Genomic DNA, 47,439 nt, shown 5'->3' with positions numbered 1-47,439 from the left:
ATTACATCATGCCGCCCATGCATTGCGAGCCTATACTGGACATTCTCCAGAGATATTTAGCCTATGTTGGTACAAGTTTCTTCTATATATAATAGAAATAAATTCACTGGACAATACTCAACGATATAAATGTCGGCATCAAAAGTGGCACCAAAAACGCCATCACTTTTAAGTCACTAATATTTGCAGTGTTATTTTAACTAGCATAGGTAACAATTGAATAAGTACGTAAGCAATGCTTGTTTTTGTTAGCCAAGAAATACTTTTCTCTTTAAAGTTCATAATGTACATCAATCCAGCCATTGTAATTATGACACTGGCAAGTGGATAAGACATGACACATATAATATCCAAGAAAGGTTCAATTTTTTCATATGCTAGATTGGCTCCAACTTCTTTTGTCTGCTCAACAGGATGAAGTGCCCAATCTAGCAACTCATTAAAAGAGGCTGCCGTTCCTAGTGTAGCCTCTTTATTTATGAATTCTGTAATTGTTCCTACAGTTTGAACTTTGCCCCACATAAGAGTCCCTCCTTAGAATCCTGCTGTTACAGATACAAGTAAACGCATAAGCATTGGCGATAGCTGCACAATGACATAACCAATCGTAGCCCCTTGCATCATTTCAACTGCCTTTGGACGGTTTCCAATCAACCAATAGATACCTGCTGCGCTAAAAGCCAGGAAAGCAAGTGGATAGGATAAACCTTTTACTAATTCAGTTAATGGATTAAATGCTGAGATAACTTTTTGGGAAACATCAACAGAGGCATTTGTTGCGGCAAATGAGAATGTAGGCATAATGTTGAAAATAAGAGGAAGTGCTGAACCAGCGGCAGCAAGAGGTACCCAATCTTGTTTAACTTTCTTTTCTTGACCTGTTAGAAACTCTTTAACTGTACCAACCGTTTGAATTTTCTTAGATGTAAACATGTGAATTCCCCCTAATTAAATTCTGAAATAGTAAAGACCTGGACATCTAAATTCTTGCTAAGCTTTTGCAGCTGCTTACGTCGATATTCTGTAGTCGTGATCCATACGAATTTAGGCAAAACTTTTCCGAAGGCTCCTACGTCAATCAATTTTTGATACTTTTGTATTTTAGCTTTGTTAGCGTTCATTTTCTGCGTATAATCAACCTCGATAATGTATCGTTGTTCACCATGAGTAAAAGTTGCATCGCATATGACAGTAGCTATACCTTCCACGGAAAATCGTATTTCATTCTTCCACGTTTCCGGTGACTGGTACCCTATATAAAGTGTATTTCTCATAATATAATGCTGGGCTGTGGTTGTTTTTTTATTCACTCGGCTTGCTCCAATTCGTTCACGGCCTTCTTTAGACAAATAATAAACCGTTTCTCCTTCACGAAATGAATTGAGATATCCACCCATTGATTTAAGAATCTTTTGCGCGTTCCTTTCTCCTCCTAGATCATGAAGAGTCTGAATCTGAGAACGACTAAGATAGCTCAGTTTCTTCAATGACAAGAGTATGTTTTCCACTCGCTGCTCCCTCTTCACTAATTGATTCATTCTCATCATCCTTTCTTGGTTTAATCACAATATGAGGCGTGATAACAGAGTCAATGTACTTGTTATCCATTAAAGGAACTTGCACCTTATGATTTGTTACTCCGTCAATCACAAGAGCCCTACCAGGGTTCTCAAGCTTCTCAGCTCCCCATTTATCTAAGACGGTTTGTGACTGTCTACCTGATCGTAATTTGAAACAAACAACCTGATTGATATTGGATTTTATGTCCTTATTCATCACATCTGCCGTTGGATACTGAGTAGCAAATAACAGAATGTAATTAAAACCTGCTCCCAGTCTTGCGATTTCAGAAAGACGCATTTCACATTGTTTCCTATATTCAATTTCATCTGACCGGTTTTTCTTAACAATAGGTGACAATTCAGCTGCTTCATCTATTACAATGAAATGTTTTTGTGTCAGTCCTAACTCGGTTGCTGTTTCTACTCCATTTTCTCGGCAACGAGCTTCTAACTCCTTCATTTCTGCATAGATACTGTCTAAAATGTCCACAGCGTCTGTAACCTCATCTGCAAAAGCATGAGTTTGTTTTAAATCTTTAAAGCGATTCATTGAAACTCCACCTTTTAAATCAATAAAGGAGAATTTTACATCATCTGGGTACAGTCTTAACAATGAAGTGATGACCATTTTCAAGAACTGTGTTTTCCCCTGTCTGGTACCGCCTGCTATCGCCATGTGTTCGCGACCTATTTTCCATTTCAACATCTTCTCTCCATTGTCACCTAAAGGAAGAACCCAGCTTTCACAGCCTTCTAGGAATGACTCTTCAAACTCAATATTGCTTGGTATCCATTTATCAAACACCTTAAAGTGGAGCATACCATCAAAGCTCATTTTAATTTTCTTAGCCATATCATTTTTATCAAAAAACATATGGTGCAAATCAGACTTAAACGTTTGCTGATTGTACTCACTATTTTTTAAATAAGACCACAACATTTTAATGCCTCTTGGATTGAATGTGTATTCACGCTTCTTTATGTTCAAGCCATCTTCGAATTCATGGATATGCTCCTCGAATTTTTTAAAAGATAAACCATGTGGAATTTGGTACACGTATTCTGTAAATCTCTCCTCCTTTGTCTTACGATGGAGCCGAATTGAACTTCCACCTCTTTTTAAATTACAGGCATCAGCAACGGAAATAATTTTCTCGTGATCTTGCATTTTACTGCTGCCTTTTTGCTTCATCTTTGCAGCTAAATAAACTCCACCCACAACTGATGATGAAACTACTTCGAAAATCACACGCCTTCCCCACCTTCCGAAAGTATCTACATAGTAGATAGTCCCTGATGAAAAGAACTAGAAGATATCTTCTTAATCATTGGTATAAAGGGATTCTCTTATTCGTATTGAAAGACTGCTACCGAAAACTACTACGCACTCACTAAACGAACATTTAAAGCGAATTTACAGCCGCCTTCAAAACGAATTATGTTTCGTATGTTAAATAGTATTAGGTACCGAATGTCCCATATTCCAAAATCTTTTAGAAAGTTTTTTAAAAGAGTTGTGAAAGTTTTGTATTAGAGTTGCGAAGGTTGGTGATGATAAGAATAAATCAAGCATATAAAAGGGATGTGTAAAGAATGGCTAAGACAAGGAGCTCATTAGGAAAATGGTTAGATAAACGCGGGATAAGTCAAGAGTGGCTTGTAGAAAATGCGAAGGTATCAAGAAATACAATCAGTTCCATCTGTTCTGGCAGACGTACTCCTACTACTCCAACGTTAAGCAAACTCATGAAAGCTATTCGTAAAGTAGATCCAAACGCTAAAGTAGAAGATTTTTTCGATATATAAAGGAGAAATAACATGAGAAGTCTTTTAAAGAAAGGCGATAAATTAAAACGGATCAGTGACGGAAAGACGTTTACGTATGCTGGTAAAGATGATTCTGAAGATGAAAATTATGGTCATGTAGAAGAAATGGCCGTTCCTGTATATTTACCTGATTTTGAGAAGGTTGAACCAAAATAAAAAGCCCCCACTCAACTGAGTAGGGGCTATACCTTTTCTGTCATTAAACAGAAAAGGGTTTGCTAAGGGGATCGTTTGCTATCAGGGGAGATAACAAAGGGTTTCAACAACATTACATTGTCAAACAGTAAAGTGATGATAGTGAAATAACCATCGTTATAAAGTGTACCCCTGTAAAACACAGCTGTCCACAATTCTGCTTCAGATGTTCTTCTTCATTCCACAATTCGTGCATTCGCGTAGAAACTTGCCACCACCTACACTGCTTTTGAATTTAACCCCACCGCAGTTATCGCAACGACCTGAAGTTTTGTCCGGCAGATCAGTGTATTCATAAACTTTTGTTACATCTATATTTGTGTATTTGTCTTCTTGATTTTCCATAGTGTCTCCTTTGATTTCATACTAGTTATTAATATAGCAAAATAAATAAACATGAGTGAGTATTATCGAGAAAAAATAAAATACAGTTTTTCCAAAAAAAAAATTAATCGACTATAGGTTTTTCGAATTTTATAGAATATCCTGAAAGTGTAATAACAACAAGGAGGTATTCTGTATGAAATCCATAAAAATGTTAGGATTGTTTTTTCAAATCGTAGGTCTTGTTACAACAGGAATATTGGTAGGAATTCAGTTGAAATATCTTGGTCAAGGCCATGATGAACTTATCCGAAGTATTATTAATCGCCCAACTCTTTCAGCACTATTAGTTAGCACCTTTGGAGTGATTCTAGAAAAAGGAGTAAGCTTTTATGAAACTCTTCGTCCAGAGCGAGAAAAAAAGAATAAAACCCAAATTGCATTAGAGGAAATTATGGAAGAAGTCAAAGAAGAAGTTAAGGAAGAGATGAAAGTGAAATTGAAGAAAGAATTAAAAGAAGAACTGAAAGAAACACTCACTCAAAATCTGGAAGATTAGGACAAGCTAGCCCCTCTCGAAAGAGAAGGGGCGTTGCTATTATTTATAGTACCAATCTTTTTTATCAAGGAATTGTCTCACCTTTACTAGTTCTAAACCTGCAACTGTAATAGTAGCTGAGGGATTACCTGTTTTGTTCAAATTCAAATCCGCTGCAATTTTTTCGGATTTTAGGAAAGCACGAAAATCAGTTTCCATGTCTTTATTCAATCCACCTGTTGTTAATGTAACAGGTATAGGTTCCGCATCTTTCATTTGCACAAAACCGCCTGGAACAGCCCATGCTGCATACGTATAGCCGTACACGCTGAATACCGTATCTTTTTTTATTGTTCTAAATTTCTCGGCTAGATTCGCATATTTGTAAACACCAATGTCTTTTATTGCTTTTACCTGCAAAGAATTCTTATCTCCTAGTGACACAACCTTAGGTAGATCCTCTTCTTTTGGTTTACTCAATATTTTGATTAACTCAGCAATCTTAGCCAGTGTTTTTTCGCCTGCAATACCGTCTGATGTAAGTCCGTTTGCCTTCTGAAATGCTTTCACTACCGAAATTGTTTCGTCACCGTAGGAGCCGTCTGCTCCATGCTTAGGAAACTCAAACTTTAACTTAATCAAATTTTGCTGCAGTTCTTTTACATTAAGACCACTATCTCCTTTTTGCATTTGAGAAGGTGGATTTGCATCTCCCACGTATGAAACGCCCGTATCAATAGCTTTAAAGAAATCAGCAGCCATAGCGTTTAAGTCAACATTACCCTTAATCCCCTTGACACTACCTTTGTCCGTATATTGATACATAGCCCATTTACTCCAAATTGAAGAGCTTCCTGGATTGTTTTTACCGTTATATCTTGCAATCCACAATGGGTACCTAGCTAACTTCTGACTAGTTAAATTTGGTAAGAATCCCATCATTGTATAAAGAATAGGAGTGATTCCTGTTTTCTTCTCCATATATTCTAGCCACCCTAAAGCGAATGAAGTAATTCTAGACTTACTCTGACCCTTATCATTTTCTAAATCTAAGCAGTGAGGCATATCAGGCTTCATATCAGCTAGCTTTTTCAAGAAGAATTCAACCTCTTCTTTAGGATCATTCGTTACATGAGAGAAGCAATAGAAGCCTACTCTCAAGCCTGCATTCTTAGCTCCTAAGTAATTTTTATAGGATCTCTTGTCTAGAAAAGTAGTACCTTCAGTTAGCTTCAGATATACACCTTTTACTCCATTTTCAGCTACCTGCTTCCAGTTCACATCCCCTTGATGATTAGATACGTCGATAACAAAAATATCATTTGAATTTTTGCTTTGCATAACGTTTCATCCCCTTATATTGAGTTTTTATATAAAAAAGCCACCCTATAGAGAGTGGCTTGGACTATTTCTTCTGAGATTTCTTTTTTCGTAGTAGCTGCTTAATATACATGGATACATGGGTGTTCTTCCACACCGCATACACATTGACTGCAAGTGCTACAAAGGCTGATATAACGATTACAAAAGCATTAATACTTTCAGTAGTAAACCAATCAAACGATACTCCGATTGTTCCAAAGAAAAATAAAAGGGCGGTTAGGAAACCACCCAGTAATGTGAATACATCTTTTTTCATGATAAGCCCCTCCTTAATTAAACAACGTGATGATAGCTGCAACTAACCCAGCTAATCCACCAGCTCCAAAAATACCTGTTAGAACTTTTTCTCGTGTATCCATCTTTTTTATCTTTATGTCTTTTTCTGTTTGGGCTTCAAATTCGGCTTGTTTCAGAACATGATCTGCAAAAGGCTTTAATAAATCTCTAGTTTCTTTTCCATCTTTCATAACAGTTAACTCTAATTGTGCTTGTCCTTTCTGCACCCCTACTAAATCCTTTTTTAAATCTGTAACTTCTGTCTGAAATTTTTCTTGTGCATGTTGGAGCTGTAAGATTTGTTCCCGGTGTTTTTCTAATTCTTCGTCTACTACTTTGAACTTTTCATCATGTTCTGTAATCTTTTTTTCCATGATAGTCGCCTCCAATGTTTTGCCCCTCCCCTTTTATAAAATAAAAAAACGTCCTGTAATAAGGACGTTTTAATACAAATTATTTACTATATACTTGATTAATTTTAGCTTTTAAATTCGCTAACGTATTTTCAAAGGTACCTGTTTCTAGTGAAAACTCCGAGTTTGTTAGGTCAAAAATAGTTGAGGAAGACATTATAGATATTTTTCCTGCTTCGAAAGAGTTCTTAGAATAATAATTTTCTTGATTTCGAGTAACTACCGTACCATACCCTTCCCAACACTCTTCACGGAAAGTTTTTATGATTCCTATCATATATTCAAAAAGATATTTTGCATATTCTATCACTTTTTCTTCTTTAGCAAAATGCCCTTTATGAATTACATCATTCCTGAATTTTATCCAGCTATTTTTAATTGCAGGTGGTGACACTTTAAACTCATTTAAGTAAAGGAGGTAAAATGCACCTAGCTGTCTTTCTGATTGTTTAGATAATAAATTCCATCCCTGTTCAACTTGATTGGCATCAATTTTATTCTTAGCTAATATCATTCTTATACAAAACTCATGGAACCTTTCGATTGAAGCTGCAAGACTAGATACTGCCTCACGGGTATAACCATCTAATAATGTCAACATGCCCATTTCAAACAATATCTCAAATTGTTGTTCCTGCATGAAGACCACTGATGTATGTCCATTTTCACAAGTAAGGTGATATGTTCCATCATCAACAATCTCAACTTTACTATTAGTTAAATTATTACATTGATTACACGAGATAATTAATTTCATTTCCGATCCCCCTTATGCTGACCCCTCTTATTTTATAAAAGATATACTTTATCTAGCTCTATTGTTTTATAGCTGTTTTATTAACTTCATTTTTTAAAATATTGTACCAAATGGCATAACCTTTATCTGTTGGATGAATACCGTCATTTAAAATATCATTATAATTTAATTCCTTATTAATCACTTCATCATCAAATTGTTCATAAGTGTTAATGAAATTCCAGCCTTTACTTTGAACATATTGCTCTGCATATTTGTTATAGTCATCGTATGTTAAACCAATTCCGTTAGCATTTTTATTAGGAATGGAGTTTGCAGTTTGAATAACGATTAGAGAATCTGGAAGTTCTTTTGATAAAGTCTCCATAATGTAATTTATATCTTGGGTTGTTTTTTCAAGACTTACCTTTTCTCCAAAATTATTTAATAAACACAATTCGAATATAACCACATCTGGTTTATTCTTTACTACCTCATCTATCTTTTTATCATTTATAAGCTCGGAAGTACTGTATCCTCCATAACCATTATTAACAAGATTGATAGGATTTATGTCATCTACATCAATTTCTAGGTAATTAGTAAGCAAATTAGCCCACCTGTGACTCGAATCACTCGCTCCACTTCCTGCAGTTACGCTACTACCCAAAACGGATAGGGTTATCTTGTCTTTTTGTGTAGAACGATATTGCAACCATTTAATTAAATTTTCATTTTTTTCTGCCTTTAATTGTTCTACTCTTTTCTTATCTTTTGCAGCTTCTTCCTTCTCAAATTTATTGTACTGCTTTTGGTCTTCTACTGCTTGAGCTTCGATTTTGTTTGTATAGAATACTTTACCGAACCCTACTATAAAAATACAGACCACTGCTACTAGTACAGTTACCACCTTTAGCCTCATGTTTTTCCCCTCTTTTGTATATGTTTTAAGAACAGTATAACAAAAAAGGGTATTTTTACAATTGTATAATTCCATAATCCTAAGGCTTTAGATTTATTTTGAAAAATAAATCCTTCATTATAGATATTTTCACCACTGCCTTTATGCTATAATTGAAAAATATTGTAAGTTAATATCAAAGGAGTGCTTTTTTTATGTTGTTCTTTGCAATCCCCTTACGTTCTGAAAAAACTACAAACGATTGGGATAAGATCCAAGATCTTTTTAATATGACACTTAAATCAATATATGCTCAAGTTGATCAGAATTTTAAAGTGTTAGTTGCGTGTCATGAAAAGCCAAGATTGGATTTTAAAACTGATGATAGATTAGAATTTATTCCGGTTGATTATGAAGCCCCTAAAAATTACGATGAGCAAATGGCTGACAAGTTCTACAAAAAAAGATACCTAGCAAAAAGAATAAGAGAACTTGGTGCAGGTCATATTATGTTTGTAGATGCTGATGATATTGTAAGCAATAAAATTTCTCAATTCGTAAACAATAACAAAGATAAACATGGATGGGTTCTTACTAAAGGTTACGAATATAATAGTTATACTGGAAAGGTACAGTTAGCTCCTAAATTCAATCGTTTATGTGGAACTAGTGCCATCATGTCGTTTAACAAAGATGATTTACCAGAAAATGCAACATTTATCGGATTTGAACATAACAAGGTTTTCAAATACGTTTTTGATTATCCTCATACTCAATGGGAATCAGCTTATAAAAAAATGAAAGGTACATTAGAACCTCTACCTTTTATTGGAGCTATTTACGTTACAAACAATGGTGAAAATGTTTCAAGCTCACAAGGAATTGGAAAAAAGAGATTACTAATGAAGAAGCTATTACCTTCATTTAGACCTACCCAAAAAATTCATAATGAATTTACTGTAATATAAAAAACAATGCGGCCGGATATATCCACCGCATTGTTTTTTTATAATTCAGCTTTCCATACGACCCTAACATTGTTAGTTCCTGCTGCTGGTGCTGTATTAAAGTAAACTGTAATGTTTGTTGCATCTGCCGTGTAATTCCTTATTCCTGCTGTGCCAGCTGCATTGTTTGTTGCTCCTACATAATACATCGTAGGTGTACCATTTAAACCATGTGGAATTACTTTCGATGTTGTGGTTCCATCTCCACTAAAAGTAAGAGATCCACCGTTAGATTGTCTGTAATCAACTCTTACAAGGTTAATTTGCTTGAATTCATTAGGTATACGAGTTCCATTTACCAATATATTGTGAAGATCTCTACCAACAGTGGTAATACTTGAGGTATTCTCTCCCTGAATGTTAAACACACGCTTTGCATTTTGACTATCCCAATGAATATGTCTAGCAGTCAGGTCCATCGTTACAAAAGTTTTTGTTCTAGGAGCACTATTTAATTCCCTGAAAATACAAGAAATTTCCCCATCTAAATTTACATTATCCACCATGTAATGTCCTTTTATTGTTGCATAGTAGTCCTCACTATTTGGGCAAATATCTATTAGTCTATTTCCATAGTCAAATACAGCTGTGTTCTTTATTCTACCCCCGTGAATTTTTAAACGTCTGATATTTCCATAGGTTTCTAGTCCAACACTAGAAGCATACTCGATTTCATTATCGCTGAACAAAACGCTCTCTATTTCGCCACCTAACCAACCATTTATCATTCCTATTTTGTCGGTCTTTACAGTGTTATTAGATACACTTACTTTTTTGACGTTGAAACCATACGTAATTCGACCTAAGCTGATAAAATTTCGAGTAGCTGTTACGTTGTTTCCATTGACAATTAATTCTTCAGTACCTCCCCCTAACCAACCGCCACCAATAACAAAATCCATACATCTAATAACAATGTTGTTAGATACAATAACTTTATTATTTTTTTTGTGAGGAAAACTATTTAGCTCTGTATCATTACTGTTCCATACACCAAAAACATATCCATCTATATCAAAAGTATTTGCATCCAAGATTAATTGTTTACATCCATTTCTAATTTTAACTGCATCTTTTGCCACACCGTTTGTTTGAGTGAAGGAGCACCCTTCAATAATTACGCTTTGAGGCACGCGGCTATCTTGCCACGATCTACCACCCACATAAATATTGTGGTCCCCAAAATCCCCAAAATCACAAGAGGAAACTTTAAGCTTATATTGAGAAGCGATAACACTTGCACCAACACTATTTTCAAATGAACAATCTATAAGTGTAACGTACCCTTCAGCCCAATCACAGTCTACATCCGTGTAATAAATTTCTTCACCAGCTACAACAGATAACTTATCGCTTCCTCCATCAAAAGAAAGGCCATTTACAACGTTTCTTCCTAAAAACTTTAACCATGTGCCAGCGCCCTGTTGTCTAGTATAGGAGCGGATAAGTTTACCGCCTGGAGATGAAAGCTTAACACCAGACGGAATAACAAGCTGTTTAGTTACTTTTAAGTCAGCATTTGGAATAAGTACTTTTTTATTCTTTTTAAATCCTGCATCCGTAAATGCTTGTTGTAAAGCGTCTGACCAATCACCTGCATAAATGTCAGATAGCGTATTGTAGCTAGGAACTAAAGTTTTATACCTTCTGACATCAGTTCCAATTTCATCAGTATTCTCCTTAATTTTATTACCTTTATCAACTAAATGATCTTTTAAACTAGCGAAAAGATTTCCTTCTTCATCAAAGCGAGCATCTACTACCTCACTAGGTTGAGGGGTGGACTGAATAAGATTGTCTACACGCTGCTTTTGTGAATCTATTTGTTCATCAACATTTCCCTTGTATTCATCAAATTGATTTTGGAATTCTCCAGTTAGCTTTTCAAAGGTGATATAGCCGACACCATATTTTTCAATGTCTTCCAAGGTAGGAGTAATCCTTATTCGTTGCCAATCATCTGAAGGGAATTTTTCTTGTAGACCATTGGAATAAGTGACAATAAATTCAATCATCATGTCCCCAGCACCTGTAATATCGGCTTCCCCTAGTGAGAATGTAACTGTGTATTCATCTGATATAGTAGCTTGTTTTTCAACTACAACACCTTTCTTGCTAGCCATTTTGAATTGGACCTTAGCACCCGTGAGACTAACTAATTCCCCGTTTTCATCTCGAAAGTTAAAACCGAGAGGTGTTCGGTCTCCCTGTTTAATGACCGATCCACCAAATACTTGTTCAACCGAATTTCCTGCCTGATACATGTAATCACCTCCAAACTTTCTTATTTTCTTAGCTCATATTCATCACTTCATCTTGTGTATACTCCACAAAATCACCTAATTTGTAAGTCTTCTCCGAATCGTTTAATAAAGGACGTTCCACCTCTGTCACACGTGCCTCCAGATAAAGAGAAGGTACATAATGCAAATCTTTAATGTGTAACGTATCAGCAAAGTAAGCTTTTTCATGTTCAAGCCCTAGAACTGAATCTAGTGTCACTTGCTCTACTTCATATTCAATAGACCCCATAATCCGTTTGTTTAATTCAGTTAGACCAAGAGAGGTTAACTTCTGTATTGTCATAGTTTGATCACTTGATTCAGGCTCATAAAGAGCCACTAAATGTTTACCATCATCCCGACACCAACGTTGTCTAGCAGCTTCATTTTCCACTGTTACTGTTAGGCGTGTTCCATCTTCTTTTTCTGGACCAATACAAACTAGAGATGTAACCAAGTTATCGTAATTTACTTTACGACGAATGCCAGATAAATCTTTACCAAAAGTAATTTCTTTTCCGTCAAACTTGCCAAGTCGAGTTACCAAATCAACATACCTCTTTACAATTTGATTTCCGTCAATTTCAATTCGAAAAGAGATTTCACAGCCAAATGTCTGTTTAACTTGCAGAATAGCGTCATAGGCGTTCATATACTCGAATGTAATTTGACGAATGCCAGAATAGTCAGTAACTCCCAATTTCCATTCCGTTCCACTTAAAACCCAGTTTGCTGCAGTGTTCACAGTTTGACCTGTTAAAGTAGTAGGAGAAATGACTTTTTGTTTTTTTAAATCTAAAAAAGAAGCTGAACAATACGCGATTACGCTATCAACATCTTTATCTAATTCATTTATAATAAACTCACGATAACCTGTTTTATCATCAGGAATAACTACTCTGTTACGTCCTACGATATACTGCGCTTTTTCATCGTTTACAGGCCACTCAAACCGAAACGTTTCTTCCAAGTCCATGTTTCGTAAGTGGACTGCTTCTTCTAACTTACCCTCTAAATAAGCAACAATGTTATTTGTTTTATAATCTAATAAATGAATCATTTATATCGTTCCCTCCAGGTTGCTTTTGTTGGTAGAGGTGGACTTGTAGAGATTTTGTTTACCCCTCTATTTAGTTTGAAAAACTCTCCACTAAAGGCTTTCAAGTCCATTCGAGGCTCACCATTAATTAGAATGACCTGGCTTTTATGGTCAAACGTAACAACATCCCCAGCACTCACAATATAAGGAATTTGATTTTCTGTTAATAAATTGAGTTTCCATACTTTCACGTCATATGCACGTAGAGATGAGACTTTGCGTGTTCCATATTGAGCCATATAGACACCAACTTGAGCTGGATTTCTTGTAAATTGTTGCTCAGTATCATAGTATTCTACGAACGAACGAGCTACATGTTTTCCCGTATCTCTATTAATAACCGTTACATATGCTGTCCACCTGTTTCTAGTACGTTCAATTCTCAACATGCCATAAAAGTTCCAAAAAGTATGTTCTTGATCTCCGTGCGTACTAATTAAATCTTTAAAACCTTGGTCTCCTCCCCCAGTACGTAATGTTGCGTAAATACGTTTACCAGAAGAATCAACATCTTTTATTGTCATCATGCAAACAGGAAGGTTACTTTCATCCAGTAGATAAAATTCAACCTTCCCAAATTTGTCTTCTCCTGTGTTTACGAGTTCAACAATGGTTTCAATACGAAAATCAGTCAATGTTTGACCAATTGACTTTTTGTAGAAAGGTCCATGCCACGTATCATTCATGGTTCCGAAATCTTCAGGGATAAAGCGACCGTTATCTACTTTCATATTTCCTGTGGCTAGGCCATCAATATGCACACTTCCTTCGGTTTTTGCCCACCCTGTAAGAGATGAAAGGGAGTCACTGAGTGCTATTTCCTCACGGTTCGCTGCATAATCTTCAATATTTACCACACGTCCAATTCGATTTATTAAGTTCCCATTCGAAATATCGATGTTTGTATAGTCAGCATCAACCTCTATCTCAAAAGTTGGAAGTGCCTCAACATTACCTTCATTTCTTGCTGTAATGGCACCTGTATCTGACCTTTGAACTTTCGTTAATCCATACTTATGAGAATCCGGACAAATAAATGTTAAGGTGCCCTTCCCTCTGTCTACAAGCTCGTCTAAATCAAGTTCTCCATCTATCATTGCAAAATAGGTACGATCTGGTTCATCGTCAAAAGTTAATTCTTCGACTGACTCTGTTATAAGCCAATCAGCTAAATCTTCTTTAACTTTCTGTAAATCAGCAATGTCTTCTGCTTTAATGCGAACCGGAACTTCTAATGTTCGTATATCGACGTCTGTACTTTTATGATAACCACCAGGTCTATTGGGTACTGTAAGAATATTTCGCTTCACAGGAGCCCATGCAGGGCGTTTTCTGCCCCGCAAGACTGTTAAGTAATCTCTTCTTTGCTTATTAAATGTAAAATTGGAATCCATGCTTTTACCCCCTCTCTTTTTGGAAACTGCTCTTACTACGTTTATCTCGTTCCTGGTATTCAGTCGTGTATTTATAGCTTCCTTTTGCAAGCTCTTTACCATCAAGTTCCGTATGGTTATGAACCACTACTTCAATGACTTGACCTGAGTTACCTTGAAGCTTTAAACCTTCAGGAGAGACTTTATTAGACATAGTTGTCATAGCGCTTTGAACATTTGAGAAACTGCTAGCACCAAGTGTTTGAGGTTGCGCATTAAACATTCCTGTCATATCAAAACCAAGCTTTTCAGCTGCATACATCAGTAGCTTAATAGCACGGTCCTTAAACTGTTCTAAAGGAATGATGACTTCTTCTTTATTACCTTCACCCATCAGAGCCATTTGAACACGATCAATGATACCGCCTTTTTCGTACTTACGTCCTCCTCGAGGGCCCCATCCACGACGACCATATGGTAAGTCTCTTCTCCACGTTTTATTATTAAAGAATGCTAGTAATTGGTCATAACCTGACATAATATTTGTATGTCCTTTTAATGCATAAGCGCGGAATGTTGACGGCACATATTGAAGCAATCCTTTTGCCAAATTTCCGGTTCTAGCATTAATATCATTAACGCGCGGATCTTGAGTGATGCCTTGGTCACCTTTAGACTCTCGATAGATTTGAGCGATAATACCATTCAATTCAGAAGCAGATAGTTTTTCTTTCATTTGTGCTGCAGCCTTCTTGATAGAAGAACGCCATCTTTCAGCACCTTTACCTGAAGGTCCTGTCTTACCTCCACCACCGCCACCTGTCATGAAGTCTAGATGAACATGGTCAGTATGGGGATTAACACCCGAATACTTACGCCATTTACTACCCATTCCCGGCCCTGCAATACGACGATTGTAGATTGCATATTGAAGGTTATTCATATGTGTGCGAGCCCACTCAGCAATTTTAGACATAGTTTTAGCAGACCCACCGATATCAAAAGCGCGTCCGTATGCGTGCATTGATTTTGAACTACCACCACGAACATTACGGTTGTTGTAACCACCCATAAATTTCGTAGGACCGAATTTATCTTTTACTTTTCTGTACCAAGCTTCAACATATGGATGCATCCCACCATATCCACTACCTGGACCAACAGTTGAACCATCACCGCCACCATCCGAAGTAGACATAAATGCATCTAATTGAGACTTGATAAATTCGATGGATGAATCTTTTGCTTTCTTCACACCACCTTTTAACATATCCCCAGCAGAAGCACCTAACTTTGGAAGGTCAGGGATAAAGTTACCGAATACTTTCTTCATCAATCCTTTAGGATCACTCATGTAATCCCATACATCAAGTGCTAGGTCTTTTGCTTTTTTAACTCCCTTTTTCGTTTTATCTTTTGCATGTTCGTATAATTCCTGGCCTTTATCAACTGCTTTACCACCTAAATCCTTAAGTTTGTTACCAATGCCTTTAGCATACATAGGAACACCTTTTAGCATTTTAGCTGTTTGGTTTCCATCAAACACGCGTGTTCCAGCAGGAAGGTTGTAAAGTGTATCGGTAGCTGGTGAGATTCCCATTCGTCCATCAGGTGTAACGTAAGCTTCTTTCTTCTTACCGTCACCTAATACTGCCGGACCACCAGGATGTCCATCTGTACCTTTTGCATACTCAGGAACAGTCCATTTTTTAATCTTTGGTGCGTCGACCTTTTCAAGTACCCAGTTAATTCCGTCAATTGCACCATTCAATCCTGAGCCCATAGCTTTTACAAGGACGTTCGCAAAAGATTTAACACCTTTTTTCACACCTGAAGCCATAGATTTTATACCATCACCTATGCGACCAGGTAACTTCTTAGCAGCTGATACGATATCATCAAAGATTCCAGTGACTTTGGATTTGATGTTATTAAAAATGGTTGTAGTTTGGGATTTTACTGAATTCCAAGCATTCACCACACCACTTTTAATATTATTAACTGAGGTAGTAATACGAGATTTGATGTTATCCCACAATGAAATTAAGAAACTTTTAATTCCGTTAAAAATGGATGTAGTATTGCTCTTAATGTTGTTCCAAGGTGTTTTAACCTTGTTGTAAATAGCTGTAGCTGTATCTTGAACAAATGATTTAATTCTGTTCCATACCGTGGTTAAGAATGACTTAATATCATTAAAAATGTTCGTAGTACTTGTTTTAAGTGAATTCCATTTATCTTTAACATAATTAAAAACTGCACTAGCAGCGTTATTAACTACGCTCTTAATTCCATCCCAGACGCTTGATAAGAAGGATTTCACTGCATTAAAAACAGTAGTTGTGTTAGACTTGGTATTTTCCCAACTTTGTTTAACTGAGTTAAAAATTGTACTTGTCACTGTGGTAAAAATAGATTTAATCCCGTCCCAGACTGTCGAGAAGAAACTTTTAATTCCGTTAAATACCGTAGAAGTTAAGCTTTTTAAATCATTCCATTGTTGATTTACATTGGTCACAATTGCATTTACGACTGTACTTACAATGCTTTTTATCCCGTTCCAGACCGAACTAAAGAAGGATTTCACTGCATTAAAGGCGGTAGTGGTCATGCTCTTGAATTGATTCCACTGATTTCTTACGTCTTCAACCATCGCATTAACTACAATGCTTGTAATAAGCTTAATTCCATTCCATGTATCAGAAAGGAATTTTGTTACTGCATTGAATGCTGTTATTGTGGCGTTTTTGATTGCATCCCAATTCTTCACTACTGCGTAAACAGCTAATCCGATTGGACCACTAATAACAGCTAACAACAATGGGCCCCATTCTTGAAAGAACGTGATAACTGAATTAAAAGCTGTGATGGTAGCTGATTTAATTTGATCCCAGTACTTAACGACCGCATAAACAGCCCAGCCTATTGGACCTGTAATCGTTGCGAGGACTTCCGGCCAGTTGTTTTTCAAGAAACCTAAAACAGCCGAAGCCCCTGTTTTAAATGCATCAAATAATTTATTTACGAAATTACGGAATGTCTCTGATTTTTTATAAGCAACTACAAAAGCTACACCTAGCCCTACAATAGCTGCGATTATTAAACCAATAGGGTTCATCATCATACTTAAATTCAATGCACGTTGTGCTGCTGTAACAACTGCAAGAATCCCTTGCAATCCTCCACCAGCTACGGTATACGCGATCATAGCCCCACGCATAAGTGCCATAGTAGCTACAGAAGCTTTTTGAATAAGGTTCCACGCCTTCACAGCTGCTGCTATTCCGATTACTGTTGCTTTGTAGGTAACAAATGCTGCTGTTAGCCCTGCAACAACAGGCAGAAATCCTTCCCATTCAACAAATGCATCTACGACACTTGCTATCTTTTCTGCAACAGGTTGAATCACATCACGAATTTTATTTATTCCTACAGCAATTTTGTCACCAATAGATTGCCAAAAAGAAGCCATGTTCTGAGCATCGCTTCCAACCATTTTATTAAGAAAAGCAGTTACTTCCTTGCTTATCATTTGAAAGGCTTTAACAAAAGGAGCTGCAATTGTAATTCCTGCTTCTTTTAAAGTGTCCCATAGACTCATAACAGCCGACCGAAGATTTTCAGAGTTCTTCCACAGTTTAATGAATGTGCCGCCAACTAAGACTAAGGCACCCGAAACCACTGTAGCTGCTCCTGCAATTCGTAAGAAACCAAGAACGAATGGTTTAATGATTAAGAACGTAGCAGAAAAGGCTGCCTTCATACCGTTAGCTCGACCAATCCCAATAGCCATAGGTGCTAGAATTAAGGAGATTGCGTTAAATAAATACAAGAACATCCCTGCTGATGCAGTAATGCTAGGATTTAATTCATTTAACTTATTAACAAATTCTCCTATAGCCGTTGCACCGTCTACTACTTTAGCGGCTATTTTACCCCAAATATCTATGAATGGTTGTAATGCTTGTAACCAGGTGGATTTTGCTTTTTCAAGTGAAATACCTAAAGGTGTTAAGCTATTTTCAAGCTCTTTGATCTTTTGAGACGTTTCTTTTTGTAGTCCTTCTAACTCTGTTAGTGCTTCCTTACGAGCTAAAGCATGTTTTTCTTTCCACAGTGCAACATAATTATTTAATTCAGAATCAGACATTTTAGTAAGCGCTTGGATTTGGCCGGCTGCTTCCGGTCCCATTTTCCTGAGAGAATCAAGCAACCCTTCGTCAATTCCTCGTTTAGCCAAACTATCAATATTTGAAGCCCAATTCTTCATCACATCGACTTGCCCTTGTAGATTTTTCATCAAGGTTTCAGGTTTGATTTTCTCTACCTCTGCCTTTTCGAATAATCCCCAAGTGTCAACAATTTCTTGTGTACGATCTTCTACAGCTTTTTGATAGTCTAATAACAATTGACCACGTTGTTCAAAGACATCTGCCATTTCAGGACCTTTAGTCGCATTAAACATTGCTGCAGTAAAACCTGCTAAGGCAATACCTAGACCTAATGCTACTTGGTTCATACGCATTAAACCTTGGTTGATTAACATAATACGGTCATTGAGGTCTTTCATACTAGCATTCTTTCCAAGCATGTCGATAGCAATGTTAGCAGCTGTGCCTTTCTTGGCCATATCTTCAAGACGATTACCGATACCTAAAAAGAACTTATCTACTCGCTGAATATGACTGACTTCGGGTAGAATATCCATCATCTTTTTAGATTGGTTACTCTTTGCGTTCATCATATCTACTGAACGAATAAATCGATCTTTATAAGCCTCCATAGCAATAGCTGCTTGGTTCGCTGTATCAGATGTATTTACACCGAGTTCGTTAATCATCTTTTGATAAGCTTGTCCGCCTTTAGATGCCGCATACATTGCTCTATTTACATCAGACAACTTCTTCTCTACAACACGCATACCAGCTTCATAAGAGCCAAAATCACCAGCATCACGAAGAGCTTCAAGTTTGCGTTTAGAATCTTCCAATTCCTCTTTAAATTGTCCAAGACGTCTTGTGGTCTCTTCGGTAGAGATTTTAACGGTACCATTTCTATTAAGCCCTAAAATAGCTAGCTGGGTTTCCTTTGTAGAATCGCCTAAATCCTGAATGATTTTGATTGCAGACTTACCAGATTTCGTAACACTGGTGATTTTCTCTAATCCTACACTGGACTTAACAGCTGCGTCAGCTAAATCATCCAGTGACTTTGTACCTTCTTGAGTCATTTGACGCATTTGGCGACGAGACTCATTCAACTCCCGTTGAAATGACTTAAGATGATCAGGAAGATTCTCTATTTGGTTAAAACGAAAACGTCTTGTAGTCGATTGAAAGCTTTGGAATTGACGTTCAGTTTGAGCAAGTGCCTCTCTCATTTCTTCAAAAGGCTGGTCATCCCCGAGTTCATTCAATGTACTTCGAACGCGCTCTATTTCCTTTTGCATTTCCTTTAAACTTTTTTGACTAACTTGACCTGTTGTTTTAAGCCCATTTTGAACGCGATTGAGAGACTTTGTAATACGTTGAAAGGTTTTACCTTCACCTAGCCCCTCGAAGTCGTCTTGAAGTCCAGCTAACGTTTGACGCGTATTTTTCACACTGTTCGTTACCCCGATTAAAGGATCAAAGCGTTGCATACGATTTGTAAAACGTCTTCCTTGAGCTTCCATGCCTCTAAAGAAACCACCAATAGTTCTTCTTGCTTGTTGATCATCAGCAGTAATTTGAATGTTTGACTGTCCAACTGTAGACATGTTTTACCTCCTTCCCTCCAAACTAAAAAAAGCCTGGTTTACCCAGACTTTTTCCACCATGAACCTTTGACAAAGTTCTCTTCTTTTTGAATGATTTGATTTTGCTGAGCTTCCATAGCTTTTTCATATGAGGAAGGAAGGATCTCTTCACTGCCCTTGCCTTTATTGAATAAGCCATCTACTAGTAACATTAGGCTAGTTACACCTTCTGTAATACGTGAACGACTCTCTTCCCATTTCTCTTTTTGGGCTTGTTCATACTTTCTACGAATCCAGTCAGGCGTATGTTCTAACACATATTCCTCCGTGTAATTGTAGTGAGAGGAAACAAACCCTATCTGAGTAATGATTTGATCAATGAAGCTTTCCCAGGTTAAGCTGTAGCTTCTTCCTGATCCCCTTCCGTTTCCTCCGAAGTCTCCTCTTTCATTGGATCCATCGGCACTTCCGGAAATGCTCTGTCGATTAATTCCTTGAAGTCCGGCAGCTCTTTGTTGAATAGCTTCTTCATCAACTGACGGACTTGAGTAAAAGTTTTTTCGAAATCTAGATTCTCACCTAGAACTAGCAGAACATCTAATGATTCGTTAATATCTAAAGCCAACGCTTCTTCATCTTCGATATCAAGAATGATTGAAAAGATACGCATAACTTGGGATTCTTGAATTGATTCTAAAATTACAGCGTATTTCTCAATCTGATCGTATGAATCATCAATTAACACTTCACGTGCTTGGCTATAAATCTTAGCTCCATCTACACCAAGAAATTTTACGATTCGAATAATTTTCAACATAGATAACTTAGGGACAGGGAGTGCTTCCCCGTCCGAAAGTGTAACTTCACCCAGTGTTTTTTGAATATCTAACGTTTTTAACTTTGCCTCTACACCCATTTATAAATCCTCCCTTAAATTGCTTGCTCGATTTCGTAATATACGTTTTCTTCTTTTGATATACCGTCTTCAGGGAAGGCTTGTAACTGGAATGGAAGAACACGTTTTTCTTTATTGAATGATTGCTCTTTTGAATCTCCTGATACTTTTGCTTTGCGAACAACTGCCATATAAAGTGAACCATCTTTCTTTTGGCTAATCAGCGCATAACGTTTGAATGGAATGTCTGTCACCGTTCCATAACCAATACGCTTTGTAGGCAATTCTGTTACAGGATAGACTTGATCAGATGTTGTATAAGCCTTACTTACTCCTGTTTCTAAATAGACAGCTGTACCATCAACTTTGGTAATTTTAATTAATTCATTCGTACCTAAACGTAACCATCCGCCTGTCTTAAACGCTACATCTGCAGTGGATAAAGTGACAATACGAGCACCTGCTGCAAGAGCACCGCCTAATACTTGACCTGTGCCGACTGTGGCTGGTGTTTCAATAATAGATCCCCCTGCTAAAGCTAATTGACGATTCTCAATTGTATTCTCTGCTAATTGCGTTTCTAACGTATGTTCAAAGCTTGAAACATCTGTATCAGCGGCACCCATAATTTGATCTACTTCAAAATCTTCTGTATCCCAACCACGAGAAATAGAAATCCCATCATTTGTGGCACCAAGATCTGTCCATCCTTCTTTTAAGTTAAAAGGATCTGTTAAATCCATAACATCTGAAATCTTTTCTGGAGCAGCCACATTCATGTCAGCTACAACTAAACGACCTGGACCACCAACAAAATTCTTCGAATTAACTTTATAAATATCGGCCATTATTTAGTCACCTCTTCAAATTTCCAAGTTTTTGAGTCTAGCAATTGATTTGCTGTTGCTTCTGAAATATCTTTATCATCACCTACAGTAAGGATTTGACCCTTCACGATATCAAACGATTTACCGCCTTTTCTTTCAGGTGGTAAGCGGAAAATAATAGCCCCGTTGTTTTTATCAACGGGGCCTTTGCAGATGATCTTGCGTTCAGTTGTTTGTTTTGCCTTACTTTCATTTTTTTCAGCCAATGAAATGACCTCCTATGCTTCTAAATGTTCTAAGCGCATATAGCACCATGCTTCTGGCTTTTGTGTGTCATCGTCTCGTGACGGGATAGGATTACCTTCCTTTTCACACCACTCAACACGTAACCCCTGTATAAAGGCTGCTTGAGCTTCTAATAAGTTGATACAATTAATAAGCTTGTTCATTGCTTCTGATTCTTCTGAAGCACGATAAATAAGCTGGATACGGCTAAACCCGACACCTCCAGCACTACGAACCAATAACCCTTCGCTAATGTTTGATTGAAAGGTATTAGCGTCTATATGATAATCTGTTCGACTTTTAAAAAATCGAAGAATAGGAGGAATAGGATCTACATACTTAATCATGAGTACCTCCTATAAACCTAATGTCTTTTGGATTTGGACCTGTGCTACTCGATCCATTCTTTCGCTAGCACGGTCTAACCCACGAGCCATAATGTTATATTTCTTTTCAAGGATTTCAGCATAGCTGACGCCCGAACCTGTTAGCAGGATAGTTGTGTCAGCACCTTCAATGAGTTCATGTACAACGTCGTTTTGAGTAGCTGTACGTGAACCTTTCCCCGTTTTGTCCTGCGCTGGAATGTCTGTTAGGTACCCAATAGAGTTAATGTATAAGGACGTATCGATATGATCATCCTCTCGTACAATCTCCTTTGTTTCATCTGCCCACGCCATTCCAGCAGCAGTAACCGCATTTCTCCTCGCTTCTTTCAGCTTTTCAGGAGATAACGCTTCTTTAATGGATTCATCAATCTTAAAATCAAATTTAAGATTCTTTTTAGCCATTTCCATCACTCTCCTTTTGAAGTGTGACTTCATAGTGATGAAGACGTACTTTAGAATAAATAGGCTGTGCTTTTTCGACAGTATAAACCCCATCCAACACCGGCCTATCTTTTAAGTCCCGAATATCTTTTATTTTTGCATCACTTGGGATTTGTTTGTCAGGGCCTACAAACAAGATGTTTTCAATGATGAAATCTACCCCGTATTGATCGACAGAAGCTTTCCGTCTAATCTGATCAGCGCGGCAAGGAACATTCCCAATAGGTACATCCCTATAAATAGGCTTGCCATACTCGGTTTCACCTATCTTCTGACCCGTTAAAACTATTGTGCAACGATGAGTAAGAATACGCTCGAACCTCATACATCGTATCCACTTGAAGGACCTGAGATAGAAAAGAATGAAATGCCTGTTGGAATGTCCTGTTTAAGAGACTGAAGGATTAAATCTAGCTCTTTGATACCTGTTCGCGTCCCTTCATATTCCCTCTCTTTGATGGAGTCCACTGTTTGAACATCCCTCATTGTATAAGAGTAGGAACCTATCTTTTCTGTTTCGATAGGGCTTAATGAGCTTTCTTTAATATCAGGATTATCCTGATACCACAAGAACTCAACAAGCAGTATGGTAGCTGTGCGAAGGTCAGCTAGTACGTCCTCATCGGTTTCATCTTTGAATTTCCTTTGTGCTTCTCGATGAATCCAAGATGTAGCACGGTCAATGTAACCTTGTATTTGTGTAGAAGAAAGCCCCGCAATTTCTTCAAAAGAAACTCGATCTTTCACTTCTATAACTGTTGCATAAGGCATGTTATTCCACCTCTTCAATAAAACCTGCTTCAATACGTTTTAAAAGCTCCTGAGAAGGATTCTTTGGTAACTCCTTCTCTTGCTTTCCAGCCAATGAAAAAGACCCTTCACTAGTTACCTCAGCGAACTGAGTAGCAGGGTCTTTTAATTTATATTTTTTCTTTTTAGCGGCTGCCATGTTATCCCTCCTTATGATCTAGCTGTATCAAGTGTTAAGATCATACGTGCATTTGGATCAAACGGAATGTAATCAGATGTTTCGGTTGCATATGAACCTTCAACCTGCGTTTTCACATCACGGTCATTTTCAACTGAGAATGGCTTGAATTGATATTTAGCAAGAGCAAACTGAGGATCTACTAACACCATACGGCCATCTGGAATATCTTCAGAGATAAATGGCTGATAATCCAACACATCAGGCATATCTCCGTTTTTCAGCTCATTAAGGAAAATGAAGTTTCCGTTGGCTTCTTTTTGAGTAGCCCATTGTTCTGCTGTTTTCAAGTTCATTAAGCATTTCGTATAGTTAAAGCCATATTTTTGATAAGCAAATTGTTTTGCATACCAAATATCAGCCAAAGTCCAATCATTCGCTGTTTTCACTCCAAGCGTAGGAGCTGCATCTGTACCATCTTTGAAGTACCCATTTAATAAACGGTGAACAGCTAGCTTCTCTTCAGTACGACCGATTTGCACACCGCGTTTGCGTAAGTGCAGAGAAAGCATGTCAAAGCGCATTGCTTTTGCTTCATCTGTAATTTCAATACCACCACCGCGCTTGTAGACGAAGATAGTGTGGTCTGTATCTAATTTGATACTAACAACCGGAATTGGAGCACCTTGACCAATGAAGCTTAGGTCTAGATCATCGTTATCCTTATTTTCTAGCGTGTAGTATTGGTAACTCATTTGATCCATGCTGATTGTTTGACCAACTAATTGATCAGAACGTCCACCAGCTAAGAAACCTTCACGAAAGCCATCCTCTAATACAGCATTAAATAAAGGCTTTGTATTGTCATTTTGGTAAAGAGCACGAACTTGTTGAGAGCTAATGTCTTCAATACCCAATGCACGAACAGCATCTTTTACCGTTACACCTTGAGAAGCAAGGTAAGAACGGAAAGCAGCTGAACTATTTTTGCTAAGTAATTCTTCAGCTTGACCAGCAATACGGCCGTCTTTTCCTGCCGAATCTTTCATAGCAGTTCGTAATTCTGAGCCATTCTTTAATTCAATAATTTCTCCACGATTATTTTTAATTTTGCCTGTAAATTTCATGCTTTTCCCTCCATTAAGGCAGTAGAACTTCTACTGTGCCTTTACTTGAATTAACTAATGCCACATAAGAACCATTGGCTTCGGTTGCTTTCTTTACGCCACCAGTGCCATTCGCAACTACTGAATCACCAACAGCAATGGTACCTGTGTATGGAAACTCATTATTACGTTTGTGGATATAATCGTATACACCAAGTGGAGCTTCTTTTGATGTGACAGTATGCTTGGCCATTAATTGAATAACATCACCATCAGCGCATTTAACTGCATGATAAGCACCTGTTGTTGCTAATTTAAGTGGTGTTCCTGCCTTCACTGGGCTTTCAGATGTAGCATCTTGCGCAAAAACAGTGAGGGATAATCCATAACTATCTGGTACAATACCGCCTACTTTGTTAAACATTACTTCTCATCTCCTTTGTATGATTCTGAAACAATGATGTTGTCCTCTTCATTGCCTGCGCCATGACCACGATTAGGGTCATCAGGATTTGTTTGACGACCTGGTGTAAAACGTTGTTCTGCCATTTCCTCGTAAGCTTTGATTTCATCCTTGATGTAGTCTAGGTCAGCTGCGCGTACAAGCATGTTTTTATAGGATTCAGCATTAAATCCTTCACCTTGAGCGCGTGTGCGAGACGCAACAGCTTGATCAACTAAATCAGCTGCATATTGGCGCCCTTGCTCTGCTTCCACTTTCAATTGCTTAACGCCTTCTACGGTGGCTTGCTCGCCCAATTCATTGCGTAATTGAACATCCTCTGGTTGACGAAAGACTTCACCTTCTGACGATAAAACATTATAAACAGCACTTTTTTCAAGCTTTCCTTCTTTTAGAGCGCTTCGAACCTGTTCAATTAAGTTCATATTTTTGTTATCCTCCCTTTTAGGCATAAAAAAAGCAGCGCCATCTTTTCGTTCAAAACGAGTTTGGAAGCGTTGCTCTAATTTCGCTATTTTATTTTCTTCTAATTCACCTTGTTGGACATAAGCTCTCGCCTTGTCGATGTAAGCACCAGGTGTAGCGCCTTTATATACAGTCGATACTTCTCTAAGCCTAGCGTTTTCAATCCAAGCAAAGGACATTCGACCTTGTTCATCTTCTAGCCCTGGAATATGTGGACATTCCCAATCCCATAAATCACGACCACAAGAACCACAACGATAGGACTCATCAGAAAAGCCAACAGACATATCGCGTGTAATACCAGCTTTAATAGCTCGTATAGTATCGTCTGTAGATTCACCATTGATTTTTACACCTTTAAGGATGTACCAATCGCCCCGAACTGCATTTGCATTGTCAGTATCATCTTGAATTAACTGACCACCATATGAACGTCCAAAAGGAGCTGTATAGATATTATGGTTTCCTAACAAACTCACGCCATTATTTAAATCAGCAGCATAGTTTCTTAATGTGGTTACAGGGTCCATTCTTGTGAAATAAGAATCTAATCGATCATTTGAGCAAACACCTGAGAATGTAAAGATATCATCGGCTGTGACAGGCTCAAGCGTATGACGGTTAATTGCATCTAAATCGATTTCCTGTTCTTGTGCTACTTGTAAGCGCACCGGTAAATGTAAAGCTGATCCCATTTGTTATTCACCTCCCTCCAAAGTCCTCATTCATCAGCTTCTTGCTTTAAAAAAGTAGCGTTATCGGCTAAATACTGGCTTATCTCTTGGTATCCCTTAGTGTTTTCTTCTTCACCAAACCCTCTAAATTTTACTCTGGCAGGAAAAACACGTTTAATCTCTTCACCTTCAACTTCAAATACTATTGCCCAGCCAAAAGTATGGAGAAGCATATTAATCCACCAAAGCAATCCACTGTCTTTAAATTCCTTCCATGATTTTTCGTTTACCACAATATCATCCTTTCAATAGGTCCTCTTCGCCTTCAAGGATACGTTTATACCAGCAACGACAGTTAATGACGTTATCTGCCGAAGCTTTTGAGCTATCACCAGGATACATTAACGGCTCAAACTCTTCGTTTGCGTTTTGCACGTAAAACGGCTCATCCAATGTTTTTCTCTGCCCATCAGCTTCTCTATGACCATCCCTTGTGCGGTCTTGTTGAGCAGAACGCCATATCTTACCGATGACCATACCTGATTGCTTATCAGAATGCCATTGACCAGTTCTTGCAGCTCCTACCATTTCAGTACGAGCGATAGTTCTTGCTCTCCCTTTTGAGAAAGCAAAGTCTTCTCGTAATGCATTAGCTGCCTTGGCCACACTGTACTGTCCTTCAAAAGCAACATCCCACAATGCCATGATTACATGTTCATCAGTAACGCCTTGGATCAATTCAGCATCCCTTCGAGAACGATCAGATAAGGAACGCAAGAAATCATCAGCTGTATCATCAAATACAAGCTCTGTATCAATTTCCATAATGTTATACATTCCTGCTATTTTGGCTGATTGCTCTATCCAATCAAAGCCTGCTGCATCCCACAATTCCAATTGCTCGCCTTCATCTGTTAAGATATTGGACTTAATCCAATCAATGAACGATTTAGGAACGTCTGAAAGGTCTTTTCGATTGTTTGAATACATAAACCTATGAACATCTATCAATACACGCGTAGGAGGCGTGTCGGCTTCCTCAAGTCTACTGATATATGTTTCTACTTGGTTCTGTAACAGATTGTAGAAATCATCAGCTGCTTTTGTTGTTAGAACAGCAACTTCAGGTACCCAATCACCTTGCATTTCCTTTACATACTCATCTTCAGTATCATCAGCTCGTGTTTTTGGTTGGCGCTTGACTTGCACACGCCTTGACCTTGCAATAGCTGGCGATGTTGTAACTGGTGCTTGTGGTTCGCCAACTGCATCATGACCAACAACAGCATTTGAAGCTTCATCATTATCCACCCAACCTTGAATAACCCTTGCTATCCAGGTATTTGTTTCTATTTGTTCAGCTTGAGCATCTTGGAAACGGTCTGTTGTACGAAGTTTATTAAAGGTTAAACGAGCTTTACTCTGTCTACCTTGTACTTGCAACGCAACATTATAAGCACGTTCTATAACACGCTTAACACCTCGCTGAATGCTTTCAATACCAGCGACATATATTTGCCATTGAACAGTACCATGCGTTTCTGTAGTACCTTCATTACGCCCCAAAAGGATAGGTAACTGTTTTAAGGCAGAAACTAGTTGCTGATTAATAATATTGATTAAGGCTGTGGCGTCCATTGATTTACCAGCGGTACCCCCAACCATAGCAACATTAACAGAATCAGAGTGAAAAAAATTGTCATCGGCTTTCAGTTGTTTGAATCGATTTTCGATTGATGTAACAAAGGTTTGAGCGTAATTAGCAATAGCTTCTGCACCCTTCATCTTAATTTCTTGAGGGATGTTTTTCAGAATGGCTTCTTCGGCTACAGAGATATCTAAACGGGCATGCCCTTGATTATGAGCGACCGCTTTTAAATCTTTCAATACCTCAACCTGAAAGAAGACAATTTGCAAGAGTGGCAGGATAGGAGAACGACCATAAGGGTCTCCAATATCGGGATCAAACGGTAAATAGAATACCTGCTCTCGGTTTAGCACCTTATATGTACCATCCGATTGCTTCTGCACCAATTGGACTTCACCGGTTTCCTTATCCTTCCGAAAATCTACAGTGCTAGGATCTACCGCATGAAAGTCTACTACATCATTCAAGCCCTCATTCAATTCAACCTCTAAACAAATGGCTCCTTGTGTAAACCCTGTAAGGTTCAATACATTAATCAGTTGATCCATGCCGCCGCCATATAGAGCACCTACACGTTTTGCTAGACCATTAATATAATCTAGCCCCTGCTTGTCATTAGAGCCTGTAGGCTTTAAGCATTCAAGCTCATGTCCTGTATTGGATAGGCGAAGAAAGTTCCATATAGCCATTGAAGCGTCTGGGTTTAAGTCACGAATAATTTTAAGGCTCTCCATAACATCCTTATTGCGGAACTCATTGCGGTTAATCATGACACCCTCATACCAAGAAAACTGCTTCTCCCACTTCTCATGGGTTTGTCTACCACTTTCTAAGCGGCTATTGATTGAGTGGCTAAGATTGCGAGTGAACTTCTTGAATTGCCTTTCAGCACGCCATGCTTTGAATCCATCGAGTAGTCCCATTAATTCTCACCTCCATTCATTGAAAAACCTGTGATAAACGAATTCAGTACATATTTAGGAGCTGGCATGTATTTACGTAATTGAATGCCAATTGCAAATGCCATGACTAAATCATCATGACAGCCTCCTTGCGCCTCTTCCTTACCTTTGTCATTCACAATAAAGGTAAAGCATTCACCAAGTAATCGAGTACTATTTAAGGTCATTAAACCTTCTCTCATAATGGTTCGTAATTCAGACATCATAATAGGGCGAGTCTTAGGGGTAGTTGGCCATCCTGGCTCTTTCTTTTCCTCCCCTGTTTTTGAATCATATTCAACGTGATAATAAAGGTTATCGTAGGCAACTTGATTGATAAGCGTATTAAGTACACTGTGACCGTGGTTATTACGTTCAGGTCCTATCATTGCCGTATTGTAATGCCAGCCAAGGACAGCTAATTTCTTGCCGAAAATATCCGGGTCCCAATGCCCGTATAACTCAGCAACTTGCTCTCCACTCGACCATTCAAATACATGAGCAGCTGAATAGTCACCGTTTGATTTCCCCTCAGATACGTCACATGCAATCAAGTAACGCTCATTAGGATCTGGCTCTTTCCAAATCCATAGCTCGCCTTCATCTTGCTCAACAATGGAATGATTCATGTTATCCACGTAATCAATGTAGTGAGTCGTATAAGGCTTCTGCTTGGCAACCTCAATCATTTGTTTTAAATCCTTGAGATTGAATACTGGACGACCTGAGCTTAAGAAACAGCTTTGGTCATCCTCTGGATACTCTTGAAGAAAATGTTCCTCTTTAGACATCCCATCCTTTTCAGGCATTTCAGATATCTTCCAGCGGCGCCATTTCACTTGCTCAAGAGTTAAACTGTAGAGCTCAATAATACGCTGCTCTGCTTTGGTAGGTTTGAACTCCTCACCTTCTAAAGATAGCTGATAGTCGGGATGATCAAACCAACGATAGAACTTAGGCTTCCAATCAACCACGCCTTGTTTTGCCTCTTGATAGGTACGGTAGAAATAGTTTCCTACACCATTTGCTGTTGTTTCAAGAACGATACGGCCATCCCTAGGAACTGCTTGAAGCAACCCTGTCATTAAGGTTTCAGGATCAGGCCAGAAGGCAACCTCTGAACAGTGAAGGTTATGAATGGTATCACCCCGTCCAAAGTCTGTACTTCCAGCGGTACCAACTGTAATACGGCTGTTGAGCGCTTCAAAATAGAACTCTTTTCGGTTGCCGTATTTCGGCTTTGTCTTGCCGTTATTCAGCTGCATCTTCTTTGCTTCAGGTAGATTGTTGTACATGAATTGAACAGCATTAAACAGCTTCTTAGTACTCTCTGAATCATGAGCAATAATAACAGTGGTTGTATTTGGATTATTAATCGTATCGTCAAAGAACTCGGACAAAATCAATGTAGAGAATCCTAATTGACGTGGTTTTAAGATAATGTCACGGTTTGTCCGTTCCTCCCAGTAAATAGACTGGATAGGATTGAATTTCAAGTTCACGACATTCTTATCTTTAGTACGAATAAAAATCCTTTTCTGAATACGCGTTTTAGCATCCTCTGGCTTTTGGTCATTACGTTTAGCAAAGCCTGTTGCTTGCTCACGTAAGCGATCATGAAATTTACCTAACACATTAAGCTTCACCCCTTAATTGCATATGCTGGTCTACAATCTTTTGCATACGAGGGTTAGCAGCTAAATGCTGAATAGCAACCTCGTATCCTTCTTCTGACACGTCTCTGAATTTGTCCATAAAAATAGAGAGATACTCTTGAATTAAGCTGAATTCAAAAGCTTTCTCTCTTAAATCAACGAGAAACTTTGTATTTTCCCTTAATTCTTTATTTAACGTGGTTATCTCGTAGACCTTACGCTTTAGCTCTTTATTGAAGCTAGCTTTCCAGTCATCTAAGTAATCATAGTCAATCTCCCCTCCTTCATGAAGAGCGGATAGGAGATTCTCTTTTAAATCGTCCATTCGCTGATCAAAGTATTCGGGTAGGTCATCCACTAATTCAAAGCGAGCAAGAAGCCTCTCAGTCGTCTTGTACTGAAGCTGGATAATATCAAACTCCTGATTCACCACTTTCATAACACGACGCTTATCTTCTTTGATGACCTCTTTCCTTTGCCGTTGCTCCTGGTCTTTCGTTGACTCTATATAACGAGCTACAGCAGTATGAGATATGTTTACTCCTGCCTGTTCAGAACACTCCTCAGCAATCTGTCTAGTGGATTTAGGAGGATTAGCTTTAAGACCTGCAAAAACGATTTCTTCACACCCATATTTCTCAATTTTTGATTGACGTGCCATGTAACGTTACACCTCCATTCTGTTACGTTTGTTGCGTTACATTTAAACGTTACAAGTGAAACATTACAGCGGTCATTTAATGTAGTTATTGTTATGACGGGCTGTAACGCTTATTTATCTGTAACGTTACACTTATAGGTTGGAATCTTATTTTGAGCAAGCAGCTCTTTCGCTCCATTCGGAGAAAGTACCTTTGTCCCTTTAGGTAATGGCGATAAGAAATATGGTTGATCCATAACAATAAGTGTACCTTCGGGCATCCAGATCCATTCGTTTTTTCCACCATCACTTATAATTGCAATCTCTTTATTTATCATGCCTCACACTCCCTCAGTTCAACTTTGGCTCACTCTTATAGGCTGACTATAAGTTCAACCTAATTAGCGAAAAGAAACAGAGCAGTTAATACAAGCGTATCGATAAGAAGGATGTATTGAATATCTCTTCTTAGCTCTTTCTTTTGCTCTGCTATTGCTCCAATTGTCAACATCAACATAACAATCATTAATACAATCTCAAATGCTACCAACATGATTTTCCCTCCAAATAAAAAAGCACCCTCGAAAGGATGCTTTTCGTTCTTTAATTATTGAACTAAGTCAGCGAAACACTGATTTAAGTATCTAGTTAGTTCTTCAGGATCGAACTCCCCATCTTTACATTTTGCTACACCATCTTCTGAGAATATCTCATCTAGTTCTTCAACGATTTCTTCAGATTCTTTTGTAACAGAGATTCTATCTTGCTCTTGATTTACTTTAAATACTAGAGAAATGCCATTCAATGTGAATTTATTTAATTTTAAGTGATCGCTCTCGTATTTCATGTTAGGGTATGTTGCTTGAAGCCCAATCTCATTAACCCTAAACATATGCATTTGTCTTTCAATTGCATAAAAAGTTTGAAGAACCTTTTCTCGGTCAATAGATTGAACACTCTCTCTTATTCTTTTAGCTAGCTCTTGTCTTTCCATAGTTATCACCTCCCCGCCTCAATTATATCGGACAGAAAGGAATAGTTAACACATTTTTCTTATTTTAGAAAAAAATAAAGGACACCGATGAATCAGCGTCCTTCTCCTAATTTATTAAATTGCACCTGGTCTTAATAAAGGATTAATCCCACTTGGATCTAATCGTCTCCAACGTCCAGCTGTACTCATGTTATCCCCCATTTTCATTAACTGTTTTGAAAGACTCCTTTAATAAAGAGATCTAATTCTTTCTTCTCTTTTGATAAGGTTTCATACCTTGAATATAGCCATGAGGTATTTTGATCTTTTTCAATAATAACTTGTTTTAACTCAAACTTATAATTTTTATAGGCTTCAAAGAAACCCTCGAATTCGTGATGCTCTAAATGAGCTTCTTTATAGATTCTTTTAGCCTCTATATAACTTTGAAAAGACATATTCATATAAGTTAGAGACAATTGATACCTCAAATCAGAATCCTGTTTCTCAAGAACTTTATAGGATGCCCTAGCGTCACTAAAAGCATCGTCTAACTTTTCTTGTAAATACGAAACATTATAAAGAAATTCTTCGTTTTCTCTCATTTTTATCACCTCCCCCTTCCCAATTATATCAACAATTAGTAGGAAATACCTTTTAATTGTCGAATATTGTAATTGAAATAAGGAGGTGAAACTAATGTCGAGCGCATGGATGCATAACAATAATGTAAATACCTTAATAGTGACTGTAGATGAAAAAGAATATCTTGTTTATTACAAAACTGTCAGCTCTGTAATTCCAAAACTTGTTGAAGAAATTCAAACAGGCAAAAGAATTACATATAAAGATGTGAATGAAGAAATCTCTTCTAACCCTAACGATATGAAATTAGAGGAGATAACAAAATATATGATTTCAAAATTACAAGAGATGTAATAAAATCACTCTCAAATCTAAAGCAAGTACTCTTACTTAGCAATATGATTCTTGCTTTAGATCTCTCTAATGAACATTTTCTGTTAATACCATAATAGCACCCTTAAAACGAAATAATCTTTCGTCTTTCCCTCACAATCCTCTCACGTTTCTCTCACAAATAAAAAAGACCCCTTAGGCAGGTGTCTCGGTTTCTTTATATACTTGAAGTTGTAGAGCGAAGGCAAGCTTGTAGAAAGCCTGCTCGCGTATTCTATAATAAGTTGCTTCGCTAATTCCCATTTCATTGTAGACATCAAAAGCATATACGTCTTCATAAGTCATATAGGTTTTAATGACTAATTCACGTTCTCTTTTACTTAGCCGGTTCACCGCTCGTTGCACTCGCTGCATGAAATTATCTCTTTTTATTTCGTAATCGACTCTTTTAATAGCAGTATCTTCAGTAGATGAATGAAAAGCATTTGTATTGCTAGGCGGTACCAGTGAGTAGCTAGGTGTAACCTTTGGCATAATATCTTCTGGTACAGTCATCATGTACATGCGATAATCTGCAAATGCTTTTTCCACGTTTACCTTTGTTTCTTTTCCATCAACATCACGAAGTAATGAAGTTTGTATTGCTGCCATCACATAGCCCCCTCTTATTTTTGTCTATATGCTCCGCCTTTGCCCCTTGTAAGGATTTGGCGATTCGTTCCCATTAAATCCATTACATCACGAGTAGAAAGCTTTTCTGTACGTTTTTCTTGCTTTTGATAAGGTTTTGGCTGTTTCTGATAACATTTTTTCTTTCTACTGTTACGTTTTTTCTCTTTTTCAACCACATCTTTATCTTTTTTCCATTGATTCAACTGATCACGTAGAGTTGGATTCATGGCCATATCCCCTTTTATAAAATAAAAAGGACACCAAATAAGCTATTGCTTACTCAGTGCCCTCGGTTTTTCCGTTAAGGCTTGTTATTCTTTTTCTGAAAATGCTTCTTTAAAAGTTTGTAAAATATATTTTAAACGAACTGCTTTTTCATCTTCTGTCAGCATCTGATTTGAACGTTTACTTGAATACACTTCCTCTTCAAGACAATCTTCACATGCTGGCTTACCGTGTCTTTGAGATACTACTTTAGCAGATCCACAATAATAACAAACTGGCATTATTACACCTTCCTTTTCGTCTTAGTTTCCAATCTATCGACCTTACCGCCCAGGGTAATAACTAACGTTTCTCCGTAATCCGGTAGATCATGTTCAATTAGCTGGCCATCTTTTACAACGTACATTTTTTTATTGTTCATCAAGTCTATTTCAGCGGTCATTTTCTCTGTATTTACACTCACCAGAAAATACCTCCTCATGTTATAATTTCATTAGGTTTACTGGGAAGATGTTCCTGGTCTTTTTTTGTTCCACCTAGTGTATAATGAAACTACCTTTTATAAAATTATTTTACCTGTAAGGACGCTCTTGGCTGAGCGTCTTTTTTATTTATCCCTGCATGGGGCCAATCTAAAGCTAAGTCGTTATAAGTCACAAGTCCAGCTGTGGGTTTGGAATTGAAGCGTTAGGAGAACCCATTAAGCTGTGTGCCATCAAACCGCCTTTTACACATTCACCGCACTTTCAACCTTCACCGACTTCAAAGCCTCAAAGATATCCTGTTTTACGCCTGCTACATGCTTTTTCAATTCATCAAGACTAATTGCATCACTACCTTTGATTTCTTTCTCTATGAGAGCGTTAAACGCTGAATCAAGACTGTTGTAATAGCCAATTTGTCTGAAAAGAAATTCCTCAGTTGCATTGCCTTCCTTATCCTTTTTGAAATACTTTTTATTTAAGATGATGTTAAGCGCATCCGATGTAATTTTATAATTTTGGCCAACCATGATTTCCATTGTTTTATCCCCCTCAATATCCCTGTTCTTGGCGTGTGTGATTGATTTTATTTTTTTCGAAGTAAGCCTGTTCAATTTGTTCCCAAGTGAACCCAAGCATTTCACCTAACTCTACAAAGGTACCGAATAGATTTTCATATATTTCTTTAGTAACTTGACCGTCAACTCTATAGACAAGATACAAGGAATTAATAGCTTCAAAGCATTTTAAAAACTGTGATGTATTACCTTCTTCTTGAATGCTCCAAATTTCAATATCGGTAAATCCTAATTCAATCCCAATTGTTAAGACAAAATGTAAGCAGTCCACATATTCTTCTAACAAAGGGTTTTTATCTACTACAAGATAACCAGCGCATGTATCACAAAAGTACCAGTGATTGCCTAGACCATGATCGCCTTTCTCTTCATCTTTTGGAGGGTTTCCTCTGTAATAGCCTTTTTTCATGCAATCAGGACAATTCAACCTTTTAAATGTTCTTGGCTCCTGGTCATTGCTCCATTTTTTAAAACCTCTATGCTCATTCGCACATTCACCAAGCTCAACTTGTAGAGCAAGGACCTTCCAATCTAAGTTATCCTGCCCTTTCAATTCAGGATGCTTATCCATAATGCGCTGATCAAGTACACGCTGCATATCAAATAACTTTGTTAAATTCATTTCAATACTCCTCCCGTTAATCTTTTCAATTTATCTAATTCGTTTTTAGCAAACTGACGATCTTCACGGCTCTTCTTCAATTTACGAGACGTTTGAGCATAGCTTCTTTTTAATTCCAGATGGTCCTTAGATACACTCTCGTAAGCTCTTTGTAACTGTTTATTTTCTTCAGATAGACTTTCAATCTTGTGAATCATCCAATTGAAGTCATTAGCGCTTAAAACATCCACGTATAAGCCGTTACCATGTTCTGCTGTGAAACCAGTGCTTCTTTTAATGAGCTCTAAGCGTTCCATCATTCATCCCCCTCACCAATTCAAGGAACTTGTCCTTATCCCTGTTATCAAGTGCCTTGTTAACGTGATAATCAAACAGCTGCTTTTCTAAAGCCAGAATCAACCTATCAGCTAACTTCTGATCTTCACTAGATAAAATGACTTGAACGTCTCCTGGTGGATTATAGCGAGCCATGTATTTTGTGATAGGAATACATGCTTCACGTCCTACTTTCACATTTCCAAAAAGGACTTGTGTAACTTCAACATGAATGTGAGCAGGTCTTCTGCAGTAGCTTAAGAACTTGCAAATCGCATGCATACCAATTATCCGAAGCTCTAATAGTTCACCAGGCTTTAAGTTTTGTAGGGTCATTTCGTCCCCTCCAATAAATTCAAAGATTTTTTCATTTGTTCAAATGCTTTATAAAACTGATCAAAACTTAATACCGTACAGTACAACCACTTTTGTTTTCCAATAATATTAGAAGTTATATCGCAAAAAACATTTCGATTTTCCACATCAACTTTAACCACTTTAGCAGTCGCTGGACGCCATCCCCACTCTGTTGGAAAGAACAAGCAGTATCTCTTATTCGTTTCGGGTACTTCTTCTAGGAAATCAAAGATTGTTGCTTGATCCATACACCTTCCTCCTCTGAAAATTAACTTTTGGTATCACATCTCCACCTAGCTTCTTGCATTCCGTACCACATCGAGTTGAACACTTTTTGAAAAGAGAGCAGCGTGTCTGGCACGCCGCAAGCTCATCTTCTTTTTTAATCCAAGAGGGACGGTCATCAGCGATAATAACGTTAAGCTGCGCCATCTTCCGCATTATCGTCAGACTCTTCAATCTTCTCTTCTGATGCTGCTTCAGGGACTGAAAGGTCTAACTCTTCCTTCACTTCTTTTTTAGCTTCAGCAGGCGTTTCAGTTTGCTCTTCCTGGCTATCTTTCCATTCCTTCCACTTCTCAGCTAAAGGAGCAACCTTAGCACGGTACTGATCCACTAACTCAACAATGGTTCCAGAGGAGATATTTAATTCATTTGCAATCTTCATATACGTTTCACCGTCATTTTTTCGTTTAATGACTTGAGGAATGTCATAAGCAAATTCTGTTTCAAATTGTGGAGCAAGACCACTTGAGATAAATTCATCAACTACAGACAACTCAATTTCTTGTTTCTCTTCTACCGTTTTCACTTTTTCTTTAGGTAAACCAAGATCTGCTTCAATCTGTTCAGCAGCTGGCTCGACTTCCGATACAATCCCTTTGTTATCGACTTTATATGTTTTAAGAGGCTCATTTGTCTGAGCATTTAATGTGATGTTAAAGCTGACTACTTGAGACTCAATAGCGCATTGCACCGTGCAGCCAATCATTTTTGCCAATGTGTCAAGCTTTCCATCTAAACCAGAATCACCAATTTCAAGAACGATTTCTTTTTTACCGTCTGCTTTAAGATTTACCTTTTTTACCACTGGATTGAATTCTGCATATGACATAATTAATTTCCTCCTAGAATTTTAGTTTGATAGTAAAGACATTTGTTCTTGCTGTACTTCAAGCATTTGTACAGCTACTTCAATACGAGGTGTTTCGGAATAAAATTTACTTACATGCAAATCAACAATCTGGCTGTCGTCATTCCAAATGACTTTATTTAAAGCATCCTTAATGCCTTTTACATAGTTATCAACATCTGGTTTACTGATAGGACGTAACAAACCTTGCTCTGCTTCGATTTTTTTCTTTTTACTGAAAGACTTAAGAGTTGGTTTGAACACTTTCACGTCAAGCTGTAAAGGACCTGAAAGTAATTGACTTGGCTTATATTCAGAAGCAACTAGCTTTACATACTGTTTGAAATCCTTTGATTTCTTTGGATCGTACATTTTAACGAAACCGCCTCGAGTACTTGCTCTTGGACGACCTTGAGCGACCGGCTCTCCATATACCGTGAATTCAATCATTTCATCATTCCCCATTTCCTAATTGCTTGCCGAAATTAGATTTAACTTGAATATGAACTTGCTCTAACTCAGTTAGGCTTAATTCGTATAACTGTCTACCATTAGAAGTTTTAAAATATCCGTATCGCACCAACTCATTAATTAAATAACTTTGACGTTGCCGAACTGCTTTAGCTAATAGAGCCACTTCCTCTCACCTCGCTGTCTAAGTATTGGTCGAACATCAAAATCCCTAATGTTGCTTCTTGAGCTGAAACAGAACCTGAAAACTGTGATTGAAACACATGAGGATCCATAACTTTTCCTGTTTGACCATAATATTTTTTCATTTCTTGAAACACCTGATTTTTATCCAATTAACTCAGCCTCCATCTTGGCCTCTAGCTGTTTTGACAAGTTGAGGAACTGGCCGTACTCTTTTCTAAATAACGTTTGTACGGTACCGACTGGACCGTTTCGCTGTTTTCCTAAAATGATTTCTGTAATGCCTGGATTTTCTGAATCCTTGTTGTAATAATCATCACGGTATAAAAAACTGATAACGTCTGCATCTTGTTCAATGCTTCCTGATTCACGAATATCGGACATCATCGGACGTTTATCTTGGCGTTGCTCTACGCCCCTAGAGAGCTGTGATAAGGCAATGACAGGGACATTAAACTCACGAGCAATTTTCTTTAACATGCCTGAGATATGACCAATTTCTAAATCTTTCCGTTCAAACTTTCCAACAGATGAAATAAGCTGCAGGTAATCAATGATGACTAAGTGCTTTTTATCTGGATGTTCCTTGAATGATTCTTTGATTTTTGAACGAATGTCGTAAACCGTTTGGGTAGGTTCATCGTGAATATTGATATCCCATTTTTCATAATGGCCAATGGCATTTGCCATATTTTCATGATCTTCATTCGTAAATTCTTCAAATGGATTTGACCATTTCTTGCCGTTCACCCGTCCAAGCCCGGACAACATACGCTTAACTAGCTGTGTATCAGACATTTCAAGTGAGAAGATATCGGACACGCCGCCTTTTTCGCAATTTGACTGTGCTAAACTCAAAGCAAATGCTGTTTTACCCATTGAAGGCCTTGCAGCAACGATAATTAAATCTCCACCCTGCCAACCACCAGTCATGCGGTTTAAGTCATCTAATCCAGTGTCTATACCTGTGAGCCCTTGCGTTGGAGTACTCATATCAGAGAAGATATCTGCTAGAACATCGCTTTTCGTACGATTCTTTTTTCGTTTGATATCTTGTAATTCACCTAATGATTGAAGAATGTTTGGTACTTCCTCTTCACTTGTTACAGTTGCTAATTTGGCTCCTAATTTCCGTGCTTCCCTGACTCGATAAGATTCTAGAATCATTTGCTCATAGGTTTTAAAGTTTGCTGTAGTTGGAACCGCATTTGTTAAATCACTTAGATAGGAAACCCCGCCTACTTGCTCAATAGCGTCTCCTAACTGGGTAACGACTGTTACGATATCTACTTGTTTATTTGCTTCCTGAACCTCTCTCATTGCCTTAAAGATGGCTCTATGCGAAACTTTTGAATATTGCTGTGTTTGTAAAATAGATTCATCTAACAAATCTGGCTCAAGAAAGATTGAACCTAAAACGGCTTGTTCTGCTTCGATATTTTCTACCCCTAATTGATACTCCACGTTTTCACCCTCACTTCCTTAAAAAGGAACCGTACTTTTTCTTTAATTCTGGCGACAAGTGATCAACAAATGTCTTATGATTACCGGCTTTCTTCTCTTGCTTGACTTGTTCTCTCCATTGAGACTGCTCGTCCAAGAACTCATTATTTGTTTGAACTTTAACCGAAACTTCTGCGATAGTTGGTGGAAACTTTTCACGTAAAATGTGTTGATTTACTCGCTCTAAAACTGGCTTATATGGCATTTTCATAAGGTGAGAAGACCAAACCTCAATTCGTCGTTCTCCGATTTCACCAGTCAAATCAAACTGTGTGTAGGAAGCAGCTATTCTTTGCAGAATGTCTAGTGCTTCATGTATTTCCATCTTGTGTACCTCCTAACTTGACCCCGTGCTTTTGAGCAAACCTTGCTAGTGCATCTATGCTGTTTTCCTTTTTCGGCTTTGGAAAAGGCGTAACATTTGTTTTAGGCTGCTGCAGCTTTTGTTGTTGAGTCTTAATGGCTTCTTCGTAATATTTAAAGGATCTAATTGTCCGTCCATTATTCTTTTTAAGATAGTGCGCATAAATCGTATCCATCCACTCTAGAATCGTTTCTAATGGAATACCTAGCTTTAACACTTCGTTAATTGATTGAGCGTCTGAGGCACTTATATTGAGACCTGAGCCTCTTTGCTGAATGAATTTATTTTCTATTTGATCAAAAGCAGGAACGTTGATTTCTTCAGGTGGACTTGTGGTACCAGCTTTCTCTTGATTACGTTCAATGATGTTTCCTGAATCTTGGTATTTACAGTAGTTAACGATAGTGAATAACGTTCCATATTCGGTATCTTTAGTTTCTATCATTTGACTGTCTACTAACTTCTTAACTGATTTTGAAATAGTGCTTTTAGCAAGCTTCTTTGAGCCCCGACCTTCTTTATAAGCAAGATCTTCTGCTAATTTGGAGTAAGATCTTATGTACTGTCCTTTATTTACCTCGATGCCGTTAATCTTTACTCCGTCCTGATGACTTGCTTGTAAGAGCAAATAAGTGAAGAGTCTAAAACTTGTAACGTCATACCAGATATCATTTTCTAAAATTTTGCGATGGTACTTCACCCAGCCTTCCAAAACAACGTCCTCCTTCCTACTTATTTCTTAACGCAGATTACATAGTATTTTTCAATCCGCACCATTTTCAGATGCGGATGATATAGATTAAGAAATCCTTGAATATAGCCTTCATACTGTTCTTTGCTCTTAGCTAAAAATTTGTAACAATGAGGGAATGCTATGCGTTCTTCTCTCATTTATCAAAAGGTAAATCCTCATCTTTGATATCGATTTCCTCTCCGCCAAAGTCAAAGACGCTTGGCTTTTCTCCTGGAGTTTCTTGCTGAGGTTGGTTGTTTTCCATTTCTTCCTCAACCTGATATTCAGCATCAATAAACCCATCGCCAAATTGTCCTTCTTTGACCTTGCTAACGGAATTATCGTATTGTAAACCTTCCATAACTGTTCTTGTCTCTTGCTGTTCAATTGAGATAGGAGCCGTTTTTAAAAGTTTGATAAGAACTGTTTTCTTGGCCATTTCAGTAAAGTGGTCTTTCCAAGGACCAAATACGTTGCCGTTCTTTTGGCTTTTCGTAAAACGATCTCTATGCTTCTCTACTTGCTTACGACTCATTACAATAAAGTCAAAAGCTCCATCTTTTAATTTGTACACTGCGTAAAAATGAGTGATTTTACTTTCATCTTCTTCACCGATAGGTTTATGCTTTAAATCTTTATCTAAACCGTAGCTGTATTCGAACTCGTCACCTTCATATACCTCATGAGCGTACACACTTGTGATTTCACCTGTACGTCTAGCTAAATCAATAAGACCTCGATACCCTAATTGAAATTGAGCTTCCATACGTTTTGTTGATCCGTTGAAAAAAGGAACAATGTAAGCATGTCCTAATAAATTAGGCTCAACGCCAAGTACTGAACAGTTAACCACAGCCCCTACAATTGATTCTGGGGAGCATTCCATTAACTTAGGGTTACGACTTGCCGCATTCATTCCGATACGTATTAAACGCTCAGGAGTAACGTGTTTGGGAGCAATAGAAGTAATTGCTTTAAATTGTTGCTTAAACATTGTAGCTAGCTGACCTTGAAAACCCGTGTCCTCCGTTTTCGCTACGTTATTTTTTCGTTGCGCTAATTGATTTTTAACTGAATTGTTAGTGGCCAATTTTATGTCCTCCTTATTTAATTCCGAATCTACGAGATAACGAACTTGAAGCTACTTCTTCATACACCTCTGGATATTTTTCTTTTAATAACTTGGAGTTAACACGTGAGCTACTAATGGTTTTCCAAGTAACTAAACGATCACTTGCATATGCTGCTTCGCGTTCTCCCAGTAATGATTTCAATTTATTTTCAGCCTCTTTACGACGTTCAGAAGCTTCTTTTTCTTCTACTTTTGCTTGTTCATAGTTTGAAATTAAGTCAGATGCTTCGGGAGCTAATTCAACAGGCTCTAAGCTGACATCCCCTTCTGGATACATTACTTTCAATAAATTAGTTGAAGCTTCCGATCCATCAAATGCAGGAGGATTTTTCTTAAGCACGTGATTGTTCCAAAAATCAGATTCAATTTCAATCAAATAGTTAATAATTTCTTCATCACGCTCTATTTTTTTATGGACAAATTTATTTCCACCGATTAAAACAGCAATCCACCATGCCTCATAGCCAGTGACAGCCATGTAGTGCTGACATTGAATCAAGTATTGAGCTGGAATTTCTTCCTCTTCCCAATCGCCTCTCAGATATTCACTAGCTGTTTTACATTCCAAGCCTTCTTTTTTGCCAATGATTAATCGATCTACATTAGCTAGCATAAAGCTATGTTCTGGATGCTGAAGGATTGCTCTGCGGCGACGAACCTTTAAACCTGTTCGCTTAGAAAATTCTTGTGCTACCACATCTTCAAGGACGTGTCCAAAATAGGCTGCTTCACTGTTACTACTTTGAGAAGGTGATTCGCCTATCTTATCTAGATAAACTCCAATCGGTGATTTCCACTTGCTTAATCCAGCGATGGCACCGGCATCTGATCCACCAATGCCCTTTTGTCGCTGTTCCAACCATTCAGCTTCACTCATGTTAGAGGTAGGTATTAAGATTTCAGCTTGCATTGATCTCACCATCCATTTGCTTTTTATGAAGTTTTTTTATAAACTGTAAGTAATTACATTTCTTGTGAATCTGAAGTCTGCACCTGGTCCGTGCAGGCTTTTTATTTTGCAGTTGTAAATTTGAAGCCATACTCTGCTTCCAAGTACTTTTCTAAATCTTCTTTTAAAACTACTTCCCCTGTGTTATCATCCGTTACGATTTCATCACCAATAAGAATTTCAGTTCCGAAATAATCAATGCCAGCATGTTCAGACTGAGCAACCATATTTAGGTAGCCTGTACGATTTACTTGAGTGATTTCAGGATGTTCTAAGTGCATGTTATTCACCTACTTTCTGATGCTATTTATTCGCACCGTCATGACCAGGAAAATGAGTTGTGCCTTTACGGTTAAGGACCGATGAATAAAGGATTTTCCTGACCATGACGACAAGAACAATGCTTGTCGCCCACTTATGTAATGTGGTATAATTTACTTATCGAGTTTATTATGTTTTTCGAATAAAGCAGTTAGCTAAGCCCATTAGCTAGCTGTTTTTTTATTTACTTTCACGTTTTGCCAAATTCTACGTTCAATATCTAAAAGTAAAACTGGATGACCCTTCAACGTCTTACACCACTTACTAACTTCACTTGCTTTCATCATTGGCAACTTATACATAGCTTGTCTCCTCCTTGTTTTTGAGGTAACGCGGAACTATATCAACATCCAATCCCTTACTTTGCATATCTGCTACAATCTGTTCTATGCGGCTTAATGAGTGCTTTTGAATTTCCCTAGTTATAAGTACTGTTTCAAATGCTTCTTTTTGTAACTCCTGCATATCAGCGTTTAAATCAATCGATTCAATGACTGCCCAACCAGCTTCTTCTAACTCCCTTGCTCGCTCATATATATTTAAAGCTTGTACACTCACTTAACTAGCCCCCTTGATTTCAAGGTCAGTTCTAGTTGCTGATCAATTTGTTTTAAGGAGAAACCGTATCTTTCACATACAACAGCAAGTAAATTAAATTCAGCTGCAAGCTTTTCTGAATACTCCTTTACGAACTGCCTAACTTCTTCACGTTCAATCTCATTAGCATGATCAGCTGGTATGTGCCAGAAGTCTTTGTTCCAATACTCCATCGCTTCTCTACGTTCTTTTTCAACAAGCATTCGCATAGAAGCAATATCCCTGTGAATTCGATCTCCATTCATGTAAGGAGTTAATGAAATACCTGCAGTTTCTTTCATCGTACCGATGTAATACTTGAAACTATCGATGCCTCTTGCTATAAGAGGTTTTGCTTCTTTTGCAATTACACGACTTCCGTTTGCCCATTTGGAAATAGTTGATTGATCATAGCCAATTTCATTTGCAAATTCCGCCTGTGTCTTCCCCTGTTCCTTTAACATTTCTCCCAGGTTTGCTTTATTTTTCATAACTACCTCTCCCTGTCATATTCAATTGTAAGTTTCTGATATTGCAGCCATATTTCGTTCCTATTTTTATGACTGGCTTCATGTTACCCTTATACTAGAGACCTTTTATTACATAACGTTCTTACTAAAATAATTAGTGTTTTGTTTAACCCAATTTGAATTTTGGTTAATCCATTCAAACACTTGGTCTCTTGGATAACGACCTTTAATTTTAGATAACCTTGGAAACGATGGATTCGCTGTTAGTTTCACAACAGTTGAATCAGCAATTTGAAAGATATTAGCGATATCACTGTTTTTTAATGTCGGTGGATAGGAAAAACGCTGCATCCCATCCTGCACACCTTTTTCATAAGCTTTTTGAAACAACTCTTCCATTCGAGCTTTGAATAAATCCATTTCTAATTCATCGATAGTACGTGACATAGTAGCGCCTCCCTCGTTTTTAGCAACCATTAGTTGCTTTTATATTCAAAAAAAATGGTCCATTCAACACCCAAGATCTCAGCAACAGTTTTAGCAACATCTACTGAAGGTCTTCTGTCGCCATTTTCAATCATGCTGTAGAACTGGCGAGAGATTTTTTTACCCTTCTCAGTGCATTGATTTGCAATTTCCTGTTGCGATAAATCTTTTTGTTCCCTTGCAGCCTTTAGAGTTTGTTGCAATAAATTCATTTTCTTACACCACCTTTTGCAACTAATGGTTGCTTTCTTGATTCTTATTCTATATGCAACTAATGGTTGCTGTCAACACTTTTATATAAAAAAATGCAACATTTAGTTACTTTATGTTTTTTGCAACTATCTGTTGCGCTATAATTCAACTATACAGATCACAAGAAATGAGGACTTTTTATGTTTGACAATCGCTTAAAGGCGTTGAGAAAAGCAGATAAAAGAAGACCAACTCAACAAGCAATGGCTGATCTTCTAGGTATATCTCGTCAAGGTTATGCGAAATATGAAAATGGTGAAAGTCAACCAGATTTTGAAACTGTTAAAAAGCTCTCAGAATACTTCGATGTTTCAATTGATTATCTTATAACGGGTAATGAACATCATAAATCTGAAGATGCTATGTGGAGAAAATTCTTAGATCCTAAAACTGAGATTTTCTTTAAAGACTTACAAAGTGCTCCTGACGAAAAGATTGAGGAATTAATTCGTTTTTGGGAATTTATTAAAGAGCGTGATAAATAAATTCTTATTGACCAAAAGATATTTATGTTATAAAATCACGCGCGCATATAATCCTATTCTTTAATTCTTTAATTATTGTTTTGGTTCGCACTTCGTTCACACTTCGTACACTGAACTGTTTCCAGTAAGTTAATTACATAGTGAAAAAGCCTTTTATATCAAGGCTTACAGCATTGTTTTGCTGTTCGCAGTTCGGTTCGCAGTTTGAAGGTTATTGAGTTTCTATAATAAGTTTAGGCATTTTGCACAGACACGTTAGAATTCGTGTCTTTTCTTTAAATTTCGAAAGGTAAATATTACTTTCTTTTTAAATTTCAGGATTAGGCATGTAGATTTCTAAAGATAATGATTGTTTTACTGCGGAGGATTTTTAATGAAATATCAAACATCTTTGTTAGAGGATTGGATTGACCGTCTTTATATAAAGCTAGGCATTCGTTCCCCTGACCAGCTAGATTTAAAGATAATTTCTGAGCGTTTGAGGATACCATTAGACATAAGGAACTTATCGAGCCGTATATATGAAGGCGAAATCATTATTAATAGCAAACTTACTCCTGAGGAACAATGGCAAGAATTTGGTCATGAACTTTGCCACAAGTTACGTCATGCTGGTAATCAAATGTTGATGCCACGTTCCTTCTTTCAGTTACAGGAGTTCCAGGCGAATTATTTCGCTTACCATTTTTGCGTACCGACTTTTATGTTACAGAAACTTGATATACCTGGATCTAGACAAGAAGCTATATACTTAATTGCTGTTACCTTTGGTGTTACTTGTGAATTCGCTGATAAGAGATTGCAAATGTATGAAGAGAAACTACATGTCCTTAAGTGTTCTGAAATCTCTCAAGCTTTTGTCTCTAATAGTTTGAATATTTAAGAGAATCTGCCCCTGTGGGCTTTTCTTTTACAACCAAAAACGAACATACATTCTAATACAAAGGAGGAATTTTTATGGCTCGCGTCCAAAAATATGAAACTAAAAAAGGCGACCGTTGGATGTTCATTATTGAAAATGGTATTGATCCTCAAACTGGCAATCGCCGTAGAGTAGTAAAGCGTGGATTCCTAAAACAAAAGGATGCTAAGAACGCTGCTAAAGAAATGGAATATCAGTTAGGTGTACGAAATTTAGATACAAAAACAAATATTACTTTTCAAGAAATGGCTGAGGAGTGGCTGTCAGTTTATCAATTAACGAGTAGAAAGATTAGTACCGTCAGAGTTCGTCTTCATGAAATAGGTCATTTAAATCAATATTTTGCTCAGTATAAATTAAAAGATATCAATAAGAAAATGTATCAAAATATGTTGACTGATTTAAAAAATACAAAGCAGCTGGCTCACAATACTATCTCAGGTATTCATGGTACTGCCAGAATGATTTTTAAGCGTGCAATGGAACAAGATTTAATTGTATCTGACCCCTCACAGTTTGCCTTCATTCCAAAGGATAAAAAGACTGTTGAAGACATTGAAAATACAAAGGTGGAAGATAAGTACCTTGAGAAGCATGAATTAAAGTTGTTTTTAGACGCTGCAAAGGAAATGGATGAGGAAACATATGCCATGTTGTTTACACTTGCCTGGACAGGTTTTCGAGCGGGAGAGCTAGTAGCTCTGAAGTGGAAAGACATTGACTTTGTAGAAAACACAATAAATGTAACAAAGACATACTACAATCCTAAAAATAATACAAAAGATTATCATTTACTTCCTCCCAAGACTGCTGGATCTATTCGAAAGATTATTGTTGAGGATGAAGTAATTAAAACGTTACAAAGACAGAAAATCCGTCAGAACGAAATTAAATTGCAAATTAGCCAAGAATACTACGATGAAGATTTTGTTTTTGCAAGAATGAACGCGCCTTATTTTGGTTATCCGCATTTTATCAAGACCATAGAAAACAGAATGAAGGCCGTACTAAAAAGAGTGCCATCTATAACTAAACATTTAACACCACATTCACTTCGTCATACACATACATCTTTACTTGCTGAAGCTGGCGTTGAATTATTACAAATCATGGATCGTCTTGGCCATACAGACGATGAGACAACAACTCAAGTTTATTTACACATTACAAAGGACAGAAAAAAAGAGGCCTCTCAAAAGTTCGGGGAACTCATGAGAAACCTCTAATTTTAAGTTACGGCATCAAATCGGCACCAAAAATGGTTGCTAACTTGGTCAAAGCCCTTTGTTATAAGGGTTTATGACTCAA

Annotated in this window: 66 protein-coding genes; 8 read left to right on the top strand and 58 right to left on the bottom strand. The window is 37.6% G+C overall.

Going from position 1 to position 47,439, the window contains the following annotated elements:
* Positions 1-168: 168 nt before the first annotated feature.
* The 4 genes from OK414_RS14860 to OK414_RS14845 are packed head-to-tail and all read right to left on the bottom strand — an operon-like array spanning position 169 to position 2,811.
* Complete coding sequence (locus OK414_RS14860) at positions 169-522, bottom strand: hypothetical protein (RefSeq protein WP_263046079.1); 354 nt, start codon at positions 520-522, stop codon at positions 169-171.
* Positions 523-534: 12 nt separating this feature from the next.
* Positions 535-933 (bottom strand): hypothetical protein, encoded by a 399-nt coding sequence (locus OK414_RS14855; protein ID WP_263046078.1) that lies wholly within the window; start codon positions 931-933, stop codon positions 535-537.
* 11 nt (positions 934-944) lie between these two features.
* Positions 945-1,538, bottom strand: coding sequence for a replication-relaxation family protein (locus OK414_RS14850; protein ID WP_263046077.1), 594 nt, complete (start codon positions 1,536-1,538; stop codon positions 945-947).
* Complete coding sequence (locus tag OK414_RS14845) at positions 1,465-2,811, bottom strand: FtsK/SpoIIIE domain-containing protein (RefSeq protein WP_263046076.1); 1,347 nt, start codon at positions 2,809-2,811, stop codon at positions 1,465-1,467. The genes OK414_RS14850 and OK414_RS14845 overlap by 74 nt, the downstream gene beginning before the upstream one ends.
* Positions 2,812-3,155: 344 nt before the next feature.
* Between OK414_RS14845 and OK414_RS14840 the strand changes: the two genes are divergently transcribed.
* On the top strand, positions 3,156-3,368 hold the full coding sequence (locus OK414_RS14840) for a helix-turn-helix transcriptional regulator (RefSeq protein ID WP_233335399.1): 213 nt from the start codon (positions 3,156-3,158) through the stop codon (positions 3,366-3,368).
* Between the two features lie 12 nt (positions 3,369-3,380).
* Entirely contained in the window at positions 3,381-3,545 is a 165-nt protein-coding gene (locus OK414_RS14835; RefSeq protein WP_263046075.1) for a hypothetical protein, read from the top strand.
* A 201-nt stretch (positions 3,546-3,746) separates the two neighbouring features.
* Here OK414_RS14835 and OK414_RS14830 read toward each other — a convergent pair whose 3' ends face one another.
* On the bottom strand, positions 3,747-3,929 hold the full coding sequence (locus OK414_RS14830) for a hypothetical protein (protein ID WP_263046074.1): 183 nt from the start codon (positions 3,927-3,929) through the stop codon (positions 3,747-3,749).
* Between the two features lie 175 nt (positions 3,930-4,104).
* Between OK414_RS14830 and OK414_RS14825 the strand changes: the two genes are divergently transcribed.
* Positions 4,105-4,467, top strand: coding sequence for a hypothetical protein (locus OK414_RS14825; RefSeq protein ID WP_263046073.1), 363 nt, complete (start codon positions 4,105-4,107; stop codon positions 4,465-4,467).
* Between the two features lie 39 nt (positions 4,468-4,506).
* Here OK414_RS14825 and OK414_RS14820 read toward each other — a convergent pair whose 3' ends face one another.
* The 5 genes from OK414_RS14820 to OK414_RS14800 form a co-directional block, all read right to left on the bottom strand.
* Positions 4,507-5,787, bottom strand: a complete 1,281-nt coding sequence (locus OK414_RS14820) for a GH25 family lysozyme (RefSeq protein ID WP_263046072.1) — start codon at positions 5,785-5,787, stop codon at positions 4,507-4,509.
* A 64-nt stretch (positions 5,788-5,851) separates the two neighbouring features.
* Complete coding sequence (locus OK414_RS14815) at positions 5,852-6,085, bottom strand: PTS mannose transporter subunit IID (RefSeq protein WP_263046071.1); 234 nt, start codon at positions 6,083-6,085, stop codon at positions 5,852-5,854.
* A 13-nt stretch (positions 6,086-6,098) separates the two neighbouring features.
* Positions 6,099-6,479 carry a hypothetical protein gene (locus tag OK414_RS14810; RefSeq protein WP_263046070.1) on the bottom strand — a complete coding sequence of 127 codons (381 nt, stop codon included), beginning with the start codon at positions 6,477-6,479 and terminating at the stop codon, positions 6,099-6,101.
* 79 nt (positions 6,480-6,558) lie between these two features.
* Positions 6,559-7,275: a hypothetical protein gene (locus OK414_RS14805; RefSeq protein WP_263046069.1), complete on the bottom strand. Its 717-nt coding sequence runs from the start codon at positions 7,273-7,275 to the stop codon at positions 6,559-6,561.
* A gap of 58 nt (positions 7,276-7,333) precedes the next feature.
* Positions 7,334-8,176, bottom strand: a complete 843-nt coding sequence (locus OK414_RS14800; RefSeq protein ID WP_264363537.1) for an SGNH/GDSL hydrolase family protein — start codon at positions 8,174-8,176, stop codon at positions 7,334-7,336.
* A 194-nt stretch (positions 8,177-8,370) separates the two neighbouring features.
* Here OK414_RS14800 and OK414_RS14795 point away from each other — a divergent pair, with 194 nt between their 5' ends.
* A complete protein-coding gene (locus OK414_RS14795) occupies positions 8,371-9,123 on the top strand; it encodes a hypothetical protein (protein ID WP_263046067.1) in 753 nt (250 codons plus the stop codon).
* A gap of 38 nt (positions 9,124-9,161) precedes the next feature.
* Here the strand turns inward: OK414_RS14795 and OK414_RS14790 are convergent, their stop codons facing one another.
* The 24 genes from OK414_RS14790 to OK414_RS14675 all read right to left on the bottom strand — a co-directional run bounded on the left by OK414_RS14790 (position 9,162) and on the right by OK414_RS14675 (position 32,588).
* Complete coding sequence (locus tag OK414_RS14790; protein WP_263046066.1) at positions 9,162-11,426, bottom strand: hypothetical protein; 2,265 nt, start codon at positions 11,424-11,426, stop codon at positions 9,162-9,164.
* Positions 11,427-11,454: 28 nt separating this feature from the next.
* A complete protein-coding gene (locus tag OK414_RS14785) occupies positions 11,455-12,504 on the bottom strand; it encodes a phage tail spike protein (RefSeq protein WP_263046065.1) in 1,050 nt (349 codons plus the stop codon).
* A complete protein-coding gene (locus OK414_RS14780; RefSeq protein ID WP_263046064.1) occupies positions 12,501-13,937 on the bottom strand; it encodes a distal tail protein Dit in 1,437 nt (478 codons plus the stop codon). Before OK414_RS14780 ends, OK414_RS14785 begins: the two co-directional genes overlap by 4 nt.
* A 4-nt stretch (positions 13,938-13,941) precedes the next feature.
* Positions 13,942-19,674 (bottom strand): D-Ala-D-Ala carboxypeptidase family metallohydrolase, encoded by a 5,733-nt coding sequence (locus tag OK414_RS14775; RefSeq protein WP_263046063.1) that lies wholly within the window; start codon positions 19,672-19,674, stop codon positions 13,942-13,944.
* Positions 19,675-19,712: 38 nt separating this feature from the next.
* Entirely contained in the window at positions 19,713-19,970 is a 258-nt protein-coding gene (locus OK414_RS14770; protein ID WP_263046062.1) for a hypothetical protein, read from the bottom strand.
* Between the two features lie 77 nt (positions 19,971-20,047).
* The gene (locus OK414_RS14765) at positions 20,048-20,569 is read right to left on the bottom strand and encodes a hypothetical protein (protein WP_263046061.1); all 522 of its coding nucleotides are present in this window, start codon (positions 20,567-20,569) and stop codon (positions 20,048-20,050) included.
* A gap of 14 nt (positions 20,570-20,583) precedes the next feature.
* Entirely contained in the window at positions 20,584-21,396 is an 813-nt protein-coding gene (locus OK414_RS14760) for a hypothetical protein (RefSeq protein ID WP_263046060.1), read from the bottom strand.
* Positions 21,396-21,641, bottom strand: coding sequence for a hypothetical protein (locus OK414_RS14755; protein ID WP_263046059.1), 246 nt, complete (start codon positions 21,639-21,641; stop codon positions 21,396-21,398). Before OK414_RS14755 ends, OK414_RS14760 begins: the two co-directional genes overlap by 1 nt.
* A gap of 12 nt (positions 21,642-21,653) precedes the next feature.
* Positions 21,654-22,007, bottom strand: a complete 354-nt coding sequence (locus OK414_RS14750; RefSeq protein ID WP_263046058.1) for a hypothetical protein — start codon at positions 22,005-22,007, stop codon at positions 21,654-21,656.
* A gap of 9 nt (positions 22,008-22,016) precedes the next feature.
* A complete protein-coding gene (locus OK414_RS14745; protein ID WP_234943087.1) occupies positions 22,017-22,451 on the bottom strand; it encodes a hypothetical protein in 435 nt (144 codons plus the stop codon).
* On the bottom strand, positions 22,444-22,815 hold the full coding sequence (locus OK414_RS14740) for a YqbH/XkdH family protein (RefSeq protein WP_263046057.1): 372 nt from the start codon (positions 22,813-22,815) through the stop codon (positions 22,444-22,446). Before OK414_RS14740 ends, OK414_RS14745 begins: the two co-directional genes overlap by 8 nt.
* Positions 22,812-23,261 (bottom strand): hypothetical protein, encoded by a 450-nt coding sequence (locus OK414_RS14735; protein ID WP_263046056.1) that lies wholly within the window; start codon positions 23,259-23,261, stop codon positions 22,812-22,814. Before OK414_RS14735 ends, OK414_RS14740 begins: the two co-directional genes overlap by 4 nt.
* A gap of 1 nt (position 23,262) precedes the next feature.
* Positions 23,263-23,439, bottom strand: coding sequence for a hypothetical protein (locus OK414_RS14730; protein WP_263046055.1), 177 nt, complete (start codon positions 23,437-23,439; stop codon positions 23,263-23,265).
* Between the two features lie 11 nt (positions 23,440-23,450).
* On the bottom strand, positions 23,451-24,545 hold the full coding sequence (locus OK414_RS14725; RefSeq protein WP_263046054.1) for a hypothetical protein: 1,095 nt from the start codon (positions 24,543-24,545) through the stop codon (positions 23,451-23,453).
* Positions 24,546-24,558: 13 nt separating this feature from the next.
* A complete protein-coding gene (locus tag OK414_RS14720; protein WP_263046053.1) occupies positions 24,559-24,948 on the bottom strand; it encodes a hypothetical protein in 390 nt (129 codons plus the stop codon).
* A complete protein-coding gene (locus OK414_RS14715) occupies positions 24,948-26,147 on the bottom strand; it encodes a hypothetical protein (protein WP_263046052.1) in 1,200 nt (399 codons plus the stop codon). Before OK414_RS14715 ends, OK414_RS14720 begins: the two co-directional genes overlap by 1 nt.
* A gap of 26 nt (positions 26,148-26,173) precedes the next feature.
* On the bottom strand, positions 26,174-26,419 hold the full coding sequence (locus OK414_RS14710; protein ID WP_263046051.1) for a hypothetical protein: 246 nt from the start codon (positions 26,417-26,419) through the stop codon (positions 26,174-26,176).
* A 4-nt stretch (positions 26,420-26,423) separates the two neighbouring features.
* Entirely contained in the window at positions 26,424-28,697 is a 2,274-nt protein-coding gene (locus OK414_RS14705; RefSeq protein WP_263046050.1) for a phage head morphogenesis protein, read from the bottom strand.
* The gene (locus OK414_RS14700; RefSeq protein WP_263046049.1) at positions 28,697-30,349 is read right to left on the bottom strand and encodes a terminase large subunit domain-containing protein; all 1,653 of its coding nucleotides are present in this window, start codon (positions 30,347-30,349) and stop codon (positions 28,697-28,699) included. Before OK414_RS14700 ends, OK414_RS14705 begins: the two co-directional genes overlap by 1 nt.
* A 1-nt stretch (position 30,350) precedes the next feature.
* A complete protein-coding gene (locus tag OK414_RS14695; protein ID WP_263046048.1) occupies positions 30,351-31,031 on the bottom strand; it encodes a hypothetical protein in 681 nt (226 codons plus the stop codon).
* Positions 31,032-31,141: 110 nt separating this feature from the next.
* Positions 31,142-31,348 carry a hypothetical protein gene (locus OK414_RS14690; protein WP_263046047.1) on the bottom strand — a complete coding sequence of 69 codons (207 nt, stop codon included), beginning with the start codon at positions 31,346-31,348 and terminating at the stop codon, positions 31,142-31,144.
* 59 nt (positions 31,349-31,407) lie between these two features.
* Positions 31,408-31,563 (bottom strand): hypothetical protein, encoded by a 156-nt coding sequence (locus OK414_RS14685; protein WP_263046046.1) that lies wholly within the window; start codon positions 31,561-31,563, stop codon positions 31,408-31,410.
* Positions 31,564-31,617: 54 nt separating this feature from the next.
* Entirely contained in the window at positions 31,618-32,004 is a 387-nt protein-coding gene (locus tag OK414_RS14680; protein ID WP_263046045.1) for a hypothetical protein, read from the bottom strand.
* Between the two features lie 206 nt (positions 32,005-32,210).
* Entirely contained in the window at positions 32,211-32,588 is a 378-nt protein-coding gene (locus OK414_RS14675) for a hypothetical protein (protein ID WP_263046044.1), read from the bottom strand.
* A 94-nt stretch (positions 32,589-32,682) separates the two neighbouring features.
* On the opposite strand from OK414_RS14675, the gene OK414_RS14670 reads away from it, so the two are divergent.
* Complete coding sequence (locus tag OK414_RS14670) at positions 32,683-32,922, top strand: hypothetical protein (RefSeq protein WP_263046043.1); 240 nt, start codon at positions 32,683-32,685, stop codon at positions 32,920-32,922.
* A gap of 174 nt (positions 32,923-33,096) precedes the next feature.
* Here the strand turns inward: OK414_RS14670 and OK414_RS14665 are convergent, their stop codons facing one another.
* The 24 genes from OK414_RS14665 to OK414_RS14550 all read right to left on the bottom strand — a co-directional run bounded on the left by OK414_RS14665 (position 33,097) and on the right by OK414_RS14550 (position 44,684).
* Positions 33,097-33,552, bottom strand: a complete 456-nt coding sequence (locus OK414_RS14665) for an ArpU family phage packaging/lysis transcriptional regulator (protein WP_233335370.1) — start codon at positions 33,550-33,552, stop codon at positions 33,097-33,099.
* A 14-nt stretch (positions 33,553-33,566) separates the two neighbouring features.
* Positions 33,567-33,800, bottom strand: a complete 234-nt coding sequence (locus OK414_RS14660; protein WP_263046042.1) for a hypothetical protein — start codon at positions 33,798-33,800, stop codon at positions 33,567-33,569.
* A gap of 84 nt (positions 33,801-33,884) precedes the next feature.
* Positions 33,885-34,079, bottom strand: coding sequence for a hypothetical protein (locus tag OK414_RS14655; RefSeq protein ID WP_263046041.1), 195 nt, complete (start codon positions 34,077-34,079; stop codon positions 33,885-33,887).
* A gap of 2 nt (positions 34,080-34,081) precedes the next feature.
* A complete protein-coding gene (locus OK414_RS14650) occupies positions 34,082-34,261 on the bottom strand; it encodes an XtrA/YqaO family protein (RefSeq protein ID WP_263046040.1) in 180 nt (59 codons plus the stop codon).
* Positions 34,262-34,525: 264 nt separating this feature from the next.
* Entirely contained in the window at positions 34,526-34,819 is a 294-nt protein-coding gene (locus OK414_RS14645; RefSeq protein WP_263046039.1) for a hypothetical protein, read from the bottom strand.
* A 13-nt stretch (positions 34,820-34,832) separates the two neighbouring features.
* Positions 34,833-35,480, bottom strand: coding sequence for a dUTP diphosphatase (locus OK414_RS14640; RefSeq protein WP_263046038.1), 648 nt, complete (start codon positions 35,478-35,480; stop codon positions 34,833-34,835).
* Complete coding sequence (locus OK414_RS14635) at positions 35,477-35,779, bottom strand: hypothetical protein (RefSeq protein WP_263046037.1); 303 nt, start codon at positions 35,777-35,779, stop codon at positions 35,477-35,479. Before OK414_RS14635 ends, OK414_RS14640 begins: the two co-directional genes overlap by 4 nt.
* Positions 35,754-36,131, bottom strand: coding sequence for a hypothetical protein (locus OK414_RS14630; protein WP_263046036.1), 378 nt, complete (start codon positions 36,129-36,131; stop codon positions 35,754-35,756). Before OK414_RS14630 ends, OK414_RS14635 begins: the two co-directional genes overlap by 26 nt.
* Entirely contained in the window at positions 36,128-36,400 is a 273-nt protein-coding gene (locus OK414_RS14625) for a hypothetical protein (RefSeq protein ID WP_263046035.1), read from the bottom strand. Before OK414_RS14625 ends, OK414_RS14630 begins: the two co-directional genes overlap by 4 nt.
* Positions 36,401-36,570: 170 nt before the next feature.
* A complete protein-coding gene (locus OK414_RS14620) occupies positions 36,571-37,266 on the bottom strand; it encodes a helix-turn-helix domain-containing protein (RefSeq protein WP_263046034.1) in 696 nt (231 codons plus the stop codon).
* A gap of 21 nt (positions 37,267-37,287) precedes the next feature.
* Complete coding sequence (locus tag OK414_RS14615; RefSeq protein WP_098779083.1) at positions 37,288-37,734, bottom strand: RusA family crossover junction endodeoxyribonuclease; 447 nt, start codon at positions 37,732-37,734, stop codon at positions 37,288-37,290.
* 4 nt (positions 37,735-37,738) lie between these two features.
* Entirely contained in the window at positions 37,739-37,921 is a 183-nt protein-coding gene (locus tag OK414_RS14610; protein ID WP_263046033.1) for a Fur-regulated basic protein FbpA, read from the bottom strand.
* Complete coding sequence (locus OK414_RS14605) at positions 37,905-38,090, bottom strand: hypothetical protein (protein WP_263046032.1); 186 nt, start codon at positions 38,088-38,090, stop codon at positions 37,905-37,907. Before OK414_RS14605 ends, OK414_RS14610 begins: the two co-directional genes overlap by 17 nt.
* Positions 38,083-39,402: a replicative DNA helicase gene (gene dnaB / locus OK414_RS14600; protein ID WP_263046031.1), complete on the bottom strand. Its 1,320-nt coding sequence runs from the start codon at positions 39,400-39,402 to the stop codon at positions 38,083-38,085. The genes OK414_RS14605 and dnaB overlap by 8 nt, the downstream gene beginning before the upstream one ends.
* A gap of 10 nt (positions 39,403-39,412) precedes the next feature.
* The gene (locus OK414_RS14595) at positions 39,413-39,766 is read right to left on the bottom strand and encodes a replicative helicase loader/inhibitor (RefSeq protein ID WP_114895492.1); all 354 of its coding nucleotides are present in this window, start codon (positions 39,764-39,766) and stop codon (positions 39,413-39,415) included.
* Positions 39,753-40,517 carry a hypothetical protein gene (locus OK414_RS14590; protein WP_263046030.1) on the bottom strand — a complete coding sequence of 255 codons (765 nt, stop codon included), beginning with the start codon at positions 40,515-40,517 and terminating at the stop codon, positions 39,753-39,755. The genes OK414_RS14595 and OK414_RS14590 overlap by 14 nt, the downstream gene beginning before the upstream one ends.
* A gap of 175 nt (positions 40,518-40,692) precedes the next feature.
* Positions 40,693-41,628, bottom strand: a complete 936-nt coding sequence (locus OK414_RS14585) for a recombinase RecT (protein ID WP_263046029.1) — start codon at positions 41,626-41,628, stop codon at positions 40,693-40,695.
* Positions 41,629-41,641: 13 nt separating this feature from the next.
* Complete coding sequence (locus OK414_RS14580; protein ID WP_263046028.1) at positions 41,642-42,580, bottom strand: YqaJ viral recombinase family protein; 939 nt, start codon at positions 42,578-42,580, stop codon at positions 41,642-41,644.
* Positions 42,581-42,681: 101 nt separating this feature from the next.
* A complete protein-coding gene (locus OK414_RS14575) occupies positions 42,682-42,900 on the bottom strand; it encodes a YqaI family protein (protein ID WP_263046027.1) in 219 nt (72 codons plus the stop codon).
* Between the two features lie 204 nt (positions 42,901-43,104).
* Entirely contained in the window at positions 43,105-43,242 is a 138-nt protein-coding gene (locus OK414_RS14570) for a hypothetical protein (protein WP_263046026.1), read from the bottom strand.
* Positions 43,235-43,498, bottom strand: coding sequence for a hypothetical protein (locus OK414_RS14565; RefSeq protein ID WP_263046025.1), 264 nt, complete (start codon positions 43,496-43,498; stop codon positions 43,235-43,237). The genes OK414_RS14570 and OK414_RS14565 overlap by 8 nt, the downstream gene beginning before the upstream one ends.
* Positions 43,495-44,007: a helix-turn-helix domain-containing protein gene (locus OK414_RS14560; protein WP_263046024.1), complete on the bottom strand. Its 513-nt coding sequence runs from the start codon at positions 44,005-44,007 to the stop codon at positions 43,495-43,497. Before OK414_RS14560 ends, OK414_RS14565 begins: the two co-directional genes overlap by 4 nt.
* A 108-nt stretch (positions 44,008-44,115) precedes the next feature.
* Complete coding sequence (locus OK414_RS14555) at positions 44,116-44,433, bottom strand: hypothetical protein (RefSeq protein WP_225519390.1); 318 nt, start codon at positions 44,431-44,433, stop codon at positions 44,116-44,118.
* 29 nt (positions 44,434-44,462) lie between these two features.
* Complete coding sequence (locus OK414_RS14550; RefSeq protein WP_263046023.1) at positions 44,463-44,684, bottom strand: helix-turn-helix transcriptional regulator; 222 nt, start codon at positions 44,682-44,684, stop codon at positions 44,463-44,465.
* A gap of 180 nt (positions 44,685-44,864) precedes the next feature.
* On the opposite strand from OK414_RS14550, the gene OK414_RS14545 reads away from it, so the two are divergent.
* From OK414_RS14545 to OK414_RS14535, 3 genes are all read left to right on the top strand, one after another.
* On the top strand, positions 44,865-45,209 hold the full coding sequence (locus OK414_RS14545) for a helix-turn-helix domain-containing protein (RefSeq protein ID WP_225519392.1): 345 nt from the start codon (positions 44,865-44,867) through the stop codon (positions 45,207-45,209).
* 373 nt (positions 45,210-45,582) lie between these two features.
* The gene (locus OK414_RS14540) at positions 45,583-46,092 is read left to right on the top strand and encodes an ImmA/IrrE family metallo-endopeptidase (RefSeq protein ID WP_263046022.1); all 510 of its coding nucleotides are present in this window, start codon (positions 45,583-45,585) and stop codon (positions 46,090-46,092) included.
* A 74-nt stretch (positions 46,093-46,166) separates the two neighbouring features.
* Positions 46,167-47,357, top strand: a complete 1,191-nt coding sequence (locus OK414_RS14535; protein ID WP_263046021.1) for a site-specific integrase — start codon at positions 46,167-46,169, stop codon at positions 47,355-47,357.
* Positions 47,358-47,439 lie beyond the last annotated feature (82 nt).

The organism is Priestia sp. JV24, from assembly GCF_025910025.1.
Taxonomy (GTDB): domain Bacteria; phylum Bacillota; class Bacilli; order Bacillales; family Bacillaceae_H; genus Priestia; species Priestia megaterium.
The sequence above is the reverse complement of the archived record's forward strand: the minus strand, read 5'-3'. Positions and strand labels throughout refer to the sequence as shown.

Bases quoted from the DNA above. Each gene is read 5' to 3' on its own strand.
- OK414_RS14780 (WP_263046064.1), bottom strand. From the start codon at position 13,937: ATGGATTCCAATTTTACATTTAATAAGCAAAGAAGAGATTACTTAACA.
- OK414_RS14705 (WP_263046050.1), bottom strand. From the start codon at position 28,697: ATGGGACTACTCGATGGATTCAAAGCATGGCGTGCTGAAAGGCAATTC.
- OK414_RS14645 (WP_263046039.1), bottom strand. From the start codon at position 34,819: ATGGAAATCATGGTTGGCCAAAATTATAAAATTACATCGGATGCGCTT.
- OK414_RS14665 (WP_233335370.1), bottom strand. From the start codon at position 33,552: ATGGCAGCAATACAAACTTCATTACTTCGTGATGTTGATGGAAAAGAA.
- OK414_RS14640 (WP_263046038.1), bottom strand. From the start codon at position 35,480: ATGAATTTAACAAAGTTATTTGATATGCAGCGTGTACTTGATCAGCGC.
- OK414_RS14560 (WP_263046024.1), bottom strand. From the start codon at position 44,007: ATGAAAAATAAAGCAAACCTGGGAGAAATGTTAAAGGAACAGGGGAAG.
- OK414_RS14850 (WP_263046077.1), bottom strand. From the start codon at position 1,538: ATGAATCAATTAGTGAAGAGGGAGCAGCGAGTGGAAAACATACTCTTG.
- OK414_RS14620 (WP_263046034.1), bottom strand. From the start codon at position 37,266: ATGTCATATGCAGAATTCAATCCAGTGGTAAAAAAGGTAAATCTTAAA.
- OK414_RS14815 (WP_263046071.1), bottom strand. From the start codon at position 6,085: ATGAAAAAAGATGTATTCACATTACTGGGTGGTTTCCTAACCGCCCTT.
- OK414_RS14595 (WP_114895492.1), bottom strand. From the start codon at position 39,766: ATGGAAATACATGAAGCACTAGACATTCTGCAAAGAATAGCTGCTTCC.
- OK414_RS14725 (WP_263046054.1), bottom strand. From the start codon at position 24,545: ATGAAATTTACAGGCAAAATTAAAAATAATCGTGGAGAAATTATTGAA.
- OK414_RS14760 (WP_263046060.1), bottom strand. From the start codon at position 21,396: ATGGCCGATATTTATAAAGTTAATTCGAAGAATTTTGTTGGTGGTCCA.
- OK414_RS14715 (WP_263046052.1), bottom strand. From the start codon at position 26,147: ATGGGATCAGCTTTACATTTACCGGTGCGCTTACAAGTAGCACAAGAA.
- OK414_RS14550 (WP_263046023.1), bottom strand. From the start codon at position 44,684: ATGAATTTATTGCAACAAACTCTAAAGGCTGCAAGGGAACAAAAAGAT.
- OK414_RS14745 (WP_234943087.1), bottom strand. From the start codon at position 22,451: ATGGCTAAAAAGAATCTTAAATTTGATTTTAAGATTGATGAATCCATT.
- OK414_RS14825 (WP_263046073.1), top strand. From the start codon at position 4,105: ATGAAATCCATAAAAATGTTAGGATTGTTTTTTCAAATCGTAGGTCTT.
- OK414_RS14695 (WP_263046048.1), bottom strand. From the start codon at position 31,031: ATGGCACGTCAATCAAAAATTGAGAAATATGGGTGTGAAGAAATCGTT.
- OK414_RS14545 (WP_225519392.1), top strand. From the start codon at position 44,865: ATGTTTGACAATCGCTTAAAGGCGTTGAGAAAAGCAGATAAAAGAAGA.
- OK414_RS14860 (WP_263046079.1), bottom strand. From the start codon at position 522: ATGTGGGGCAAAGTTCAAACTGTAGGAACAATTACAGAATTCATAAAT.
- OK414_RS14750 (WP_263046058.1), bottom strand. From the start codon at position 22,007: ATGATTAAGTATGTAGATCCTATTCCTCCTATTCTTCGATTTTTTAAA.
- OK414_RS14840 (WP_233335399.1), top strand. From the start codon at position 3,156: ATGGCTAAGACAAGGAGCTCATTAGGAAAATGGTTAGATAAACGCGGG.
- OK414_RS14580 (WP_263046028.1), bottom strand. From the start codon at position 42,580: ATGCAAGCTGAAATCTTAATACCTACCTCTAACATGAGTGAAGCTGAA.
- OK414_RS14675 (WP_263046044.1), bottom strand. From the start codon at position 32,588: ATGAGAGAAAACGAAGAATTTCTTTATAATGTTTCGTATTTACAAGAA.
- OK414_RS14630 (WP_263046036.1), bottom strand. From the start codon at position 36,131: ATGACCCTACAAAACTTAAAGCCTGGTGAACTATTAGAGCTTCGGATA.
- OK414_RS14835 (WP_263046075.1), top strand. From the start codon at position 3,381: ATGAGAAGTCTTTTAAAGAAAGGCGATAAATTAAAACGGATCAGTGAC.
- OK414_RS14690 (WP_263046047.1), bottom strand. From the start codon at position 31,348: ATGATAAATAAAGAGATTGCAATTATAAGTGATGGTGGAAAAAACGAA.
- OK414_RS14775 (WP_263046063.1), bottom strand. From the start codon at position 19,674: ATGTCTACAGTTGGACAGTCAAACATTCAAATTACTGCTGATGATCAA.
- OK414_RS14795 (WP_263046067.1), top strand. From the start codon at position 8,371: ATGTTGTTCTTTGCAATCCCCTTACGTTCTGAAAAAACTACAAACGAT.
- OK414_RS14660 (WP_263046042.1), bottom strand. From the start codon at position 33,800: ATGAATCCAACTCTACGTGATCAGTTGAATCAATGGAAAAAAGATAAA.
- OK414_RS14855 (WP_263046078.1), bottom strand. From the start codon at position 933: ATGTTTACATCTAAGAAAATTCAAACGGTTGGTACAGTTAAAGAGTTT.
- OK414_RS14535 (WP_263046021.1), top strand. From the start codon at position 46,167: ATGGCTCGCGTCCAAAAATATGAAACTAAAAAAGGCGACCGTTGGATG.
- OK414_RS14830 (WP_263046074.1), bottom strand. From the start codon at position 3,929: ATGGAAAATCAAGAAGACAAATACACAAATATAGATGTAACAAAAGTT.
- OK414_RS14740 (WP_263046057.1), bottom strand. From the start codon at position 22,815: ATGAGGTTCGAGCGTATTCTTACTCATCGTTGCACAATAGTTTTAACG.
- OK414_RS14790 (WP_263046066.1), bottom strand. From the start codon at position 11,426: ATGTATCAGGCAGGAAATTCGGTTGAACAAGTATTTGGTGGATCGGTC.
- OK414_RS14655 (WP_263046041.1), bottom strand. From the start codon at position 34,079: ATGCCAGTTTGTTATTATTGTGGATCTGCTAAAGTAGTATCTCAAAGA.
- OK414_RS14670 (WP_263046043.1), top strand. From the start codon at position 32,683: ATGTCGAGCGCATGGATGCATAACAATAATGTAAATACCTTAATAGTG.
- OK414_RS14615 (WP_098779083.1), bottom strand. From the start codon at position 37,734: ATGATTGAATTCACGGTATATGGAGAGCCGGTCGCTCAAGGTCGTCCA.
- OK414_RS14810 (WP_263046070.1), bottom strand. From the start codon at position 6,479: ATGGAAAAAAAGATTACAGAACATGATGAAAAGTTCAAAGTAGTAGAC.
- OK414_RS14800 (WP_264363537.1), bottom strand. From the start codon at position 8,176: ATGAGGCTAAAGGTGGTAACTGTACTAGTAGCAGTGGTCTGTATTTTT.
- OK414_RS14820 (WP_263046072.1), bottom strand. From the start codon at position 5,787: ATGCAAAGCAAAAATTCAAATGATATTTTTGTTATCGACGTATCTAAT.
- OK414_RS14785 (WP_263046065.1), bottom strand. From the start codon at position 12,504: ATGATTCATTTATTAGATTATAAAACAAATAACATTGTTGCTTATTTA.
- OK414_RS14685 (WP_263046046.1), bottom strand. From the start codon at position 31,563: ATGTTGGTAGCATTTGAGATTGTATTAATGATTGTTATGTTGATGTTG.
- OK414_RS14540 (WP_263046022.1), top strand. From the start codon at position 45,583: ATGAAATATCAAACATCTTTGTTAGAGGATTGGATTGACCGTCTTTAT.
- OK414_RS14575 (WP_263046027.1), bottom strand. From the start codon at position 42,900: ATGCACTTAGAACATCCTGAAATCACTCAAGTAAATCGTACAGGCTAC.
- OK414_RS14730 (WP_263046055.1), bottom strand. From the start codon at position 23,439: ATGGCAGCCGCTAAAAAGAAAAAATATAAATTAAAAGACCCTGCTACT.
- OK414_RS14635 (WP_263046037.1), bottom strand. From the start codon at position 35,779: ATGATGGAACGCTTAGAGCTCATTAAAAGAAGCACTGGTTTCACAGCA.
- OK414_RS14625 (WP_263046035.1), bottom strand. From the start codon at position 36,400: ATGGATCAAGCAACAATCTTTGATTTCCTAGAAGAAGTACCCGAAACG.
- OK414_RS14765 (WP_263046061.1), bottom strand. From the start codon at position 20,569: ATGGGTGTAGAGGCAAAGTTAAAAACGTTAGATATTCAAAAAACACTG.
- OK414_RS14555 (WP_225519390.1), bottom strand. From the start codon at position 44,433: ATGTCACGTACTATCGATGAATTAGAAATGGATTTATTCAAAGCTCGA.
- OK414_RS14805 (WP_263046069.1), bottom strand. From the start codon at position 7,275: ATGAAATTAATTATCTCGTGTAATCAATGTAATAATTTAACTAATAGT.
- OK414_RS14570 (WP_263046026.1), bottom strand. From the start codon at position 43,242: ATGTATAAGTTGCCAATGATGAAAGCAAGTGAAGTTAGTAAGTGGTGT.
- OK414_RS14735 (WP_263046056.1), bottom strand. From the start codon at position 23,261: ATGCCTTATGCAACAGTTATAGAAGTGAAAGATCGAGTTTCTTTTGAA.
- OK414_RS14680 (WP_263046045.1), bottom strand. From the start codon at position 32,004: ATGGAAAGACAAGAGCTAGCTAAAAGAATAAGAGAGAGTGTTCAATCT.
- OK414_RS14720 (WP_263046053.1), bottom strand. From the start codon at position 24,948: ATGTTTAACAAAGTAGGCGGTATTGTACCAGATAGTTATGGATTATCC.